The following is a 57,287-nucleotide window of genomic DNA, read 5'->3' as shown; positions in this document are numbered from 1 at the left end:
AACGCCATCTGCGCGATCCGCAACACGTGAAAATTCAGACCAAGACTCAGACCGTTACCGCGATCGAACAGGCTCACCTGTTGGTTCACGCTGACCAGAAGACCTCGGCTGTATTGAGCCTGCTGGAAGTGGAAGACTTCGATGCCCTGATCATGTTCGTGCGCACCAAGCAAGCGACCCTGGACCTGGCCAGTGCCCTGGAAGCTAAAGGCTACAAAGCCGCTGCGCTGAACGGTGACATTGCTCAGAACCAACGTGAGCGCGTGATCGAATCCCTCAAGGATGGCCGTCTGGACATCGTTGTGGCGACCGACGTTGCTGCTCGTGGTCTGGACGTTCCGCGTATCACTCACGTGTTCAACGTTGACATGCCGTACGATCCAGAGTCCTACGTTCACCGTATCGGCCGTACTGGCCGTGCCGGTCGCGAAGGTCGTGCGCTGTTGCTGGTGACTCCGCGTGAGCGCCGCATGCTGCAAGTGATCGAGCGTGTAACCGGTCAGAAAGTTGCCGAAGTTCGCCTGCCGGACGCTCAGGCTGTTCTCGATGCCCGCATCAAGAAACTGACCAACAGCCTGTCGCCGCTGGTGGCTGATGCTGAATCGACTCACGGTGATCTGCTGGATCGCCTGACTGCCGACATCGGTTGCACCCCGCGTGCACTGGCCGCTGCTCTGCTGCGCAAGGCGACCAACGCTCAGGCGCTGACCCTGGCCGCGATCGAGAAAGAACGTCCACTGGTGCCGAACAACGCACCGCGTGGCGATCGTCCAGAGCGTACCGGTGATCGTCCGGACCGTGGTGATCGCGAGCGTCGTGCTCCGGTTGCATTGGCCGAAGGTCGTGCTCGTTGCCGTACCGCGCTGGGCGCGCGTGATGGTATCGCTGCCAAGAACCTGCTGGGCGCTATCCTCAATGAGGGTGGTCTGGCTCGCGAAGCAATCGGGCGGATCCAGGTGCGTGACAGCTTCAGCCTCGTCGAGCTGCCGGAAGATGGTCTGGAGCGTCTGCTGACCAAACTGAAGGACACTCGCGTTGCCGGTAAGCAGTTGAAGCTGCGTCGCTATCGCGAAGATTGATCCGCTCTTGAGCTGATTGATCGAACATAAAAAATCCCCGACTGGTTCGGGGATTTTTTTGGCCTGCTGTTTGTGCATGGGCTGGAGACCGAGTGGGCCCCATCGTCGGAACGCCGCCCGGAGCCGGCTCGCTCCCACAGGGGATCTCTGTAATACACAGATATTGTGTTCACTGAAGATCTACTGTGGGAGCGAGCCTGCTCGCGATGGGAGCGACTCGGTCTACCGGTCAGCCGAAACGGTAGATGTCCATCCCCAGCGCCCCCATGGTGAACCTTTGATGGGCAACGCTGAACTCCCCCCCAGCCCCGCGAGCAAAGTACAACGGCAGCAAATGCTCATCGCTGGGATGGTTGCGCACAGCGTTCGGCGCCTGCTGACGATAATCGTGCAGCGCGGCTTCATCGTTGGCCGCGAGTTTTTCAATCATCCAGTCGCGAAACGTCCTGGCCCACGGTTCAACGCTTTCCGGACCGGCGTGCCAGTCCAGTTCTCGCAGGTTGTGGGTGATGCTGCCAGAACCGATCAACAACACGCTGTGTTCGCGCAGGCTGGCCAGAGCATGGCCGACCCGGGTTTGCAGGGCGGGGCCGCCACGGGTGGGCAGCGAGACTTGCACCACCGGGATGTCGGCCTGCGGATACATCAATGACAATGGCACCCAGACCCCATGATCGAACGGCCGCTTGGCATCAATGCGCGAAGGCAGGCCATCGGCCTTCAACAACTCCACGACCTCTGCCGCCAGCAGTGGATCGCCCGGCGCCGGGTATTGCACCTCGAACAGGGCCTTGGGAAAGCCGCCGAAGTCATGCCAGGTTTCAGGCCGGGGATTGCCGCTGACCAGCAGCTCGTTACTTTCCCAGTGCGCAGACACAATCACAATGGCTTTCGGTTTCGGCAATTCTGCGGCCAGGCGAGCCAGGGCGGGTCCGCTGGCGCCCGGTTCCAGTGCCAACATGGGCGAACCGTGGGATATGTACAGGCTGGGGAACATGAATGAGCTCCTGAGGGGTAAGATGGCAGCATCTTCAGTCAGATCATTGATCTAAATCTAATATAAGTTTTAGGGTCTTTTGATCGAATTTTCGGGATTAATTATGCAGCCGGAGTTTTGGCACAAGCGGTGGACGTCGAATCAGATCGGCTTTCACCTGCCGGAAGTGAATCCATATCTGCAACGGTACTGGCCGCAGCTGGGCCTGGAGGAGGGCGCGCGCGTACTGGTGCCGCTATGTGGGAAAAGCCTGGACCTGCTGTGGCTGGCGAAATGCGGTCATGAGGTATTGGGCGTCGAATTGTCGGAAAAGGCTGTGGAAGACTTTTTCCACGAGCATCAATTTGACCCGGATGTCAGCGACCAGGGCCCTTTCACGGTCTACCGGGCGGGTTCGATTGAGGTCTGGTGTGGTGATTTCTTCGCGTTGACTGCCGGCGATGTCGCCGATTGCAGCGCGCTGTACGACCGCGCGGCGTTGATCGCCTTGCCGCCGACGATGCGTGAGCAATACGCTGAGCATCTCAAGCGGATTCTGCCGAAGGATTCGCTGGGGCTTTTGATTACCCTGGATTACGAGCAGGCGCAGAAGGACGGCCCGCCGTTTGCCGTGCTGGATGACGAAGTGCAACGGCTGTTCGGGGCGACCTGGGAACTGAAGGTTCTGGAAGACCAGGACGTGCTGGGCGATAGCTGGAAGTTTGTCGAGAGTGGTGTCACGCGGCTTGAAGAGCGGGTTTATCGGGTTTCCAGCCATTAAGGTGTGTTGATTTTGCTGGCCCCATCGCGAGCAGGCTCGCTCCCACAGTATGCCCAGTCCATTCGGATCACTCGGTGACCTGTGGGAGCTTGCTCGCGATGAGGGCCGAAAGAACACCGCATCAATCAGGCCACAAAAAAAGGCCCGCATTCACTGCGGGCCTTTTCTTTTAGTGCGGAACCTCTCAGCCCCGACGACGCAATGCGTCAATACGCTCTTCCAGTGGCGGGTGGCTCATGAACATGCGAGCGAACCCTTGTTTGATGCCACCGTTGATGCCAAAGGCATTCAGCGTATCCGGCATGTGCACCGGCAGGCCCTGTTCGGCACGAAGGCGTTGCAAGGCGCCAATCATTGCACTGGTACCTGCCAGGCGTGCACCGGCTTCGTCTGCGCGGAACTCTCGTTTGCGCGAGAACCACATGACGATGGAGCTGGCCAGGATACCCAGGACCAGTTCAGCGAAGATGGTCGCCACGTAGTAGGCGATGCCCTGGCCTTCTTCGTTCTTGAAGATCACCTTGTCGACAAAGTTGCCGATGATCCGCGCGAAGAACATCACGAAGGTGTTCACCACGCCTTGGATCAATGCCAGGGTGACCATGTCGCCATTGGCCACGTGGCCGATTTCGTGGGCAAGAACGGCTTTCACTTCATCCGGCGAGAAACGCTCGAGCAAGCCCTGGCTGACCGCGACCAGTGCGTCGTTCTTGTTCCAGCCCGTGGCGAACGCGTTGGCCTCGTAGGCGGGGAAAATCCCGACTTCGGGCATCTTGATCCCGGCTTCGCGGGACAGTTGCTCAACGGTTTGCAGCAGCCACTGCTCGTGACGTGTGCGCGGCTGGCTGATGATTTGGGTGCTGGTGCTCATCTTCGCCATCCACTTGGAGATGAACAGCGAGAACAGCGAACCGGCGAAACCAAAGACCGCACAGAAAATCAGCAGCTGATTGAGGTTGAGATCAACCCCGTTGGCCGCCATGAACCCGTTGAAGCCGAAAAGGCTCAGGGTGATGCTGGCAATCAGCACGACCGCCAGGTTAGTGGCCAAAAACAGCAGGATGCGCATCATGGTTGTACAAATCTCCTCATGCTAAAGATGTAGCGTACTGCGGGGTATATAAGGTGCTGCACCGGGCTATTCAACCGAGTGACTATTTCAAACTGTGTCCTACGGCAACAGTCTAGCTGCTTGAAGGGCATTTCCGACGGGGATGCCGGAAGCGTTTGACAGTCAATTCGCGTCGCAGGCCCCGTGGTTGTTAGGCGCGGCCACGAAGTAGGGCATCAATCAGCGATAGGCGCAGTGATGTCTGGCGGGGCGCAAAGATATGTTGCTGAATTAATCACCGTGCGACAAATGCACGCGTCGCACGGTGAAGTTCAGTTACTGGCGGTAGGATTTGAGGAAGTTGCCGATCCGGCCGATGGCCATGTCCAGGTCATCCACCCGTGGCAATGTCACGACGCGGAAGTGATCCGGCCAAGGCCAGTTGAAGGCCGTGCCTTGTACCACCAGCAGCTTCTCGGAGAGCAGCAGGTCGAGCACGAACTTCTCGTCGTTGTGGATCGGGCAGACTTTCGGGTCGATCCGCGGGAACGCATACAGCGCGCCCATCGGCTTGACGCAGCTCACGCCCGGAATATCGTTGAGCAATTCCCAAGTGCGATTGCGCTGTTCGAGCAAGCGACCTTGCGGCAACACCAGGTCATTGATGCTTTGATAACCGCCGAGTGCGGTCTGGATCGCGTGTTGGCTCGGAACGTTGGCACACAGGCGCATGTTGGCCAGCATGTCGATGCCTTCAATATAGCTCTGGGCGTGGTGTTTCGGGCCGGAAATGGCGATCCAGCCGGAACGGAAACCGGCAACGCGATAGGACTTGGACAAACCGTTGAAGGTCAGGCACAGCAGGTCCGGCGCCAGGGACGCGGTGCAGATGTGCACCGCGTCGTCGTACAGGATCTTGTCGTAGATCTCGTCGGAGAACACCACCAGATTGTGCTGGCGAGCCAGTTCCAGCATGCCCAGCAGCACCTCTTTCGAGTACACCGCGCCGGTCGGGTTGTTCGGGTTGATGATCACCAGGGCCTTGGTGTTCGGGGTGATCTTGGCCTTGATGTCGGCCAGGTCCGGCCACCAGTTGGCCTGCTCGTCGCACAGATAATGCACCGGGTTGCCGCCGGACAGGCTCACGGCAGCGGTCCACAGCGGATAGTCAGGGGCTGGCACCAGCACTTCGTCACCATTGTTCAGCAATGCCTGCATCGACATCACGATCAGCTCGGAAACGCCGTTGCCCAGGTAGATGTCTTCAATACCGACGCCTTCCACCTGCTTTTGCTGGTAGTACTGCATGACGGCCTTGCGCGCACTGAACAGGCCTTTGGAGTCGCTATAGCCCTGAGCGGTCGGCAGGTTGCGGATCACATCCTGAAGGATTTCGTCCGGTGCTTCGAAACCAAAAGGCGCCGGGTTGCCGATGTTCAGCTTGAGGATGCGATGACCTTCCTCTTCCAGGCGCTTGGCGTGCTTGAGCACTGGGCCGCGAATGTCGTAGCAGACGTTGGCGAGCTTGTTCGATTTGCTGACCTGCATGGCGATGTGTTCCCGAAAATGAACGATCCAGGCGGCGTATGAACTACCGTACTGGGAATCCTGCGTATTCACACAGGCCTGACGCCTTGAGAGGCAGCACCCATAAATCCGTTTGAATGCGCGTGGTCTGGCTGCCAGACTGGCGTTTGACGAGGCGCAATCATACGTGCCGCCCGATCCGTGGAAAAGGTACAGATCGGGCTTTTTCAGCTGCTGAGGTGTGACGATGGAAAAGTTGGAAAAAACCCTGGAAGAATGGAAGGCGATGCTCGATCCAGAGCAGCACAACGTTTGCCGTCTCAAGGGCACCGAACGGCCGTTCTCCGGCAAATACAACGACACCAAGACTGACGGCGTTTACCACTGCATCTGCTGCAGCGAGCCGCTGTTCGACTCCAAGACCAAGTTCGACTCTGGCTGCGGCTGGCCGAGCTTCTACGCGCCGATTGGCGACAGTGCGATGGTCGAGATCCGTGACGTCAGCCATGGCATGATCCGCACCGAAGTGGTCTGCGCCAAGTGCGAGGCGCATCTCGGTCACGTGTTCCCGGATGGCCCGCCGCCGACCGGTCTGCGCTATTGCATCAACTCGGTGTGCCTGGACCTGGTGCCACGCGCCTGACGCGAGCCCTGTAGGAGCGAAGCTTGCTCGCGAAGGCGTCGGGTCAGTCAACAGGAGTGTTGAATGTTAAGACGCCTTCGCGAGCAAGCTTCGCTCCTACAGATGATCAGCGTTTAATAATTTAAATTGCACACAATTCAATTGCTCGCTATGTTTGGTGCTTGTTCCTATATATCGAGCCCAAGCCATGAGCGACAACCTGCTGACCATCCCGGTGACCACCATCAAAGGTGAACAAAAGACCCTCGCCGATTTCGCCGGTAAAGCCGTGCTGGTGGTCAACACCGCCAGCAAATGCGGTTTCACCCCGCAGTACAAAGGCCTCGAAGCGTTGTGGCAGACCTACAAGGATCAAGGCCTGGTGGTGCTAGGCTTTCCCTGCAATCAGTTCGGCAAGCAGGAGCCGGGTAACGAAGGGGCGATTTCCGAGTTCTGCGAGTTGAACTTCGGTGTCAGCTTCCCGCTGTTCAAGAAGATTGATGTCAACGGTGCCGGCGCGCATCCGCTGTTCGTGCAGTTGAAAAAACGTGCACCGGGCGTGCTGGGTTCCCAAGGCATCAAATGGAACTTCACCAAGTTCCTGATCGGCAAGGACGGCCAGTTGGTCAAGCGTTTCGCTCCGGCGACCAAGCCGCAGGACCTGAGCCGCGAGATCGAAGCCCTGCTCAAATGAACACCTTGTCAGTCGATTCCCTGAAGCTCGACAGCCAGCTGTGCTTTAAGCTGTACGCCGCTTCTCGGGCGGTGATCCGCGCCTACAAGCCGATGCTGGATCAACTTGGCCTGACCTATCCGCAATACCTGGCGATGCTGGTGTTGTGGGAATGGCAGGAGGCGGCGCCGGAACAGCCGACGGTCAAGGCACTGGGTGAACGCCTGGCGCTGGATTCCGGCACCCTGACGCCGTTGCTCAAGCGTCTTGAGCAGTTGCAACTGGTGCAGCGCCAGCGATCGGCGCGCGACGAGCGAGAAGTGCACCTGAGTCTTTCGCCCACCGGCAAGGTTTTGCGTGATCAGGTCGGGCCGCTCAAGGCCCGGTTGTTGTGCGACAGCGGCGTCGATCTGGATCGCCTGAATGATCTGCGCGACGGTCTGGATCACCTGTTGGGGCAAATCAAAGCGCTGTCGTAGTCGGTATCCACAGGTCGAGCAAGGCGGCCAGTTCTTCACGACGAAAGGGCTTGGCCAGGTAGTCGCTCATGCCCGCCACACGGCAGCGTTCGCGTTCCTCGGACATGGCGTTGGCGGTCAAGGCAACGATGGGCAATTGGGGCCAGCGCCCGCTGCGGCGGATTTGCCGACTGGCTTCATAGCCATCCATCACCGGCATATTGCAATCCATCAGCACCAGATCGAATTCGCTGTGCTCGAGCTGATCCAGGGCTTCGGCACCGTGAGCGGCGACGATCACCTCGCAACCGAGTTTACCGAGCATGCCCTTGGCCACCAACTGATTGACCGGGTTGTCCTCGACCAGCAGGACGCGTCCGCGCCGTTGGGGGGTAAGGGCTTCGACCCGGGCACCGTTGATCAAGTTGCTTTCTGGTTGCAGCACCCGACGCAATGTCTGGTAAAGCGCATTGCGCGCCAGAGGTCGTGCCTGTTGTTGCAGGGGCGCCAGAGCACTCGCTTCTGCGCTAGGCATGAAGCTGCCGTAGGCGGTCACCAGCAGAATAGGGGCGTCGAGGGTCGGGCGCAGGCCAAACAGGCATTCGGGACAGTCAGTGATCAGCACATCCGGGTCGAGGCCGATAAACGAGTCATCGATGGAGCGTTGTTGGTAGTCCAGGCCCCAGCCGGGCAACAGGTTTTTCAATAGCTCCGCCAAGCCACTGTTCGCCGCAGTGATCGCGATAACCTTGCCCGGTAAAGGCTGCGGGGGCATGGCCCGGGTGTGGGAGGGTAACGGCAGGTCGGCGCAGAACTGGCTGCCGAAACCTGCTTCCGAGCTGATGGTCAGGCGCCCCTGCATGGCTTCGCAGAGGTTATAGGTCAGCGCCAGACCCAACCCGGTGCCGCCAAATTGTCGGGTAATGCCGGCACCGGCCTGTGTGAAGGGCTGGAAGATTTTGACCTGAGCATCCTGGGCAATCCCGATACCGGTGTCGCAGACTTCGATTCTGACGCCATCTTCAAACGTTGAAAGACGCACGTCGACCCGACCGAAACGGGTGAACTTGAGGGCGTTGGACAACAGGTTGCTGACGATCTGCCGGACGCGGGTCGGGTCCCCCAGCACCAGCGCAGGAAAGTGCGGATCGATCAGGCAAGTCAACTCGACGCTGGGAGCGGCGTTCTGCGACAGCAGGTTGGCGGTGTCCTCGATCAGCGACCCAAGGTCGAACGGAATGTGTTCGAGTTCAAGCTGGCCGGCATCGAATTTCGACAGGTCGAGAATATCGTTGAGCAGCTCCACCAGCACTTTGCCCGAGTCGTGGGCGATAGACAGCTGTTGCTGTTGTTCGGCATTGAGCGGGCCGTCCAGCGAGAGCGCGATCATGCCCAGCAGGCCGTTGAGCGGCGTGCGGATTTCATGGCTCATATTGGCCAGGAACACCGAGCGTGCTTCGGCCATATCGAGGGCGGTGCTGCGCGCGACTTCCAGTTCCTGGTTGGATTGGCTGAGTCGGGCGTTGATCGCCTTGAGTTCCGCGGTGCGCGCCGAGACGATATTTTCCAGTTGCCCGAGGTAATCGGTCAGGCGGTTTTCGGCGTTGCGTCGCTGCTGGATTTCGGTGGCGATGTTCTCGAATTGCTGGTTGGCAACTTTGACCAGTACACCGATTTCATCGTTTTTATGCCCGTTCGGGTATTCCAGCCAGGTCGGTTCCGCGCTGCGCGGATCGCGTCCGCTGAGTTCGCGGATAACCCGCACCAGCGGTTTCGTCAGCATCACGTAGAAAAGCGCCAACAGGATGCCGGTCAGGAGCAGGCTGCGAGCGAAGCCGTTGAGCAGCGTCACCTCGGCCCGGCGCAGGAAGCGGCTGCCGTAGGCGTAGGTATCGACCTCCAGTCGCAAGGTCCCGAGGGATTCGTCCGGCAAGTGGTCGAGGTAGAGGCGGTCTTCAAACTGGCGGTTTGCGCCGAACAGGAAGTCGCTGATCATCCGGTAATTGTTTTGCTGGGTCGGACGTTTGACGCTGGCCAGAACGGTACCGTTGTTGTCAGTCAGTTGCCCGCCGACGATCGCCGGTGAGCGCAACAGGCCCATCGTCAGTTCCTGAGCGAGTTCGGCGTCGATGTTGTAGGCGATGCGGGATGCAGGGTTATGGCTGATTTCCAGCAAAGACAGTATTTCGCGGTTGATGGAGGCATCTTCGCTGGCATAATCGATGCCGATTTGCAGCAGACTGAGCAGCGTGCCCAGAATAAAACCGACCAGCACAGTCAACCTGGCTTGCTTGTATGACAGCCGGTGGGTGAATTTGATATCCATGGGGTGTTGAACCACTTCCGTTTCCCTTCGCTGCTCAAGCATAGTCGATCATGCATGGATACCGATGTTCTCGCGAGCCCTTGTGCAACAAGGGATGAACCGGATACCGAACGCTGTGTTTCGTCGCTGTAATGCCATCATCACTGTGAACGTGCCCGAGGAGAAGACGTGGATTCCCGATTGAATGCTTTTCTTGACCGCGCCGATGCCGTCCTGGCCCGTATCGAGCCGCTCTTGCCTGCACATCGGCAAGCCATCGACTGGACGCAATGCCTGGCTGCGCGCTGGCAACGCGAGGGCCGCAGCGGTTTTCTGCTGCCGCTGCATGTCAGCCTCGACACGCGGTTGACCGACCTGATCGGGGTCGACCGGCAAGTGGAGCAACTGGGGCGCAATACCCAGCAGTTCCTCGATGGCATGCCCGCCAACCACGCACTGCTCTGGGGCTCGCGCGGCACCGGCAAGTCGTCGCTGGTGCGCGCCTTGCTGTCCGAGCATGGCAAGGCCGGCCTGCGGCTGATCGAGATCGAGCGCGATCACTTGGCGGACCTGCCGCGCGTGGTCGAACAGATCGCCAGGCTGCCTCAGCGTTTCGTGCTGTTCTGCGATGACCTGTCGTTTGAATCGGGCGAAGGCGACTATCGCGTGCTCAAGAGCGTGCTCGACGGTTCTCTGGAACAGGCGCCGGATAACGTTTTGCTCTACGCCACCTCCAACCGTCGCCACTTGGTGCCGGAGAAGGAAAGCGATAACGAAAACTGGAAAAGGGTCGACGGCGAACTGCATCCCAGCGAGGCGGTGGAAGACAAGATCGCGCTGTCGGACCGTTTTGGATTGTGGCTGTCGTTCTATCCGTTTACTCAAGAGCACTTCCTTGACGTCGTCGAGCACTGGATCGGTCAATTGGCCGAAAAATCCGGCCTTGAGTGGCAGCGTAATGAAGAGCTGGACATCCTCGCCGTGCGCTGGGCTACCGGCCGAGGCAATCGCAATGGACGCTGCGCGTATCAATTTGCCCGCTATTGGGTGGGGCTGAAGCTGTTGGAGAACAAAGCATGATCGATTTACAGAAGAGCGGCCAAGGCCTGGACGGTTACGGCATGTTATGGGCTCAGTTGGAGTCGTTACTGGCGGACGAGCGTGACTTCATTGCCAACGCCGCACAGTTTTCGGCGTTCCTGTACAGCCAGCTCGACGACCTGAACTGGGCCGGTTTCTACCTCAATCGCAACGAAGAACTGGTGCTCGGCCCGTTTCAGGGGCAAATCGCCTGCGTACGCATTCCGTTCGGTCGCGGCGTGTGTGGGACGGCGGCGGCAACCTTGCAGACCCAGCTTGTCGAAGACGTTCACGCGTTCCCCGGGCACATTGCTTGCGACAGCGCATCGAACAGTGAGCTGGTTGTGCCGCTGGTCAAGGACGGCCGCCTGATCGGCGTGCTGGACCTCGACAGTCCGAGCCTGGCGCGGTTTACCGCTGACGATCAGGCCGGTATCGAGCAACTGGCGGCGATTTTCCTGCGTCTGACCGATTGCTGATCACGTCCTCAAGCCGGCCTTGGCCAGCAGGCTTGACGGGTCTACTGCATCGATCTGTCGTGGATCAAGGAATCGGTCGGCGTACTGCAAATAGATTCCGGCGTTGATGAACAGGCTGAACAACTCCGGATCGATATGGGCGTCACGGCACATGGTGGCCATGATGCCCAGCGCTTCACTCAAGGTTTTAGCCTTCTTGTAGGGGCGATCGGCGGCGGTCAGCGCCTCGAAAATATCGGCAATCGCCATCATCCTTGCCGGCAGGCTCATTTCTTCGCGTTTCAACTGTTTGGGATAACCGGTGCCGTCCATTTTCTCGTGATGGCCGCCGGCGATTTCCGCGACGTTGTTGAGGTGGCCAGGGAAGGGCAGGTGGCTGAGCATCAGGATCGTCTGCACCATGTGGTGATTGATGATGTAACGCTCCTCGCGGGTCAGCGTGCCACGGGCGATGCTCAGGTTGTAGAGTTCGCCCCGGTTGTACTTGTAGTGTGGTACATCGAGCTTGAAACCCCAGGGGTTGTCTTCCGGGATCAGCTCGCTTTCGGCGCGTTCGAACAAGTGCTCGGGCTTATCCGCCAACAGCGGCTCGCTGACTGGCAAGGTCGGCGCCGGGGTTTGTGCCTGGCGGCGGTTTTCTTCCCAGGACACGCCGAGTCGATCGTCCAGGGTTCGGGTCCAGTTGCGCATGGCAATGCTGCGCAGACGTTGCAGATCGGCCTCGGCCATGGCCTCTGCGCCCAGATTGCAGCGGGCGACGAAGGCGAAATCATCATCCAGCCCGGCCAGGTTGGCATTGCGCAATTCGGCCAGGTGCTGCTCGTCACCGCCCAGGGCGATGGCCTGCCAATAGTTGATCCAGGCATCGCGCTTGAGGACTTCGAAACGGGTGCGGATTTCATGTATGCGGTCGTTCAGGGTCTCAAGCTTGGTGGCTTTATCGACCACGTATTCAGGCGTCGTGACCTTTCCGCAGTCGTGCAGCCAGGCCGCAATGTGCAGTGCTTCCCACTCGTCTTCGGTGGGTTGGTAGTCGCTGAAGGCCGGAGCCTGACTGGCGGCAGCGGCCTGGGCAAGCATCAGGGTCAGCTCCGGCACTCGCTGGCAGTGACCGCCGGTGTAGGGGCTCTTGGCATCGATCGCACCGGCCAGCAGTTGAATGAAGGCGTCCAGCAGTTGTTTCTGCCTGGCTTGCAGGCGCTGGCTCTCAATGCTCACGGCGGCCGCGCCGGAAACAGCCTGGAGAAACGCGATGCGGTCCGGGCGAAGTTTTTCCAGGTCGCTTTGTGTGCCACTATCGGCCAATAGCAGGATCAGCAGGCCCACGGTTTCGTTGTGCCGATTGTGTAACCGGATACCGATCAGATGAACCCTGGGGCATTCCAGCGCGAGCATTACTTTCTGCAAATCCCCCGCCTGTTCGAAACCCAGATTGGTGACGACATTGTCGGCGTTCGACAACTGCTGCAACCACTGAGGACTCTGCGGGTCCTGGAGTTCGTGTCCTTGAACACCGAACGACGGCAATGCCTGTGACGTGCCATTGATGACCAGGCCTTGGGGCTCCATGCGATCGCTGTCACGTTCGCGCAGGTAAATCAGACCGGCCTGGGCCTGGCCGATCTTCACGGTTTCAAACAACACCCGCTGCAGCAACGGCGCGAAGCGCGTCTCGGCGCTCAGGCTATCGGTGATCTGGAAAAAACTGCCCAGGGTGTCCTTCATCCGCGCCATCGACATGCTCAGTTGATCAACTTCGAGCACCGGCGAGCGCCGACTGAGCGGAAAGTTGAAGTTGAAACTGCGAATCGCGTCAGCTTCCTGCACCAGCGTGCGCAGCGGCTTGACCAGGACTCTTGAGGTCAACCATCCCACGGGCAGGCACAGCAGCAATGTCGCCAGGGTAATCAGCGCGCCTTGCCAACGCATGCGGTAGGCATCGGCGAGCAATTCGTCCTCTGGCACCAGCAACGCCAAATGCAGGCCCTGGGGTCCGCCCTCCGTCATGCTGCTGCGCGCCACGATCCATTGACGACCGGCAGCGTCCAGACGATTGCCGGCGGGAGGATGGGTGAGCAGGGCACCGAGGCCGGGGCTCAGGTCGGCCGCCTTGTTCAGGCGAGCGGTCTGGTCGTCGATGATCAGCTTGCTGCTGTCGGGGTAGGCGATCGCGTTGCCTTGGGCATCGAACAGCACGATTTCGGTATGGGGCGTCACCACATGTTTGGCCAAGGTGGCCGACAATTCCGCCAGTGTCAGGTCGGCGCCGATTACCGCATTCTCACCGCTGCGCCGGGCCAGGGTGGTACCGACGTTGTGAGTGGAGAAAAAAACATAGGGCTCGGTGGTGATCTGGTCCACGTCAACCCGCGCACTGGTGAACCAGGCGCGGGTACGGGGATCGTAGGTTTCGTCGGGATTGTCCTGACGGCGGATGAGTGTCAGGGACTGATCAAAAAACAGGGATTGGGAGCGGATCTGACCACTGCTGCCGTTGTGCTCGATGCTCCAGACTTGAAACGCCGCCGTGTCCGGGGCTTTCATTGCGGTTCTCAGGGCTGTGGTCCGCAGGGGGCGAACCATGAAAAAGTCGCCGTTGCCGTAGCCCAGGTACAACGATGCCAGGTTGGGGTTGTCCTTGAGCGATTGACTGAAGGGTTGAAGCAACGCCAGTCGCTGCTCCAGATTCGGTGCCCGGGTCGCCGGGTAGTCTGCTAGGAGGCTGAGCAGATGGCGAATCGGTTCGTAGGTGCCTTGCAGGTCCAGGCGGACATCCTGCTCGATGCGGTTGAAGAGCTTTTCACTGCTGGACAGAATGATCTGCGTGGTTTGGCCGTAATTGAAAATGCCCAGCACCACGCCGGTCAGCAATAACAGGAAGGTGAACATCACACTGATATGGATGTGCAGGGGGAACCGGCGTTGATCCGGGCGCAGTGGGCTGGGCATTGCGGGTCTCTCCATGATGGTTAACACACTGCTCAGCGTCCAAGCATAGTTAAGGCTCCATTATTCTGCTTTTGTCGTTGTGGCCTATTTGTTGTTGCAATGCCTGCTCCAGTTCGAGCATGGCGCGCTCCATGGCCTTGGTGCAATTGGCGACTTCGTCAGGGTGGAACACTTCGTGACAAGCATTTTCGAGCGCCTCACAGCTGTCGATCAATCGGCAGGCCTGGACGATTCGCGCAGCACCCTTGATTTTGTGGGCAACATCGATGAATGACTGCCGGTCCTCCGAGGGGGACAACGCCAGTAATTCTTGCCGGTCCAGACGATTGCTGTTCAGCAGTTCGGACAACAATCGCTGGTCCAGTGTCGGGCTGCCACCCGTTAACAGATGCAGCCCTGCAAGGCTGAAAGCCGGGGCGCGGACCATTGGCGCAACGCCTCCAACCCATTGACTCAAGGAAGTCAGGCTGAGGGGTTTGAACAGGCAGTCGTCCATTCCCGCGTCTTTGCAGCGTTGGATTTCTTCCGGCTGTGCATTGGCGGTGAACCCCAGCACGGTACAAGGCCGGCACTGGGTTTGTTGTTCGTGTTGGCGAATGGTGCGAGCCAGCTCGTATCCATCCATGATCGGCATGTTGCAATCGACAATCACCAGATCGAACACCTCGTCCTTCCAGGCTTTCAACCCTGCTTCGCCATCCGTTGCGACGCTGGAGCGATGCCCCAGGAACTCCAGTTGCTGGCACATGAGCAAGCGATTGGCGGGATGGTCGTCGACCACCAGGACGTTCAGCACAGCCACGGTTGTATGGATAGGCGGTTCGGCAGTTTTCGTCACCCGCTCGGGTGGCAGCGTTGCAAGGTTCAGCGAGACCTGAACCTGAGTGCCGCTACCGGCCTGGCTGCTCAATTGCAGGTTGCCGCCCATCATCTCGCACAGACTGCGGCTGATCACCAGTCCCAGTCCCGCGCCGCCTCTGACGGAGTGCCCGGCATTGTCGGCCTGGGCAAAAGGCTCGAACAAACGCTGTTGATCCTGTTCACTGATCCCGATCCCGCTGTCCTGAACCTGCAGCTGCAGCAACATCCGCTCGGGTTCGTCGGTCGGATGCAGCTCGACCACAATCCGGACCTGACCCTGTTCGGTGAACTTGATGGCGTTGCTCACCAGGTTGGACAGCACCTGCTTGAAGCGCATCGGGTCCAGCATTACATCGGTGGGTGGTTCGGCAGGGTTGAAGTCCAGCCGCAGGCCAAGATTTTTCTGGCGGGCCAGTCCGTCGAAGATCCGCACCACTGATGCCACGGTTTCTCTCAAGTTGACACGTTCCGGGCTTAGACTCAGGCGCCCGGATTCAATTCGCGCAATATCAAGAATGTCCCCGATCAGGTTCAGCAGGTCTTTCGCCGAGTGGTAGGCCACGTCAATGGCCGGGCGATCCGGATGGCTGTGATCGATACGCTTGAGGGTCAGTTCGAGCATGCCGATGATTGCGTTCATCGGGGTGCGGATTTCATGACTCATGGTCGCCAGGAAGGTGCTTTTGGCGCGGTTGGCTTCATCAGCACGCTCTTTCGCGGCACGCAGGTCATCGAGCAGTTGTCGGCGCTCGCTGATGTCGATCCAGCCGCCAATAATGCCTTGTACTTCACCGCTGGAGTCCCGGTAGGGAAGTATCCAGTGATAAATCGTCAGCGTGCGGTCTCCGATATGCAATGGCCGGTCGAGAATCAACGGCGTCCCTTCGGCCACGACGCGTTGGTAATCGGCCTGATATTTGTGCGCTTCAAATGAGTTGCTCATGCTGCCCTGCATGACGTTTTTGCCCATCACGTCTTCGCGTCTGGCGCAGAAGGTCTCCAGGTAACTGTCGTTGCAGCTTTGCAGCAAACCCTGGCGATCACGCACGTAGATGGGATGAGGTGTTCCGTTGACCAGCGATCGCATGAATTCGAGTTGGTCGTTCAGGGCGAGTTCGGCGGCCAGCCGCTGATTGATTTGGCGACGCATGTAAGCATTCCAGGTCACGGAAATCAGCAGCAGCACGCCGATACCGAGCACGATCTGATAGAACACCCGGTGATAGTTGCGCCAGGTACTTTGCGAGGCGGACGAGTAGCCGCGCCAGCGGCTGTTGATAATGCCCAGCTCTTCCGGCGCGATGCTCAGCAGTGCCTTGTCGAGGATCGAGCCCAGCTCTTTGGCGTCGCGTCCGGTTGCCAGGGAGAACGCGGCTTGCCGGGTGCCAATGGTGGTGCTGATTTGGAGTGTGTGCTCGAAAATTCGCGATGAGATGAAATAGTTGGCGATCACCAATGAGCTCACTGCACCTTCAGCCTGACCTTCGGCGAGCAGTTCCACGGCACTGAAGGTGTCCGGTGTTTCGATCAGATGGATTCGCGGGAACTCGCGGCGCAGGTAATCCACTATCGGATTGCCTTGGGCGATGGCCAGGCGCTGGTCCTTCAGCTGCGTTAGGTTTGACGGGCTGCCAGCCGCTTTGCGCGTCAGCAGGACAACGGAGTTTTCCAGATAAGGGCGGCTGAAATTCAGCATCGTTTCACGTTGCGCGCTTGGGAGCAGAGCGGCGATCAGGTCGGCCTGATGGCTGTTGACCTGCTCGATCATCTCGTCATCGTTGCGGCTGCGATGGATTTCGAAGCGCAAACCGGTGCGCAATCTGATCAGCTCGAGCAAGTCGGCGGAGACGCCCCGAAAGTTGCCGTTGCTGTCGAAAAAAGTCAGCGGTGCCAATGCCTCGTTGACCACGACCCGGACGACTGGATGTTGCGCCAGCCAGCGTTCTTCGCGGTCGGTGAGTTGCAGTTTTTGATCGGTGAGAAGCATGTCACTGCCCGCACTCCAGCGTTTGGCAATGTTTTCTCGCTCACTGCCAGGGGTCGCTTTGAGGATTGCGTTTATGATCCCGAGCAGATCCGGGTTGTCCCTATGCACGGCAAAGCTGAAACCGTGGGCTTCGTGTTTACCGAAGTTGGCCATGCGGATGTTGTTCAGATACCCCTTGTTGATCATGTAATGGGTGGAAATGGTGTCGCCAAGAAAAACATCGGCCTGGTCGAAAGCCACCGCATTGATTGCATTCTGGTAGGAGGGGTAGGAAGTGATGATCGCTTTCGGGTACAGGGCCTTGACTTCGTCCAGCGGTAAATAGTGATACACCATGCTCAGCCGCAGCCCGGCGAGGCCATCGCTCAGGGATCTGGTTTCTCCTTCTCGCGTCACCAGAACCGGTTGATCCACGGCATAGGGTGTGGACAGTACAATGTCGGCATTGCGGGCTTCAAAACCATTGGCGCTACCGAGCATGTCGACCTCGCCTTTTTCCAATGCCTCGATCGCGTCTCCCCGGGAAGGGTAGCGCTGGACCTTGACTGGCAAACCGGTGGCCTTGCCCAGGATGCCCGCGTAATCAGCGGTGAAGCCTTCATAGTCGTGGCCACTGATGGTCAGGTCGAAAGGAGGATAGTCGGGGGCAGAGGTGCCCAGAATCAGTTCACGCTTGTTGTTAAGCCATTGTTGTTGCGATTTATCCAGCTGGACTTCCATGTGTCCGGTCATTGAACGACTGAGCAGGGTGTAATGCTCACTCGCAGTCTGTGCCGCGTGCACTGAGGTGCTCAGGCATAAACCCGCGGTCAGCAGTATCAGATAATCCTTTATACGACTGGGCATCCTGTCTCTCACACTAACGCGTTGCGTTTTGCCATATCAATGAGTTCAACGAGTGACTTGGCTTTGAGTTTTTGCATGAGGCGTTTTTTATAGGTGCTGACAGTCTTGTTGCTCAGAAACATGCCCTTGGCAATTTCCTTGTTAGTCCGGCCCTGGGCGAAAAGTTGCAATACCATCAACTCCCGGTCGTTGACTGACTTGAATAACTCCAGATCGGCGTATCGCTCATCATCGGCACGAACAGGATTCAAGGCCTGGCTGGGGAAATAGTTGTAACCTGAAAGTACTGCCTTGATTGCGCTCACCAGTTCACTCAGGTCTTCCTGTTTGCATACATAACCTGATGCGCCAGATTGCATGCAGCGAATACCGAAAAGTGTCGGGCACTGGGCAGTCAACACCAGTGTTTTGAGGGGGGTACTCATTGCGTTGAAACGGGAGAGAACTTCCAGGCCATCCAGTTTGGGGATGCTGATGTCGAGAATGACCAGGTCGGGCATGCATTCACGAACCATCTGCATGGCGTCGACCCCATTATCAGTTTCGCCGACGACTTTGTAACCCTCATGTTCGAGCAACATTCGGACGGCAAGACGGATGACAGGGTGATCGTCGACAATAAAAACGGAGTTCATAATCAAATCCCATACGCGCTCAAATAAAGCGGGCACCTTAGCTCAGATAGTTGAGAGGGGCATGAACTGACGGGCCTGTAGTGGCAAACTAGGACAATTCCTACAGGGGAAGAAGAATCGGACTACGGATCAACTAGGTTTTGCATGAGGAACGGTGAAAGTGTTGTATGTGTGTCCGGCTCGTCGGAGAGGTTGGTTTATAGTGTTTTACTTGTGTTTTAAATGTGTGTTTTTAGTGTGTGATTGTTGCTGTGTTTTTATAATGAGGCCAAGGTCAATAAGTTTCTAAAGTCTGATTGTTTCAGGGGTTTGATCAAGTAGCCCAACAAAGGCAATCCGTGTTCGCCGGCCATTCTTTCAAGACCGTCCAGTTCAATGGACGTCAGGCTGCTCAGCAGTATTGCCTGCCTGATCATTCCCCGCTGGCTGGCGAATTCGATCAAATCAAGTCCGGGAAGGTCTGGCAGGCATTGATCGCACAGAAGGATGTCGAAGGGCTGCGACGCCTTGAGCATTTGTTGCAAGGCGGCTTCGGCGCTGTCTGTTGCGGTGAGTTGGGTGAAGCCGTAACTCTCCAGCAGGTATTGAGTCGCCCTGAGCTGAAAGGGATGGTCTTCCACCAGCAAGATGCGCCAATCGTTTTTCAACATAGAGTTTTTCATGCTTCATCTGTGGTGCAGAGGGAGCGTGATTATTTCGCGATCAGACCGTTCAATCGATCAGTCGGCTCTGCACAAGGTGTAGGGCGATTCTGTTGACGCTGCGATTGAATGAAAAATGCGCAAAAAATCGATCAGCCGTTCGAGAGTCCCCGATGCGGCTGATCGATAGATGCTCATCCGTGGCTTGAACGACCGGTCATTTCCAGTGCCATTTGACTGGCGTAGCTGTCGGTCATGCCGGCGATGAAGTCGATCATTCTCAGGAACGAGGTGTGCAAAGGACCGTGAGGGTCGGGTGCATTGTTGCCCAGCAGGTCGAGAATGCGGCGGCTCTTGAAGGACGGTGTTCGACCATTGTGTTGTTCCAGTGCCGCGCCGCAGAACGCATTGAGCAGGATCTCGAGAGTGGTGTAAGCACCGATTTCGTGCAGCGTCTTGCGCTTGTCCTGGAAGATCTTTTTGCGCGCCATGTCTTTGGCATTCAGGACACAGCGTTTGGCCGGACCATGCATGTGCTCCACCAGATCGCCTGGCAGTGTGCCAGCCAGCAGCGAGTCCTGTTGCTCGACGAAAGCCCGGGCGGCGGCATTAGTCAGGTGTTCGATGGCCTTGCCCCGCAGGATCGCCAGTTTGCGCCGGCGCGAATCCAGTGGGCCCAGTTGGCGATAGGTTTCCGGAAGATCATCGCCCACAAGATCAAGCAGCAAAGACTCGACTTCGGCGTACTCCAGCAACTCCATTTCCAGGCCGTCTTCCAGATCGATCAGCGCGTAACAGATATCGTCCGCGGCCTCCATCAGGTACACCAGCGGATGGCGCGCCCAGCGCTGGTCCTCCAGTTGCGGCAGGCCGAGTTTAAGAGCGATCTGCTCCAGTAGCGGGAGTTCGCTCTGATAGCAGCCGAACTTGTGTTTCTTGTAGCCCAATGAATCGGCGTGCTTTGCCGTCCACGGGTATTTCAAATAGGTGCCCAGCGTGGCGTAGGTCAGTCGGGTGCCGCCGTCGAACTGATGGTACTCAAGCTGTGTGAGCACCCGGAAGCCTTGGGCGTTGCCTTCGAAATTCAGGAAGTCATTGCGTTCGACTTCGCTCATGGCGTCCAGCCAGCCACGGCCGGCGGCTTGCTGGAACCAGTGACGGATCGCGTCTTCGCCGGAATGCCCGAAGGGTGGGTTGCCGATGTCATGGGCCAGGCAAGCCGATTGCACCACCATCCCCAGGTCGCTCGGTTCGCACCAATCGGGCAGGGCGCTACGAATGGTCTCACCGACGCGCATGCCCAACGACCGACCCACGCAGCTGACTTCCAGCGAGTGGGTCAGGCGCGTATGGATGTGATCATTGCTGGACACCGGATGAACCTGAGTCTTGCGCCCGAGGCGGCGGAAAGCCCCCGAGAAAATGATGCGGTCGTGGTCTTTGTGAAAAGGGCTGCGGCCGAGTTCTTCCGGGCTGTGCAGAGGCTTTCCGAGGCGTTCGCGGGTAAGCAGGGTTTGCCAATCCAAGGCTGGACTCTCCGTCAGGTGACTGAGCCACTAGCTTCCGGGTTCGTGTCGGTGCCTGCAAGCGGAACTAGAGCCCGGCGGCGTCGATATCGATGAGCAGCAGTCGCTCGCCGTTGTCGAAAAATTGCCCTGCGGTGAGGCAATACTGATTGCTGGTGGCATCGCGGTAGGTCGTGGACAGTGTCAGGCGCCGCTCTTCCCAGCCCTCGGCCAGCAAGTGATAAAAGTACGGTCGCCACGACCAGTTATGGCCCAGGTAGCGGTTATCGGCCTCCCAGCCGTTGTTGCGCCATTCCAGATTGGGCGTCAACTGGGTGCCGTGACGGTCGCACTGATAGAAACGCAACAGCCAGGGAAACGCCTGCAGGTGTGGCAAGGCGCTTAGCGGCGCACGGGCCAGGGCCCAGGCTTGCAGGATGATCATCAGTTCGCAGAGTTGCTGGCGCATGGTCATCAGTCGGCCGCGTTCGCCGAGTTTCTGCTGAACATAACGCTGGCGCAGTTGCGCGAAACGCTCGACAAAGGCGTCGGTGGCAAAGAAGTCCACCTGCGCCCGAGCGAACAGAAATCCCTGTACGTAACGTGAGCCGCACTCCAGGGCGAAATTGAGTTGAGCGTCGGTTTCCACCCCTTCGGCGATGATCCAGCAACCGGTTTTCTCGGCCATTTGCGCCAGAGCCTTCACCACGTCGCTACTGGGGCCGCCCAATGCCGCGGCCTGGAACAGTCGCATATCGAGCTTGAGGATGTCAGGTTGCAGGGCCAGCACACGATCAAGTTGCGAGTAACCGGCACCGAAATCATCGATGGCGATCCGTGCCCCAGCCTGTCGATAGCGTGCGGCGACGTCGGCCAGACGCTGGATGTTGCCTCTCAGTTCGGTGATCTCGAAAACGATGCGTTGCGGGTCGACGTTGTGCCGGCTCAATTGCTTGAGGCTCGGCAGCGCTTGGTCCGGCCGTAAGCGGTTGATCCAGCGTGGCGATATGTTCAGGCTCAGAAACCAGTCCGAAGGCGCTTCATGCAGACGGCTCAGGGCGTTGTCGCGAATCTGGCGATCAAGACGACGAAGGGCGACGGCGGGCGTTCGCGGGTCGGCGAACAGCGGCCCCACCGAGGCCAGTTGACCGTCGGCCTGACGCAGTCGACCCAGCGCTTCTACCCCCGCGATACGACCCGTGGCAGTATCGATAAATGGCTGAAAGCAGGCGAGCGGTTGCCCGTCGATCACGAGGCCTCCTTAGTAAGGTCTTGTTTTTGGATTAACCTGCTCACCGGGTAGGCACACAGGATTGAACCTCTCGATAAAGAGGTTAATCCCGGTGGTATTGCAAGAATGCAGCCAGATAGAGGCTCTTCAGTCTTTGCGCGAAGAACCCTGCATGACCAGTTTGATCAAAGGCCCCAGCGTTGTACCCAGGCGAACCAGCCGAGTCAGGCTGCTGGGACCGCCGCTCTTGGCGCCTTTTCCGGTCAGAAAACCGAGCAGCGTCACGGCCGCCATGCCCCAGAGCGGGGCGTGCTTGATGCCGAAGCCATCGTGCAGGTTTTGCGTCATCCCGCGTACCCGCTGCAAGGGTTGCAACAGTTGCGCGGATTCGTGACGAATTTCCTGGCGATGCATTTCCATGCGCAGGCGTATCAGTGCCTTGCGCATTTCGGTGCGCGAGCTGTTATGGGGCAGTACAGGCAGGCTCATGGCAGCAGGCGCTCCCTATCGTTGGCCAATTCTTCCAGGGTGCCGTGGAAGGGCGAAGACTCATCGAAAATCGCCGCCTTCAGGCGCATGGCACAGAACATTGCAGCCAGGGTGTAGAACACGCAGAGCCCGATAATCGCTGGCAGACGATAGGTGTCCCAAAACAGGATCAGCACCAGCGTCGACAATCCCACCAGCAACAGCAAGGCAAAGACCAGCGCCAGGCCTGCAAACAGCAACAGGCTTACAGTGCGCGCTTTTTGTTCCTGCAACTCGATGCCGAACAGTTCGACATGGCTGTGCAACAGTCCAAGAAAAGCGGCACCCAGGCGCCGCGATGAAGAGCTTGTGCCCGTCGCGGACGAGCTGGATTCACCGATAGACATATCAGCGCCGAGTAGCCAGCAGGCCAATCAGAAAGCCGACGCCCGCCGCGATCCCGACCGATTGCCACGGATTGGTCTGAACATAATCTTCCGCAGCGGTCACGGCGGCCTGGCCGCGTTCGCGCAGTGAATCTTCGGTCAGCTTCAAGGTTTCGCGGGCGCGCAGCAGACTTTCGTGAATCTGGCTGCGCAGCTCATCGGCCTGATCGCCAGCCAAGGTCGCGGTGTGTTCCAGCAACCGTTCAGTGTCGCTGACCAATGTCTGAAAATCGTTCATCAGGATTTCTTGAGCAGTCTTTGCTTTGATGCTGGCCATTGGTGATCTCCGTAAGTGGCTTCTGAAGCGTTCGAGTATGAGCCGTGTGTGAAGGTTCAGTACAAATGACTGGTACAACTTTTGCTATGTCATGGTGCATCAGCCCGCGCCGTTGCGCTGTTGCCGGGCATGATTTCAGGAAAATCCTGATTCAAACAATCATAACTCGCGTGAAGGTTCCGGCTTTGTGCGCCAAAGCGGTTCATCGGTATCAACGCGTTGATCCTGATGGGCCGCAACTTGGTGCGTAAACGGGATACGCGAACCTCTTTGGTGCTTTTTTTAGCCTTCAGGTCTGCCAACTCCATGGAAAATCTGCAAAGCGCTGTGGACAGTCTGGTCCATAGCTCCAATACGTTGTTCATCCTTATCGGTGCAGTCATGGTTCTGGCCATGCACGCCGGTTTCGCCTTTCTTGAAGTCGGTACGGTTCGACAAAAGAACCAGGTCAACGCCTTGTCGAAGATCCTCAGCGACTTCGCGATTTCGACCCTGGCCTACTTCTTTATAGGCTATTGGATTTCCTACGGGGTCACCTTCATGCAACCGGCGGCGGTAATCAACGCCGATCACGGCTACGGGCTGGTGAAGTTTTTCTTTCTGCTGACCTTTGCTGCGGCGATTCCCGCGATCATATCCGGAGGCATTGCCGAGCGCGCCAGATTCGTCCCGCAGTTGTGTGCGACGGCGCTGATCGTCGCGTTCATTTACCCTTTCTTTGAAGGCATGATCTGGAACGGCAACTTCGGACTCCAAGCCTGGTTGCTGGAGCGTTTTGGCGCCAGCTTCCATGACTTCGCGGGCTCCGTCGTGGTGCACGCCATGGGCGGATGGCTGGCGCTCGCGGCGGTGTTGTTGCTCGGGCCAAGGCAAGGGCGCTATCGCGAAGGGCGACTGGTGGCGTTCGCACCATCAAGCATTCCCTTCCTGGCATTGGGTTCGTGGATCCTGATCGTTGGCTGGTTCGGCTTCAACGTCATGAGCGCACAAACGCTGCAAGGCGTCAGCGGATTGGTGGCGGTGAACTCGCTGATGGCCATGGTCGGCGGCACCGTGGCGGCGCTGATTGTCGGGCGCAATGACCCGGGGTTTCTGCATAACGGCCCACTGGCCGGGTTGGTGGCAATCTGTGCCGGTTCCGACCTGATGCACCCGGTGGGCGCGCTGATCACGGGTGTGATCGCCGGGACATTGTTTGTCTGGTGCTTCACCGCGGCTCAGGTCAAATGGCGCATCGACGATGTGCTGGGTGTCTGGCCGTTGCATGGTTTGTGCGGTGTCTGGGGGGGGGTCGCCTGCGGCATCTTCGGCCAGAGCGCATTGGGTGGTTTGGGCGGGGTGAGCCTGATCAGCCAATTGATCGGCACCTCGTTGGGGGTGATCGTGGCGCTGCTCGGCGGTTTTGTGGTGTATGGCGTGATCAAGGCGTTGCATGGTCTGCGCCTGAGCCAGGAAGAGGAGTATTACGGCGCTGACTTGTCGGTGCACAAGATCGGCGCAGTGAGCCAGGACTGACTCACTTTTCTTCATCGTCGCTCCCAGGATAAAAGCCGTGCAGCAGACGATAGCGGTCATGTCGTATCTGGTCGGCCCGCTCCTGTACCTGATGCGCGGGCAGGCCCAGCATGATCAGTGCGTGGGAGGCGAGCATCAGGCTCGACTCCAGCAGTTCGGGAACGACTTCGCTGGCGCCGGCCGCTTTCAACTCGGCCAACTGGCTGTCGTCCCTGGTGCGTACCAGAATCGGAACGGTTGAGTTCAATCGGCGCGCCTGCTGGAGAATCTGTAGTGCGATGTCGGTCTGGTCGACCGCAATCACCAGCAGCCTGGCGCGCGCCATCCCTACCGCCAGCAGCAGTTCACCGCGCCGCGAGTCGCCGTAATGCACACAGGTTTCACCGACGGCGGCTTCCTGGACACGCACCGGATCGGTGTCCAGTGCAAGGTAAGGTTGCAGCGCATTACGCAGCGCTCGGCCGATGGACTGCCCCACGCGACCGTAGCCACAGATCACGACGTGGTTGTGCAAATCGGCGTTGAGCGCGCTGATTTCTGCCAGTTTGACTTCTTCGTTGGGGTTGCGATGCAGGCGTGTCGCAAGGTGGGGCGCCGCGCGTAGCAGCAAGGGGGTAACCAGCATTGAGCAGAATGTCGTGGCCAGTAGAAGGCCTCCGAAGTCGGCGGGCATCATTTTGTTTTGCTGCATCAGTGCCATCAGCGCAAAGCAGAACTCGCCACCCTGAGCCAATGCCAGGCCGCTGCGCCAGGCGGTTTCGCCGTCGCTGCCGCGCCATTTGACCAACAACGCGACCACTGCGCCCTTGATTAGCAGTAACCCAAGCGTCAGGCCGAGGATCAGCAGGCCGTGGCTGGCAAACAGCTGCAAGTCGATCAGCATGCCGATGCTGACGAAAAACAACCCGAGCAAGATGTCGCGGAACGGGCGGATGTCCGCCTCGATCTGATGCCGATAGTGACTTTCCCCCAGCAGCATGCCGGCGAGAAATGCGCCCAAGGCAGGGGAGAGGCCGAGTAGGTGAGTCAGCCACGCTGTCAATAATACGATGACCAGCGCCAGCAGCACGAACAGCTCCGCAGAGCGGGCGGCAGCGACCTCGTGGAACAGCCGCGGCAGCACCCAGCGACTGGCCATTAGCAGACCGACGAACAGCACCAAGGTCTTGCCCAACGTTATTGGCAATGCCCAATACCAGGCCTGATCGCTGTTGCCGGCGAACACTGGCACCAGGGTCAACAGCAACACCGCCACCACATCCTGGAACAGCAGCACGGCAATGGCGTTCTGACCGTGACTGCTGAAAATCTCGCCGAGGCTGCCCAGCTCCTTGCTGACAATGGCGGTGGACGACAGCGACAGGCCGGCTCCAAGTAACAGAGCAGGCGTCGTCGACATGCCGAACAGGATCAGCAATGCCCCCATCAATAGCCCGGACATCAACACTTGCAGGCTGCCAAGGCCAAACACCACTCGACGCAGCGCGACCATTTTCGACAGGGAAAACTCCAGCCCAAGGGAGAACAGCAAGAACACCACACCCAGTTCTGCAAGGTCTGGCAACTCTTCGCTTTCATTCACCCAGTTGAACGCTGTCGGCCCGATCATCAGCCCTACGCACAGATAGCCCAGCACCGGTGGCAGACGCAGGCGCTGGAACAGTGCAATCACCACCAGGGAGGAGGCGAGGATGATCAAGAGGTTGGCAAACACTAAAAACTCCGGTGATGGGGCTGGCTACTCAAGCGTAGAGGCAAAATAGCCGCGAGCATCGCGTAAATGAGATTGCGCATGAATGATTTGAGTCAGGGGTTTGCCGAAATCTTTTGAAATCGGCCGCTGCCCAAACGTCTGGTGCACTGGCTCGACTGCGGTTGCTGGCGGGCCTAGAATGAACGCCTAACTTGTCTGGTCTTGTTGTCATGCCTCCCGAATGTCAGCTTTTGGGCACCCTTGGTTGCCATCTCTGTGAAGTCGCTGAAGCCATGCTGATGGAGTTTGTCGAGCACGGTTTGCTGGTAGAACTGGTCGATATTGCAGAAAACGAAGACTGGGTCGAAAAATACGGTTTACGTATTCCGGTACTGAAGCGTTTTGATAACGGCGCAGAGCTTGATTGGCCATTCGATGCCGATCAGGTTGTAGGGTTCTTACGCTGATCCCTTGCGCTGTCGGCATCGCTCCCGTCCGTCGCGCGCCACGTTTCATGCATTGGCGAAAGGCTGATTATTGAGTTACTGTATGCCTGTACAGTTATTCTGATCGCCTGCCGTGCTTTTACCTGTTTCGGGTTTGGGCAAGCGATCCCGGAAGTCAGAGGGATGAGCCTTGGTCAATGTCGAACAATTGAAGAACAGCGTGAACCGGATGTCGGCGGATGTGGTGCGCGAAGCTGTCCTCGAATTGCGTCTGGATGGTTTGGTCCTGGAAGGAAAAACACCCTTCAACAAATTGCACTTCAATACCTGTTTTGCCGAAATCGAAGCGTTGTTCCAGCGCGCGGGTTATCACCGGCAGCTGGATGTCGTGGGTTATCAGGGGTTGTTGTATGCGCTTTATGATCCCGGTCGCTGGGAAGCGGTCGATGTGTTGCGCTGGCTCAAGGAGTTCACCGAGGCGGCGGCGCGCACGCAGATACCGGCGTGAGGATTCTTCTCTAGGTCCGTTCCGGCCACTGCTGGATAATGCTGCCCTGTATTGAGGGTCAGAGCGTTCGTATGTCCACTTCATCTTTTTCTGCTGCGCACAACCAGGCCAGCACGCTCTACTTGCCGTCGGGGCCGTGGCAGACCGTGCTCGATTGCCTGTGCGAACACTTCAGCGCTATCGGTCGTGAACAATGGCTGGACAGAATTGCTCGCGGTCGCGTGCTTGACGGGCACGGTCAACCGATTGCTCTTGATCTGCGTTACAAGGAAGGCCTGCGGATTCATTACTTCCGTGAGGTACCGGACGAAAAACCGATCCCGGTGGTCGAGTCGATCCTGTACGCCGACGAACACCTGGTGGTGGCGGACAAGCCGCATTTTCTGCCAGTGACGCCTGCTGGCGAATACGTAGAGCAGACGTTGTTGCGACGGCTTATCCGTCGACTGGATAACCCGCATCTGGTGCCTTTACATCGCATTGACAGGCATACGGCGGGACTGGTGTTGTTTTCAGCGAACCCCGAGAGTCGCTCGGCTTACCAATCATTATTTCCTACACGGAATATCGAAAAACGCTACGAAGCAATCGCCCGTGCATTGCCTGAGCTGACCTTTCCATTGGTTCATAAAAGTCGGCTGGTCGATGGCGAGCCGTTCTTTCGCATGCAGGAAGGTCCGGGCGTCAGTAACACCGAGACGGCAGTCGAGGTTCGTGAGAAGAATGGCGATCTCTGGCGGTATGGACTTTACCCGGTGACCGGCAAAAAACATCAACTGCGGGTACACATGACTGCTTTGGGCGCCAGTATCTGCAACGACCCGTTCTACCCGCAGGTGCTTAAGGATGTCGAGGATGACTATGCCAATCCCTTGAAGCTGCTGGCTCAGGGCTTGCGGTTTGTCGACCCGGTCACTGGCCAGCAACGTGAATTCGAGAGCACCATCACCCTGCAATGGTGATCACAATGCTTCAGGCATGAAAAAGCCCGCGATAAGCGGGCTTTTCTGTATCCGGTGGTGCCGTAAAGATTACAACTCTTTAACGGTACGAACCTGATCCTTGTTAATGCGGGTTTGTTTGCCGTCCAGCTGTTCGAACTCGTAGAAACCCGATTCTTCATCGTATTTTGGCGCGTCGACGGCCTGGATTTCGCGACCGTCATTCAAGGTGATCACTGTAGGCGAGGCGCAACCGGCGAGGGTCGCGAGGCCCAGTGCGAGCATGAAAGTGGCGAGGGTCCGTTGAGTCATGAGTGTGTCTCCGAAAATGAATTCTTTTGGTAACTGAGCTTGAGACGTATACAACGCGCGCAAGTTCCTTCTCGTGTCAGTCTGACACAGTGTTGGGTGCACTTAACAGCTCTGGCGTGTTGAGGTTGGCCAAGCGAGGGTCGTTGTCGGGGCATTGCAGGGCGGTAGCACCCATTTTGCGCATGAGGCGACCCGGACTGCGTTCGCCGTCTTTCCAGGCACTTTCGAACGCTGCCGAGAGTGCCGTGGGGATAACGCACAGCAGCGGTTCCCAGTGTTCGTTGTGGCGCAGCATCAGCGGTTTGGCCGGATGCTGGCGGGCGGTGTCGCGCATGCTGTGGAGCAGGGCTGCGTCGATGCGCGGCACATCGCACGGCAACACCAGCAGATAGGGATGGCGGGCGGCCTTGAGGCCAGCGCGAATGCCGGCCATGGGGCCCGGGAAGTCACCTTCGTCGTCATGGACCAACTGGTCGGCGTAAGGCGCGTATTTTTCCAGGTTCCTGTTGCAGGAGATAATCAGGTCGTCGCTCAGCGCACGGGTCTTGCGATGCAGATGCGCAATCAGCGGCTCGCCATGCCATTCCAGCAAACCCTTGTCCTGACCGCCCATGCGTTGGCCTCGGCCTCCAGCCAGGAGCAGAATGGAGCAGGGCGGCAAATGTGTAGTCGAGGTCATGGCAAGTCTCCATGGGGGCGGCGAAAAAACGGGGCGCTGTGATATAACACCGGGCTGTTTATCCTACAACTGGACGAGCCTATGAAAGCCAAGGCTGATGTACCTTTCGCGCCGCTCAACATCGCGGTGTTGACTGTCAGCGATACTCGCACCCTGGAAACCGATACGTCAGGACAGGTCTTCGTCGACCGCTTGAGCGATGCCGGTCATTACCTGGCCGCTCGGGTTTTGCTTAAAGATGACCTCTACAAAATTCGCGCGCAAGTCGCCACCTGGATTGCCGATGATGTCGTGCAGGTGGTGTTGATCACCGGCGGTACAGGATTCACGGGGCGCGATAGCACGCCGGAAGCGGTGAGTTGCCTGCTGGACAAGCAGGTCGACGGTTTTGGAGAGCTGTTCCGGCAGATTTCGGTCGCGGACATCGGCACTTCGACTGTCCAGTCTCGCGCCTTGGCGGGGTTGGCCAATGGCACGCTGGTCTGCTGTTTGCCGGGATCGACCAACGCTGTGCGCACTGGCTGGGATGGCATCCTCGCCGAACAGCTGGATTCGCGGCACCGTCCCTGCAATTTCGTCGCTCACCTGAAACAGGCCGAGCCTTGTGAATCCCGTGGGTAAGCCCGGCAAAACCGGCAGCCTGATGGCTGTCGAGGTGGCATTGGCGCGTTTACTGGAAATGGCTGAGTCATCAAGGATACGTGAGCGTGAGCGCTTGCCGTTGGCGCAGGTTCAAGGTCGCATACTGGCCGACGACCTCGTCTCGACGCTTGATCTGCCGCCCTGGCCGAACAGTGCCATGGACGGCTATGCCTTGCGCATCGCTGACTGGACGGGAGAACCGTTGGTGGTCAGTCAGAAGATTTTTGCCGGTCAGGCACCCGAAGCGTTGAGGCCTGGTACCTGTGCCCGGATCTTTACCGGCGCGCCTGTGCCGGCAGGTGCCGATTGCGTCGAGATGCAGGAGAACACCGAGGTCCAGGAGGATGAGCTCGTCCGTTTTAACGAGACGATGACTGCGGGTCAAAACATTCGGCCACAAGGCCAGGAAACCACCGTTGGTGAGCTTGTTTTGCCGGCGGGCACGCGCCTTGGGCCTATCGAGCAAGGCCTGTCCGCCTCGCTGGGATGTGCTGAGCTGGATGTGGTGCGCAAGGTTCGTGTTGCCGTCCTGTCCACCGGGGATGAATTGATAGAGCCGGGGCAGACCCTCGGGCCGGGACAGATTTACAACAGCAATCGCGTATTGCTGTGCAGTTGGTTGCAGCGCTTGGGCTGTCAGGTGATCGATGCCGGTATTCTTCCTGATGATTTAGCGACCACGCGTGCCCGCCTTGGCGAGTTGAAGGATGTCGACCTGATCCTTTCTACCGGCGGTGTGTCTGTGGGGGAGGCCGATTTTCTGGGCATCGCCTTGCGCGAAGAGGGCGAGTTGACCCTGTGGAAACTCGCCATCAAACCAGGCAAGCCGCTGACGTTCGGTCATTTTCGCGGCGTGCCTGTGATTGGTTTGCCCGGCAACCCTGCGTCGACACTGGTTACGTTTGCCCTGTTGGCAAGGCCCTATCTCTTGCGCCGCCAAGGTGTAAAAGAGGTTGAACCATTGAAGTTTCAGGTGCCGGCAGGGTTCGACTGGCCCAAGGCTGGAAATCGCCGAGAGTATTTGCGTGGGCGCCTGGAGAATGGTCGGGCAATCATCTACAAAAACCAGAGCTCTGGGGTACTTCGCAGTGCCGCCTGGGCTGATGGCCTGGTTGAAGTGCTGGAAGACCGCACGTTGATCGAAGGCGATCACGTTAACTTCATTCCGCTTAGCGAAGTCCTGGGCTGATCACGACCACAGTCTTGCCACGCAAGCCCGGTTGATCGCTCCGGGACTTGCGTGCAGGGCTAGCGTTTAACGCGCCAGAAGTGACACGACCTGATCGAAGCGGCTGTTGGCGACCCAGCCCAGCAGCCCCAGGACAACGGCTGTTCCTCCCGCTGAATAGGCCAACCTGTGTTTGATGGATTTAACATCGCCACGGACCTCTTCCATGTCTCTTCGGATGTATTTGAGGTGTGTCTCGAGTTCAATGACGCGAGGTTCCATATCAATTCCTCCGGCAGGCTTTGCGCTGTTATTGAATTCAGCCTGATGATTGGCGCGACTTTCTGGCAATGGCGCGACCTGACTGAGGGGTAACCTGATGTCATGACTTTGCATGGACTAAAACGCTCCTCGCTTTAAAGCCCTTTGGCTGGCCGACACTATCGATGATTGCGCTTCGTGCGGCCCTTGAAGAGGGTCTACTCATTGCTTGCACATCCCTGTGTATTTACTGTTGATGACTGATACCTCGGACACCAAGGTGTACCAATCGCCAAGGTAGGTCAATTGAGCCGATTCCTCACATCTTGTAAGAAAATATCCCCCCCTGTAGGACCGAGAGACTGCGCGCGTCAAAAAAATTCAATTCCTTGCAACTTTTATAGGGGTTGGCGAGGTCAACATCTCCCATACGGATTCCAATTATGGGAGCGACAACAATGAGTGAGCGCAAGGCGCTGTTGATTTTGCACGGCAAGCAGGCACTCAACGAAGAGGTCCGCGCCGCCGTCGACGTTAAACGCGAGCAGGGCTGGGAGTTGGCGGTCCGACTGACCTGGGAGGCGGGTGATGCGCAGCGGCTGGTGGAAGAAGCCCTGAACGCAGGCTATACGCAACTGATTGCCGGAGGCGGTGATGGCACGTTGCGTGATATCGCCGATGCCATGGCAGCGCATACGACGCAGGCCAGTCTGGTGCTGATGCCGCTGGGCACCGCGAACGATTTTGCTCGCGCCGCCGGTGTGCCCCTGGAACCCGCTCTGGCGCTGGACCTTTTGGACGCTGCCCCGCACGCGATCGATCTGGGGGAGGTTGGCGGTCAGGTCTTCCTGAACATGGCCACCGGCGGTTTTGGTAGCCAGGTCACGGCGAATACGTCGGAGGACTTGAAAAAAGTCCTCGGGGGCGCCGCCTATCTGTTCACCGGCTTATCGCGCTTCAGCGAGTTGCATGCCGCCTACGGCGAGTTGCAGGGGCCGGACTTTCATTGGAGCGGTGAGCTATTGGCGTTGGGGATCGGCAATGGTCGGCAGGCTGGCGGCGGTCACGTGCTGTGCCCGGAGGCACTGGCTGACGATGGTTTGCTGGATATCAGCATTTTGCCTGCGCCGCAGGAGTTGGTCGGTACGTTGAAAACGCTGCTGGCCGATGGCTTCGGCATCGACAACATGTTTGTGCGAGCTCGCCTGCCGTGGGTCGAGATCAAGGTCTCGGAAGGCCTTTACATTAATCTGGATGGCGAACCCATTGAGGGCGAGAGCCTGAGGTTTTCGGCGCGTCCAGCGGCATTGCGCGTGCATCTGCCGGAGAACTCGCCGCTGCTGAGTGCTTCGAATACGGCTAGTCGTCCAGGCTGATGATTTGCTCGCGCACGGCAAACAGTACCAGGCCGGCCACGTCGTAGATCTGCAAGCGCTTCATGATCTGCGAGCGGTGGGTCTCGACGGTTTTGATACTGAGGCCCAGGCCATTGGCGATTTCCCGGGTGGATTTGCCGCGAACAATCAGTCGCAGGATTTCCAGCTGACGGGCCGTCAGATTGTGCGAGTCCGCAGGCTCGGGCTGCTGTTTCTGGTTGCGTATAAGCGCCTGGTTGATGACCGTGTGGGCAATGGCCGGGCTCAGGTAGCGTTCGTTATTGCGCAAGGCATCCAGGGCATGTTCCAGCTCGGTGGCTGTAGTGTCTTTGAGCAAATAGCCATGAGCACCGGACTCAAGCGCCTGCATGATGAGGGCGGGGTCGGTGTGCATCGACAGGATCAGCACCTTGCTGTGCGGGCGTACCCGCTTGAGTCGTTGCAAGGCTTCAAGGCCTCCGGTCTCCTTCATGGAGATATCCAGCAGAACAATGTCCGGCGACAGCTTCTCGACCATCTCGAGTAACTGCGAGCCGTCATTGGCCTCACCAATAACCGCGTAGCCAGGAATATCCAGCACCAGAGCGCGCACGCCTGCCCTGATAAGCGAGTGGTCATCCACCAGAAGTAAGTTACAAGTCAATGCATAACCTTATTCGTACTGGCCCGTTCGAGCGCACGGGGCGCCCAGGGAAAGAGTGCTTCGATTTGAGTGCCTTTGCCCGGCTCGCTGATCACGGCCAGGGTACCGCCCAGTTGATCGATCCGTTCCACCATCCCGGCCATCCCGCGCTGTCCCTCTCGACCGGGGTCTGCTGCTGGCGCGAACCCCAGGCCATCATCGCTGATTAACAGCGCCAGACCCTGGGGCATGCGTTGCAGGCGGATCAACAGGTTGTTCGCTTCGGCGTGACGCAGGATATTGGTCACCGCTTCCTGGGTGATCCGAAAGGCGGCCACCGCCATTTCTTCGGGTATGCCGGTCAAACGTTGATGGCATTCAAGGCTCCAGTGCACTGAGGTATTGGCCAGGGTCTTGAGCAGATGCGCACGCAAACTGGCTTCCAGCCCGAGACTGGCCAACTGCCTGGGATGGAGAATGGCAGAGACATCACGAACTTTGGCCAGGGTTTCGTCCAGTGTGTCGCAGAGCACCGAGCACTGGCCCTGCATGTCTTCAGGCATCCGGCGTTTGAGCCATTCACTTTGAAGTTTTGCAGCGGTCAGCAACTGGCCGATGTCGTCATGCAGTTCTCGGCTGAGCCGATGGCGTTCATTTTCCTGTACTTCCAGCAGGCGGTCGGCCAGCTCTTGCGGCTGAAATTTTATCGACTTGCGCGACAGGAAATGTTGCACCCAGACGCAGGCGAGCGCCGCAATACTGAGTACCAGCAGGCTCAACGGCAGTGGAACGGACAGGCTGAAGACCAGCAGGCTGCCAAGTGCCGAACTGGTGCACAGCAATAGCGTGAACCGCCGCGCGTTTTTTTGGGAGGGTGGCCATAGGGTGATTGACTTGAGACTGGCGTACATAGCGGATGGAGCCAATGGATGTTCGCTGCGGGCAGACCGGCCATCGTGGTTGACGGGTCTCTGTCTGAAAATCTGTAGTGACTCGTCTCAAGCAGTGCAGTCCAGGGTTGAAACTACAGCCTTTAACTTTTCGGGCCGCTCTCATCTGGAATCACTTTGCCATTAATTGGCGTCAACTAATGGTCGGCATAATACCACTTAAGATACCGTCGGTCGCGTCTGCTATATATGTCTATTCGGTCAGGAATTAAAAGCTCTGGACGATAGTTCCACAATGGAAAAAGTTTACGAAGGAGGGGTAGTTTATTTGTATCGAGCTGTCGTTGACAGATATGAAATATTCAATTGCGACATGAGCGCACTCAAGTTAATGAGCGGCATCATGGCAATAAGAATACGCAACACGGCATTGTTATCTGGCTAATTAAGCCTGTCGCTCCGAATAGGTAACGAGCGTGAACGGTTTGGAATTAACCGGTAACTGAAAATGGCTTTGTCCTACCTGAAAAGCAAAAGCTTCGATCAGGGAAGTCTGTTCACTGTCATCCAGACTGAGTTGGCCGGTGGTTTGATCGATGAGTTCGAGTTGCCAGGCCATCAGCGTGAAGCAGTCCTTCAGCGCACCCAGAGCCTGGTCGTGCAGTTCCATGTGACTTTGGGCGTGGTTCAGCAAGCCGTGTATGTGCAGCGAAAATTCGGATACCGCTTCCAGTGCCAGAGCATCGGCCTTGCTGGCCAATTTGAGGAGGCTGCTGAGCATGCAATCGATTGCGTCCTTGTCATTGCTGATCAACTGCAGATGGCTAAGGCACTCCTCCGATTTGGCCAGGAGTGTTTCTGCCTCGACGAGGAACTCCGGAAAGCGCTGAGCCCACTGTTTAGGGTCGTTCGGCATGCTTATCTCCACAACGTCATGTCAAATGAGGGGATGTCGTGTGTGTCGACGAAGACGTCCTGCGACCCGACGCTGCCGTGCCGGCATGAGATCGCGCTCCGGCAGGCCTGGGTGCAGGCTGGGGAACTCGAGAGGGTGGATGGCCACTTACCTGCGATCGCACACAAAAGCCTGACTCCGTTCATGCAATGAGAATGGCGTCACATTAATGGCTATTGGATATTGCGAATATCAGGTTGGGCCTGATTGTTACTAGGGGAATCCCTTACACAGGGGAACCTAACGTGCAAACCGAGGTCGCGCCGCAGGGGATGGAGCAGATGAAATCACTGTGCCAGTAAAGCATGATGTTAATGTGACATCAATGCCCGATCGTGGCATTTTGTCTTAGGGTCAAGATCTGGCAAAAACAGCCGATAACCCACTTTAGTGAATTCATCAGTACAAGCTCAGGAGTCATTAATGGCCGGCATTCTCGACACGGTAGACCAACGCACACAACTGGTGGGTGAGAATCGCCTGGAAATTCTCATGTTCCGGCTGGCCGGTCGGCAATTGTTCGCAATCAACGTCTTTAAAGTGCAGGAAGTGTTGCAACTGCCGAAGCTGACCCTGATGCCTCAGCGCCATCCGTTTGTCTGCGGCGTGGTCAACCTGCGTGGGCAGACGTTGCCGGTGATCGACCTGTCCCAAGCCATCGGCATGCGTCCGCTGGTGCCGAGCCCTACCAGTACGATCATCGTCACCGAGTACAACCGTTCGGTGCAGGCGTTCCTGGTGGGCGGCGTGGACCGCATCGTCAACATGAACTGGGAAGCCATTCTGCCGCCGCCCACCAGCGCCGGCCGCCAGCATTACCTGACCGCCATCAGCAAGGTCGACGATCAGTTGGTGGAAATCATCGACGTCGAAAAAGTCCTGGCCGAAATCGTGCCGTACAACGCCAAGGTCTCGCGCGAGAAACTCGATGACCCGGTGCTGGAACGCGCTCGCGGTCGTGAAGTGCTGCTGGTGGACGACTCCAACGTAGCCCTGTCGCAATTGCGCGACACCCTGGGCCAGTTGGGCGTGAAGATGCACATCGCCAGCGACGGCTTGAAGGCGCTGAACATGCTCAAGGCCTGGGCTGATACGGGCGTGTCGATGACCGACAAACTGCTGATGGTCTTTACCGACGCGGAAATGCCGGAAATGGACGGCTATCGCCTGACCACCGAAATCCGTAATGACCCGCGTCTGCGCGGCTTGTACGTGGTGCTGCACACGTCGCTGTCGGGCAGCTTCAACGACTCGATGGTCAAGAAGGTCGGCTGCGACAACTTCCTCTCCAAGTTCCAGCCGGACAAACTCGTCGACGTGGTGCGCCAGCGCCTGATGCTCGATGAAGTGCCTGCCTGATAACGACGCAGTCCTTGTGGGAGCGGGTTTGTGTGGCGAGGGGATTTATCCCCGTTGGGCAGCACAGCTGCCCCCAAGTGTGTTTACGCGGCGCATCAGTTGGAAATCATGTGCAGGTTTTGCGTCTGCTTCGCAGCCGAACGGGGCGGTGCGACGTTTCGATAAATCCCCTCGCCACACAGGCCCGCTCCCACCGGGCATGCAGAGATCGGTTTTCAGCCTTTGATTCGGCGATCAAGCTCGTATAGGGTGGCTTTTTTTGCCCACCAGGGAGCTGGCCATGTTGCGTCTGAGCGCGCTTTACCGTTATCCGTTGAAATCCGGCATGGGCGAGACCCTGCAACAGGTCAGCCTCGACAAGCTGGGGCTGGACGGTGATCGACGCTGGATGCTCGTGGACAAGGCCAGCGGGCGCTTCCTGACCCAGCGCGCAGTGGGGCAGATGAGTCAGTTGTCGGCGCTGTGGAATGCCGGTGGTGGCCTGACCCTCAGTGCTCCCGGGCGCTCAGTGATCGACATTGCCTTGCCGGCCAGCGACGCTGAACTGCGCGGCGTGACGATCTTCAAAGACAGTCTGCGGGTGCCCGATGCCGGTGATGAGGCCGGCGCCTGGGTCAGTGAGTTCATCGGAAAGCCGACGCGACTGGTGCAAATTCCTCTGGATCGCGCGCGCACCACGCAAGCGGGCTACGGCAAGGACGACGATCAGGTGGCCTTCGCCGATGGCTTCCCGCTGCTGCTGATCGGGCAGGCATCCTTGGAGGACCTCTCGCAAAAGGTCGGGCGCCCGCTGGAAATGCTGCGCTTTCGACCAAACCTGGTGATCGAGGGCAGCGAGGCGTATGCCGAAGACAGCTGGAAGCGCATTCGCATCGGCGATGTCGAGTTCCGCGTGGTCAAGTCCTGTTCGCGCTGCATCCTGACCACCATCGACCCGCAAACCGGTCAGCGCAGCGATGATCGCGAACCTCTGGCCACGTTGCAGAAGTACCGTTCCGAGGCCGACGGCGCGATGTTCGGGCAGAACCTGGTCAATGACAGCAACGGCCAACTTGAAGTCGGTATGCCGGTGACGATCCTGGAATAAACAGACTGAATGAAAAATGCCCGCGTCCCAAAAGGACGCGGGCATTTTTTTGTCGCTGTGAAACCCCGGGGTTTTAGCCGCGGTATTCGCACAGGTAAGCAGTGTCGACGGCCACTTTCAGCTGGAACTTGCTGTTGGCCGGCACGTTGAACTGGCTGCCGGCGGCGAAGGTTTCCCAGTCGCTGCTGTCAGGCAGTTTGACGGTCAGGGCGCCGGTCACCACGTGCATGATTTCGCGCTGGCTGGTGCCGAATTCGTATTCGCCCGGAGCCATGACGCCAATGGTCGCAGGACCTTCAGCGGTGCCAAAGGCGATCGACTTGACGGTGCCGTCGAAGTACTCGTTGACTTTAAACATGGGCGATTCCTCGAAAAGGGCTAAAAAGGGCCGGCCAGTATGCACAAGGCCTCGAATGCCGTCACCTCTCCTGGGGGAAAACCTGTGGCAACAAACGCGCCGTATTGCGCGCGTCCTCCAGTGCCCTATGCTGTTGGCCATTGAACTGCATGCCCACCAGTTGCAGGGCCCCATTGAGTCCCAGCGGGCGCTCCAGGCGTAGGGCCTTGGCAAAGCGCTGTTTGAGATTCATGTGCGGCACGCGACCCAGAACGCTGTCCAGTTGCAGTCGCTGCCATTCCTGAAGCAGTTGCTTGCGATCGTAATCGCCCCAACTGGCCCAGCCCTCCAGAACCGATTGATGGCGCCCGAGCCATTGCTCGAATGACGGCCAGACCTCGCTCAGCGTTTGCGCTGCGTCGACGTTAGCTTGTGTGATGTGCGTCAGTTCCCGGCAAAACGGCGTCAGCAGCGGCCGCTGCAATGGCCGTACGAAGCACTGGAAATAATCCACTTCGCGTCCTTTTCGGTCCACCAGAGTGGCACCGATTTCGATGATTTCCATTTCCGTTACTGGCCAGCCACCGTCATCGGTGGTGGCTTCCAGATCGATCACCAGCCAGTGAGGCATCGCAGGGTTCCTGGTATCCGCGTCCTGATAGGGCTTGAGCGTAGCCAAAGCCGACGGATCCGCCTAGCGGCTTATTCGACCTCCAACAAAATCTGACGATTTTTCACCTGATCGCCGACCCGGACCTGCAAGCGTTTAAGCACCCCGTCGATGCCTGATTTGAGCGGGTGTTCCATTTTCATCGCTTCGAGCACCAGCAGCAGCTGACCTTTACTGACCGGGCTGCCCTCGCTGACCAGCACGTCGACGATCGCCCCGTCCATGGGTGCCTTGAGGGTGCCGGAGCTGACGCTGGCCTGGCTGCTGACCAACGCTTGGGTGCGATCGACCAGTCGCAGGCTGCCGGGACGGGTGAACAGCCAGAGTTGCCCGGCCGCGAGGCGGTAGGCATGGCGTTGGCGGATGCCGTCAATCATCAACGTTGCCCAGCGCCCGTCGCACTGGATGACCGTCAATTCGAGGGTTCGGCTGCCGACGTACAACCGGTACGGTGCGTCAGGCGCTGCGTTCAATTCCACCCCCCAGTCCTGATCCTCCAGGCCTATTTGAAAGTGCAGGGGCACGCTGGCGTTGTTTCGCCAACCGGCCAACGGGGCAGGATGAGCTTGCGCCGAAGCGTGATAGAACAGCGCAGCAGCAATCGCCAATTCTTCGGCGCTCGGTACCGCGGGATGCAGGCAAGGATGGTCGGCAAAACAGCTCGGGATGAACCCGGTGCTGAATTCGCCGCTGATGAACTGCGGGTGTTGCAGCAGGCTGGCGAGCAAGCGCTGATTGCTTTGCACGCCCAGCAGCACGCTGTCCTGCACTGCCCGCAACAGTTTGCGCCGGGCTTCTTCACGGGTCGCGCCATGGGCGATGATTTTGCCCAGCAGCGGATCGTAGAACGGACTGATGTTTTGGCCTTCGATCAAGCCATGATCGATCCGCACACCGTCTTGCAACGCAAGTTCCCACGCCTCGATTCGACCGGTTTGCGGCAAAAAGCCCTGAGCCGGATCTTCGGCGTACAAACGCACTTCCATGGCATGCCCGTTGAGCTGCACCTCTTCCTGTTTTAAAGGCAGCGGCAGGCCCTCGGCGACGTGCAGTTGCCAGGCCACCAGATCGAGGCCGGTGATCAGTTCTGTTACCGGGTGTTCCACTTGCAGGCGGGTGTTCATCTCGAGGAAGTAGAACTGCCCGCGTGTATCCAGCAGGAATTCCACGGTGCCAGCGCCCACGTAATTCACCGCACGACCGGCCTTGAGCGCCGCTTCACCCATGGCCTGACGCAACTCGGTGGTCATCACCGGGCAGGGCGCTTCTTCGATGACTTTCTGGTGGCGGCGCTGGATCGAACAGTCGCGTTCGCCGAGGTAGATCAGGTTGCCATGCTGGTCACCAAACACCTGGACCTCGACATGGCGCGGATCGATCAGCGCTTGTTCGAGGATCAGTTCGTCGCTGCCAAATCCGTGCAGCGCTTCGGAGCGCGCGGTTCGCAGCTGTTCCAGCAAATCGCCAGCGCTGTGCACCAGACGCATGCCCCGTCCGCCACCGCCGGCACTGGCCTTGATCATCAGCGGGTAGCCGATGCGCTCGGCTTCGCGGCTCAGGGTCGCGTCGTCCTGTTCGGCGCCTTGATAGCCTTTGATGCACGGCACGCCGGCCGCGAGCATGGCGAGTTTCGACAGTCGCTTGCTGCCCATCAACTCGATCGCTTCGGGGCTCGGGCCGATGAAGGTAATGCCGGCGTGTTGGCAGGCGAGGGCGAATTCGGCGTTTTCCGAGAGGAATCCGTAGCCGGGGTGAATCGCGTCGGCACCGCTGCGCCGGGCGGCGTCGATGATCGCCGGGATGTTCAGGTAGGACTGCTGCACCGGGGCCGGGCCGATGCTCACGGCTTCATCGGCCATTTGGACGTGCAGGGCGTCGGCGTCGGCATCGCTGAATACGGCAACGGTGCGGTAGCCCAGGGCGTGGGCAGTGCGCTGGATGCGGCAGGCGATTTCGCCGCGGTTGGCGATCAGGATTTTGCTGAGTCCGGGCATTGGGTCTTCTCTCAAGTGATGCGGTGAAAGTGATGGCCTCTTCGCGGGCAAGCCTCGCTCCTACAGTCGGTGATATCTGTAGGAGCGAGGCTTGCCCGCGAAGCTTTTAAAGGGCCCACCCCGGTTTACGTTTTTGCACGAAAGCCATCGTCCCCTCGACTCCTTCAGCCCCGGTCACCGCTTCGCTGAACCACTCGGCCGCCTCATCCAGCAACGCGTCCGACGGTTGTCCCGCACTCGCCAGCAATAGTTTTTTGGTCGTGGCATTCGCCCCCGGCGCGCAGCACAACACATGGGCGAGAATTTCATCGAGGCGCTCGGCCAAGGCTTGCGCGTCATGCTCGACAAAGTGCACCAACCCCATGCGCCGCGCCTGGGTGCCATCAAAACGCGCCGCCGTCAGTGCCAGCCGGCGCGCCTGGGTCAGGCCGATGCGCTGGACCACGAACGGCGCGATCTGCGCGGGCAGCAGACCGAGGCTGGTTTCCGGTAAACCTAACTGCGCCAGGTGATCAGCCAGCGCAACATCGCTGACGCAGGCCAGCCCCAATCCACCGCCGAGCACCGCGCCTTGCAGCACCGTGATCACCACTTGTGGCGCGTGTTGCACCTCTTGCAGCAGTGCGCCGAACGCTCGGTTTAAGTCGCGATAGGCCTGCGAGCCTTGAGCCCGGGCATTGGCCATGTCCTTGATGTCGCCGCCGGCACAAAAATGCCCGCCGGCACCGCCGATCACCAGCGCCCGAACGGCTCGATCATCACGCACCGCTGCCAGCACCGCGCGTAGCTCGGCGACCATCTGCAAGCTCATGGCGTTGCGGCTTTCCGGGCGATTGAGGGTGATGTGCAGCACGCCGTTATGCGACTCCAACAACAAGGTTTGGCAAACCGGCAGGGCGCTCATTTCTTTTTCCCCGGCAGGATGCCCATGAGTTTGCAGATGATCCCCAGCATGATTTCGTCGGCCCCGCCGCCGATCGACACCAGGCGCACGTCACGGTAAGCACGGGCCACCGGGTTGTCCCACATGAAGCCCATGCCGCCCCAATATTGCAGGCAGCTGTCGCTGACTTCGCGGCCCAGGCGTCCGGCCTTGAGTTTGGCCATCGACGCCAGGCGCGTGACGTCCTGACCTTTGATGTATTGCTCGGTGGCCTGATAGACCAGCGCCCGCAGGCATTCGATTTCGGTTTGCAGTTCGGCCAGGCGAAAGTGAATGACCTGGTTGTCGATCAGCGCGTTGCCAAAGGTTTTGCGCTCCTTGCAGTACTCGATGGTGCTGTCGACGCAGTATTCCAGGCCCTTGATCATGTTCGCCGCGCCGAACAAACGTTCTTCCTGGAATTGCAGCATCTGCATCATGAAGCCCGCGCCTTCATGGCCGATGCGGTTGCGTTGCGGTACGCGCACGTTGTCGAAAAACACCTGGGCGGTTTCCGAACTGCGCATGCCGAGCTTGTCCAGGTGCGAACTGAGGCTGATGCCCAGGGTGTTCATCGGCACCATGATCAACGACTTGTTGATGTGCGGTTTGTCGTCCGAGGTGTTGGCCAGCAGGCAGATGAAGTCGGCGCTCGGCGAGTTGGTGATCCACATTTTGCTGCCGTTGATCACGTAGTCGTCGCCGTCCTTGCGGGCGGTGGTTTTCAATCCGGCCACGTCGGAACCGGCACCGACTTCGGAGACGCCGATGCAGCCGACCTGTTCGCCGGTAATCGCCGGACGGAGGAATTCTTCGCGCAATTCATCGGAGCCGAAGCGGGCGAGGGCAGGCGTGCACATGTCGGTCTGCACGCCGATGGACATCGGGATCCCGCCGCAGTGAATCGTGCCGAACTCTTCGGCGGCGACGATCGAATAGCTGTAATCGAGCCCCATGCCGCCAAACTGTTCCGGTTTGGAAATCCCCAGCAGGCCGAGGTCGCCGGCCTTGCGGAAGATCTCGTGAATCGGGAAGCGTCCGGCCTTTTCCCATTCCTCGACGTGAGGATTGATCTCGTGCTCGACGAATTGGCGGACCGTGCGACGCAGTGCTTCGTGTTCCTGGGTGAAGATCATTTTTATTGTTCTCCTGACGGACCCGATCGTTCCCACGCTCTGCGTGGTAACGCCTCTTTGGACGCTCTGCGTCCGCTTTTGGGACGCGGAGCGTCCCGGGCTGCATTCCCACGCAGAGCGTGGGAACGATCAATCAAAATCTCGCGACGCCAAAACTATTGGTTTGCAATGGCCGCACGTCGGCCTCGTGACAGATGTCCAGCAAGTAGCCGAGCAAGGTCCGGGTATCCCGGGGGTCGATCAGCCCGTCGTCCCACAAGTTGGCGCTGCCATAAAGCGCGGTGGACTGGCTGTCGAGTTTCTGCGCCGTGACCTGTTCCAGCATGTCGAGCATCTTCGGGTCAGGCACCAGACCGTCCTTGAGTTGTTTGGCCTCGGTGACGATTCGCAAAACCTTTCCGGCCTGGGCGCCACCCATGACGGCGGTGCGGCTGTTGGGCCAGGCGAAGATGAAACGCGGGTCGAGGCCGCGGCCGCACATCGCGTAGTTGCCGGCACCATAGGAGCCGCCGACGACGATGGTCAGTTTGGGCACCCGGGCGTTGGCCACCGCTTGAATCATCTTCGCGCCGTGTTTGATCACGCCTTGCTGTTCCGATTCGGTGCCGACCATGAACCCAGTGGTGTTGTGGAAAAACAGCAGCGGTGTCCGGCTCTGGTCACACAGCTGAATGAATTGCGCCGCTTTGCTCGCGCCCTTGGGTGTGATCGGGCCGTTGTTGCCGATGAATCCGCAGGTGCGACCCTGAATGTGCAAGTGGCCGCAAATGGTCTGCTGATCGAACTCACCCTTGAATTCGAGGAAGCTCGAACCGTCGGCAATCCGCGCGATGATTTCGCGCACGTCATAGGGCTTTTTCGGATCGTCGGGAATCAGCCCGAGCAACTCGTCGATCGGGTAGAGCGGCTCTTCCCAATACCTTGCGGGGGCTACGGGTAACCGCGCATTCCACGACAGCAGGCTGATGATCTCGCGCACCTGACGCACGCCATCGGCATCATTCTCGGCCAGGTATTCGGCGGTGCCGGCGGTTTGCGCGTGCATCTCGGCGCCGCCCAGTTCTTCATCGGTGGCGACTTCACCGGTGGCGGCTTTGAGCAGCGGCGGGCCGGCCAGAAACAGCTTAGCCTTGCCGCGAACCACCACCACGTAATCCGAGAGCCCCGGCTGATAAGCCCCACCCGCCGTGGCCGAGCCGTGAACCACGGTGATCTGCGGCAGCCCCATGGCCGACATCCGCGCCTGATTGGCAAAGCTGCGGGCGCCTTCGACGAATATCTCTGCCGCGTAATTGAGGTTCGCGCCGCCGCTCTCGGCGAGGGTGATCACCGGCAGTTTGTTCTCCATGGCGATCTGTTGCAGGCGCAGGGACTTTTTCAGGCCGCTGGGGGAAATGGTCCCGCCCTTGATCGCGCTGTTGTTCGCCACCACCAATACCCGCACGCCGGACACGTAGCCGATCCCGGCGATCAAGCCGCCACCGGCCGAGCTGCCGTCCTTGTCGTCGTGCAGTTTGTAGCCGGCCAAGCTCGCCAGTTCGAGGAACGGCGCGCCGGGGTCGAGCAGTAGATTGAGGCGTTCACGGGGCAGTAACTGGCCGCGCTTGTCGAACCTGGGCTTGGCCTCGGCTGCCTTGTTCAGCAGGTTTTGTTCGAGCTGACGGACTTGCTCGATGCCGACCAGCATTGCCGTGCGGTTCTGGGCGAACTGTTCGCTGAACGGGTCCACGTGTGACTGGATCACCGGCATGGCTTACTCCTTGTCCTTGAGTACGTCGGGCAAATACGCCCGATGGAAGCCGTTATACGATTCACTGTTCTGCGCCTTGTGAATCGGCCACGCCCGACCGCCAAGGCTCGCCGCACCGTCGATGCGCAACGTGCTGCCGCTGACGAACCCCGCCGCCGGACTGAGCAGGAAAACAATCGCCGCGCTGACTTCGGACTCAGTGCCGATGCGCTTGAGCGGCACGTGTTCGCGCAAGGTCGGAATCACTGCTTTGAACGCACCTTCGTAGGTGTCCATGCCGCTCGATGCCACCCAGCCCGGCGCTACCGCGTTGACCCGCACCCCGGCATAACCCCATTCGAAGGCAGCAGTTTTTGTGAGGTTGTCCATGCCCGAACGCGCCGCCCCCGAGTGGCCCATGCCGGGCATGCCGCCCCACATGTCGGCGAGCATGTTGACGATGGCGCCGCCGTGTTTGCTCATCGACTGATTGAACACTTCCCGGGCCATCAGGAAACCGCCCACCAGGTTGGTGCGCATCACGGTTTCGAAACCCTTCTGAGTGATCGAGGCCAGCGGCGACGGGTATTGCCCGCCGGCATTGTTGACCAGCCCGTGAATCGGGCCGTGCTTGCGGATCAACTCGCTGACCAGCTGCTTGACCGCTTCTTCTTCACGAATATCGCAGGTGGCCCAATCCGCCTTGCCTCCGTCCTCGGCAATCTCGGCGGCCACGCTTTTCAACTTGTCAGCCTTGCGCCCGACCAGCAGCACATGGGCACCGAGCGCCGCCAGCTCATGGGCGGTGCAGCGGCCGATGCCGCTGCCGCCACCGGTGACGATGATGTTTTGGCCTGCAAACAGATCGGCTTTGAAAATCGAATCGTACGCCATGGCGACAGTCCTCTAATTGACCTGGTCGGCGATGCGCTGGGGCACCGGAATCTGGATGTCCAGCAACTGCTGGGCGAAGGCCTTGCCTTGCGGATCGATTCGCAGGCTGGCCACGCCACCGCCGCCGAGGGCGTTCTCCAGGAGAAAATTGAAACTGTGAGTGCCGGGCAAATACCAACGCTCGACACGTCCGTGTACCGGGTCGAGGACGTGGCTCATCCAGTCGACCATCACCTCGGGCGTCAAGGCCTCGGCGATCCATGGCAGGTACTCGGGCTCACGGGCCATGACGCCGATGTTGCTGTGATTACCCTTGTCGCCGGAGCGGGCCACGGCGAGTTTGATCAGGGCCACGCTGGCATCGGCGCGGCCTGTGGGGTGCGGCGGGTCGAACGGTATGGGCAAGTCATCCGGGTCGAGCACATCGACGGCGGGCAGGGCGCACGGGTGGCGCTGACCCTGGAGTTCAATTTCCAGCGTGCAGGCGGTTTTGTCGATGAGGAACGAGAACAGCCGGATCAGCGGATACACCGTCGGCCGTCCCCCGACAATCCCGGTCAGCCCCGGCGCCATGCCGGTGGCGGCCTGGGCGATTTCCCGGGAGAACACAATCAATGCCTGTTTGCTCGGATGACGCACCGCGAGTTTGATCACCACTTCACGGCTGTCCTGGCGTTGGCCGTGGGGGCCGTACGTGGCCTCACTGCCGAGCAGTTCAATGTTCACTTCGCTGTAAGGCGCCCAGCCGCGCTGGCTGAAGATATCCGAGGTCTTGTTGATGATGGCCTCGCTGACTCGACGCGCCTTGTCGACCGCATCGATCCCCGCGATCAGGCAACTGGCGGTGCAGCGCAAACCGTCCGGATACGTGGCGCTGACCTTGTATTGATCGGTCGGCGGCAGGCCTTTTGCGCCATGCACCTGAACCGCGTTTTTACCCTGTTGCACGAGTTTGACCTGGGTGAAATCGCAGACCACGTCAGGCAGCAAATAGGCCTGTGGGTTGCCGATTTCATAGAGCATCTGTTCGCCGACGGTCAGTGGCGTGACCAGGCCGCCGGAGCCCTCGGGTTTGCTGACGATGAACTGGCTGTCGGCGCTGACTTCAACGATGGGGAAGCCAATGTGTTCGTAATCAGGCACGTCGCGCCAATCGGTGAAATTGCCGCCGGTGCACTGCGCTCCACATTCGATGATGTGCCCGGCCAATGCCGCCTGGGCCAGTTTGTCGTAGTCGTGCCACCGCCAGCCGAATTCATGCACCAGCGCGGCACTCACCACCGCGCTGTCGACGACGCGTCCGGTAATGACGATGTCGGCACCCAATCGAAGGGCTTCGACAATGCCCGGTGCGCCAAGGTAGGCATTGGTCGAGACGCACATCGGTGGCAATGGGGCGCCGCTGAACATTTCATGGAGGCCGCGGCTGCTCAGCTGTTTGAACTGCGGTTGCAGGTCGTCGCCCAGCAGCACGGCGATCTTCAGCGCCACCCCGGCCTTGTCGCAGGCCGCTTGCAGCGCGGCGGCGCAGGCCTGTGGATTGACCCCGCCGGCGTTGCTGATGACGCGGATTTTTTGTTCGGCGAGTTGCCCCAGCAGTGGGCTGAGGACTTCGATGAAGTCGCCCGCATAGCCCGCCTGCGGATCTTTCATCCGTGCGCCGGCCATGATCGACATCGTGATCTCGGCCAAATAGTCGAAGACCAGGTAGTCCAGGCGTCCACCTTCCACCAGTTGCGCGGCGGCGGTCGAGGTGTCGCCCCAGAACGCGCTGGCGCATCCGATGCGAATTGTTTTAGGCGCAGCCAATTCCATAACCACCTCCGACAGAAGTGCATCGAGACTACCAAGCAAGCGCTTGGTTTGTAAACGGCTGAAATATCTTCTGCCCAAGCGCTTGCTTGGTTGCCGTCGCCAGCTTAAATTGCCCGCGCAACCCCGCTGTTTTAGCGGCGGGCGGCGCATCTGATTGATCGACTGTAGGAGAGAACGGGTGGACGAGCAAAAAGCCCTGGGGGTCATGCGCGAATTGGTCGACAACGGCCAATTGACCGACCCTGACAGCGCCCGCGGCAAACTGCTGCAAGTGGCGGCTCACCTGTTCCGCAACAAAGGTTATGAACGCACCACCGTGCGCGATCTGGCCGGTGCCGTGGGCATTCAGTCGGGCAGCATCTTTCATCACTTCAAAAGCAAGGACGAGATCCTGCGGGCGGTGATGGAGGAGACCATTCGCTACAACACGGCGTTGATGCACGCCGCCCTGTCCGAGGCCGGCAACGTACGCGAGCGGGTGCTGGCGCTGATTCGCTGCGAATTGCAGTCGATCATGGGCGGCAGCGGCGAGGCCATGGCGGTGTTGGTGTATGAATGGCGTTCGCTGTCCGAAGACGGGCAGGCGCAGGTGCTGGCGCTGCGCGATATTTATGAAGCGCTTTGGCTGCAGGTGCTGGGTGAAGCCAAGGAGGCCGGTTTTATCCGCGGCGATGTGTTCATCACGCGCCGTTTTCTCACGGGCGCGTTGTCCTGGACCACCACCTGGTTTCGTGCCGGCGGCAGCATGAGCCTCGATCAACTGGCCGATGAGGCATTGATACTTGTGCTCGAAGCGAAGCAATAAGTTGTCATGTGTCTGCAGGAAACTGGCTAAGTGGCCGAAACCGCCTAGCTTGAATGCATTGATGGGTATTTTTTGGGGAGTGGGTTGTTTTGATGTCTTCGCCAATTAGGACGGCCTCGCAGCTTTTGCTGGCGTCGCTCGTGGCAGTCTGGGTGTTGCCATCCCAGGCTGCGCAACTGGTGCGGGTCGGTGCCGCACATTTCCCGCCTTATACCGTGCGCCCCGAATCCGGTGCCGACACGGGCCTGTTGCCGCAATTGGTCGAAGCCTTGAATCAATTGCAGAGTGACTATCAGTTCGTTCTGGTGCCGACTTCGATTCCCCGCAGGTTCGGTGATTTCAAGCAAGGTCGGGTCGATATGGCCATTTTCGAGAACCCGGACTGGGGCTGGAAGGACATTCCCCACACCAGCGTCGACATGGGCCTTGAAGACGCCGAGATTTTCGTCGCGCAACGTGAGCCCGATCGCCAGCAAAGCTATTTTGCCGACCTCACCGGCAAGCGTCTGGCCCTGTTCAGCGGCTATCACTATGAGTTCGCCAACTTCAATGCCGACCCGAAATTCCTAGCGCAGAACTACAACGCCACGCTGACCTATTCCCATGACAGCAACTTGCTGATGGTGCTGCGCGGGCGGGCCGACGTTGCCCTGGTGACGCGCTCCTACCTGAGCGAATACCTGCTGCGCAACGAGCAAGTGGCTGATCAGTTGCTGGTGTCCCAGAGCATCGATCAGGTCTATCACCACTACGCGATCCTGCGTCCGGCCGCGCCCATCGGTGGCGAAGCGTTCGGCAAGTTGCTGCAAGGGTTGCGGGACAATGGCCAGATGCTGAAGATTTTCGATCCGTACAAGATCGCGGTGGTGCCGGTGCCCAAACCCTGATGGGCACCGCAGGTCGCGTCATTCGCGACTTCGCTTAAATTTTTTGCCCCAGCTCACGTCACATCGTTGAACTGTCGACGATTATCGTGAGCCCGACCCATGCCCAATCTGAATGACCTGACTGCCCTGGCCCTGCCCAACGGAAGCCGTCTTGTAGCTGATGAAACCCAGACTCGCCTGCACCTCAGCCTGGAAGGGCAGCCACTGATCGAGCTACGCCTGACCCGTAAACCCGAGTTGCAGGTGCAGATAGAAAAGCGCTTCGACACCTTTGAAGGGCAGGCACTCTGGGCGACCTGTTATTGGCTGTTCGCCCGTGATCCGGCGTGTCAGCAGGTGATTTTCCAACTTCAGCAATCGCCCACCGACGCCTTGTCGAGCGGTTTGCTGATACCCACTGAAACCGTTGGCCAATACCGCTGCGAACGCACGATGTTCTGGCAATTGCCTCAGCCTTGGCAGGGCGAGTCGCTGGCCGCCAGTTATCCCCCGCGTATGGTCATCAGTGGCGGCAAGCGTCATCCACTGCGCCCGATAAAACCACGGGGTGAAGTCTATCGGCGCTTCGATGCGCGGCTTGGCGCCTGGATTTCCCTGCGTACGGTGGACATCGACCTGGACCTGGCGCGTTTCAATCGCTGGCAGAACAGCCCGCGGGTGGCGAGTTTCTGGCAGGAGGAGGGCAGCCTCGAACAGCACCGTGAATACCTGAGCAAGCTTGAGGCGGACCCGCACACGGTGACGCTGATCGGTTGTTTCGATGATCAGCCGTTTGCCTATTTCGAAGCCTATTGGGCCAAGGAAGATCGCATCGCGCCGTTCTATGACGCCGGCGATTACGACCGCGGTATCCACATGCTGGTGGGCGAAGAAAATCACCGCGGCCCGCACAAGGTGGCGAGCTGGTTATCGGCGCTGACGCATTACCTGTTTCTCGACGACCCGCGCACTCAGCGCGTGGTCGCCGAGCCTCGCGCCGACAACGCGAAGATGATCGGGTACATGCAAAACCAGGGTTACCACTGCGAGAAAGAGTTTGACTTCCCACACAAGCGCGCGGCGTTGATGATGCTGGGGCGTGAGCGGTTTTTTGATCGGTGTGCGTTGGCTTGATGGGGACAGCTCAAGGTTTGCACCGACCTTGAGTCAGTCTTCGCGGGCAAGCCTCGCTCCTACAGGATTTGCGGTTGAATGTGATTCAGCGACAAACCAGTAGGAGCGAGGCTTGCCCGCGAAGCTTTTAGCGGCGGGCAAAGGTATCCGCACGATTGCCAGACACCTTGCGGCAGTGCACCAGCGCATCGCGAATCATGAAGTTGACCAGGGTCGGTGAGACGCCGAGTTCCTTGGCGATGTCCTTTTGCGGCACACCGTGCAGGCGGTACATCTCGAAGGCGTAACGGGTGCGGCTCGGCAGCTCCGTCAGCGCATCGGCAATGTTTTCCAGGGTCGAGAAATTGATGTGCGAGGTTTCCGGCGAAGCGCCCTGAATCACCACGTTCAGACCTTCCTCTTCCGGCCCTGAATACTTCTGCTCCAGCGCCTGTTTGCGATAGTGGTCGATCGCCAGGTTGCGCACGATCTGGAACAGATAACTGAGCTGAGCCTTGAAGGACGACGTGATTTGCGGCGCCGATTGCAGTCGGAAAAACGCATCCTGGACCACGTCTTCAGCACGCGACCGGCAGCCGGTAATGCGGGCTGCAATTTTGACCAGAATCAGTCGGTTGTCGACAAAGGCCTGAAGTAGCGGTGAATCGCACCTGCTTGTGGATACTTGTTCCGTCATGGAAATCACCTTGCTGCCAATAGGTTGGTGGGACGGCGAGGGGGGCCGGCCTACACATCGAGCGACAAATTATTCTTAATGATAATGATTGTCAATTGAGAAAGAGAATTAATGCGGCGCGATGGTGCGGAGTGAGAACTGCGACACGCTGCCGCACCTGCTTGCGGCATCCAAACCCCTTGGCGGTCAAGCCTGCCGACTAATTATTTCAAGACGTCATCCGTTCTCATTGGTGAAAGGTGCCGGGTAAATCCCGGCCAAAACAGCATTCCCAATGCCTTGCGCAGTCGGCGAAGACCGCGTCCTGCATGCCCTTCTATGGGCGTGACGTAAGAAAACCGATTCCATTTGCAAGCCGAATTCAGGCAGGAAACCTCATGACCGACGCGTTCGAACTCCCAAGCAATCTGGTCCAAGCCCTCCAGCGCCGCGCGGCCCTGACGCCGGATCGGGTGGCCTTGCGTTTTCTCGCCGAAACCCCGGATCAGGCTGTGGTCCTCAGTTATCGCGACCTGGATCTGCGGGCGCGAACCATTGCTGGTGCGTTGCAGGCCGAGGCTGAATTCGGCGATCGCGCCGTGCTGCTGTTTCCCAGTGGCCCGGATTACGTCGCGGCGTTTTTTGGCTGCCTGTATGCCGGTGTGATCGCGGTGCCGGCCTATCCACCCGAGTCGGCTAAACGTCATCACCAGGAACGTCTGCTGTCGATCATCAGCGACGCCGAGCCGCGCTTGTTGCTGACCAGCGCCGGCCTGCGCGACGCCTTGCAGCAGATTGAAGGTGCGCCGCCGCTGCTTTGCGTCGACACCCTCGACGGTGCCTTGGCCGACAGCTGGATCGAGCCGAACCTGGCAGACGACCACATCGCGTTCCTGCAATACACCTCAGGTTCCACCGCGCTACCCAAAGGTGTGCAAGTCAGCCACGGAAATCTGGTGGCCAACGAACTGCTGATTCGTCATGGTTTCGGCATCGATCTGAACCCGGATGATGTGATCGTCAGCTGGCTGCCGCTGTACCACGACATGGGCCTGATCGGTGGTCTGTTGCAGCCGATTTTCAGCGGCGTGCCGTGCGTGTTGATGTCGCCGGCCTATTTCCTTGGTCGGCCGTTGCGCTGGCTGGAAGCGATCAGCGAATACGGCGGCACCATCAGCGGCGGACCGGATTTCGCCTACCGCCTGTGCAGCGAACGCGTCAGCGAATCAGCGCTGGAGCGCCTCGACCTGAGTGGCTGGCGCGTGGCGTATTCCGGCTCCGAACCGATTCGTCTCGACACCCTCGATCGCTTTGGCGAGAAATTCGCGGCGTGCGGTTTCACCACCGACAGCTTCATGGCGTCTTACGGGTTGGCCGAAGCCACTTTGTTCGTCGCCGGAACCCCGCGCGGTCAGGGCATCGGCAACCTGTGCGTGGACGATCAAGCCTTGGCCCAGAACCGTGCGGAGGCAGGCGTTGGCAGCGCGATCATGAGTTGCGGCATCAGTCAGCCGGATCACGCGGTGCTGATTGTCGATCCGGTCGCGCTCAATGAACTCGCCGACAACGTGGTCGGCGAAGTCTGGGCCGCCGGGCCGAGCATCGCCCATGGCTACTGGCGCAACCCCGAGGCCAGCGCCAAGACCTTCGTCCAGCACAACGACCGGACCTGGTTGCGCACTGGAGACCTGGGTTTCATGCGTGACGGTGAATTGTTCATCACCGGACGCCTGAAAGACATGCTGATCGTGCGCGGTCACAACCTTTACCCGCAGGACATCGAGCAGACCGTCGAACGCGAAGTGGAAGTGGTGCGCAAAGGTCGCGTGGCCGCTTTCGCCGTCAACGTCGACGGTCAGGAAGGTATCGGCATCGCCGCAGAAATCAGCCGCAGTGTGCAGAAAATCCTCCCACCCGACGCCCTGATCAAAGCCATTCGCCAAGCCGTGGCCGAGGCGTATCAGGAAGCGCCGAGCATGGTGGTGTTGCTCAACCCGGGCGCGTTGCCCAAGACCTCCAGCGGCAAACTGCAACGTTCGGCCTGCCGAAATCGACTGGCGGACGGTAGCCTCGACAGCTTTGCGCTGTTTCCGTCGGCGGACGTTCAGGGCGAATCCCAACCCGAATCAGGTTCCGAGCTGCAAACCCTGATCGGCCAGATCTGGTGCGAGCAACTGCAGGTCAAACAGGTCAACGCCGACGATCACTTCTTCCTGCTCGGTGGCAACTCCATCGCCGCCACGCAAGTGGTCGCGCGCCTGCGTGAAGCACTCGGTCTGGAGCTGAATCTGCGCCTGCTGTTCGAAGCGCCAACCCTTGGCGCGTTCACCGCCGCTGTCGCTCAGTTGCAACAGGACGGCGGCCTGGCCCAAGGCGCGATCACCACACTGCCTCGCAACGAACCGATGCCGCAATCCCTGGCGCAAAACCGTCTCTGGATCACTTGGCAGCTCGACCCGCAGAGCAGCGCCTACAACATTCCCGGCGCCTTGCGCCTGCGCGGCGAGCTGGACGAAGACGCCTTGCGCGCCAGCTTCCAGCAATTGATCGAACGTCATGAATCCCTGCGTACGCGGTTCTTCGAACGTGACGGCGTGGCACTGCAACAGGTCGATGCGGCGAGCGAATTCAACCTGCAATTGATCGACATCAGCGACCTGCCCACCGCCGAGCGTGAAACTTGCGCACTGCAAATCCGTGAGGACGAAGCCCGTACCCAGTTCGATCTGGAGAAAGGCCCGCTGCTGTGGGTGACGCTGGTGCGCCTCGACGATGAGGACCATCAGCTGTTGGTGACGATGCACCACATCATCGCCGATGGCTGGTCGCTGAACGTACTGATCGACGAGTTCTCGCGCCTGTACGCCGCGGCGTCCCAAGGGCAAACAGCGACACTGCCGGCATTGCTCACGCACTACGCCGACTACGGCAGCTGGCAGCGTCAATGGCTGGCGCAAGGGGAGGGCGAGCGCCAACTGGCCTACTGGAAAGCGCAGCTGGGTGAGGAACATCCCACTCTGAACCTGGCCACCGATCACCCACGCTCGGCCCAGCACATTTACAGCGCTGCTCGTCATTCCATAAAGCTGGACGCGACCTTGAGCGACGCCATTCGCCAGACCGCCCAGGCGCAGGAATCGACGCCGTTTATGCTGTTGCTCGCCGCGTTCCAAAGCCTGCTGCACCGCTACAGCGGCCAGCGCGACATCCGCATCGGCGTGCCGAATGCCAACCGCCCGCGCCTGGAAACCCAGGGGCTGATCGGCTTCTTCATCAACACCCAAGTGCTGCGCGCCGAGGTGGATCCGCGTCTGCCATTCGTTGAGCTGCTGGTGCAAACCCGTCACGCCGCGCTCGGCGCACAAGCGCATCAGGATCTGCCCTTCGAACAATTGCTGGAAGCGTTCCCGCAGGCTCGCGAGCAAGGCCTGTTCCAGGTGATGTTCAACCACCAGCAACGGGATTTGAGCGCACTGCGCCGTCTGCCTGGATTGCTCGCCGAAGAACTGCCGTGGCACAGCCGCGAAGCCAAGTTCGACCTGCAACTGCACAGCGAAGAAGACCAGAAAGGTCGCCTGAGCCTGTCCTTCGACTATGCCAGCGAAAGGTTCGACGCGACGACCATCGAGCGTCTTGCCGAGCACTTCAGCAACCTGCTGCGGGCCATTTGCGTACAGCCGTCAACCGCCATCGGCGACCTGCAACTGCTGACCCCAGACGAAAACGGCCAACACACTTCCTGGAGCGCCGCACCCTGCACACCGGCCAGCCAATGGCTGCCGGAGCTGCTCAACGAACAAGCGCGCCTGACCCCGGAACGCACCGCGCTGATGTGGGACGGCGGCAGCCTCGATTTCGCTGAACTGCACACCCAGGCCAACCGCCTGGCCCATTACCTGCGCGACAAAGGCGTCGGTCCGGACGTTTGCGTGGCCATCGCCGCGGAGCGTTCGCCGCAGTTGCTGATCGGCCTGCTGGCGATCATCAAGGCCGGTGGCGCCTACGTGCCGCTGGACCCGGATTACCCGGCCGAGCGCCTGGCCTACATGCTCAGTGACAGCGGCGTCGAATTGCTGCTGACCCAAACCGGATTACTCGAACGCTTGCCGGCCACCGACGGCGTCAGCGTGATCGCCATGGACGCCTTGCATCTGGAGAACTGGCCAAGCCAGGCACCGGGCCTGCATTTGCACGGCGACAACCTGGCCTACGTGATTTACACCTCGGGTTCGACCGGTCAACCGAAAGGCGTCGGCATCACCCATGCGGCGCTGGCCGAGCGGCTGGAATGGATGCAGAACACCTACGGTTTGAACGACACCGACGTGCTGATGCAAAAAGCCCCGATCAGTTTCGACGTGTCGGTGTGGGAGTGCTTCTGGCCGCTGATCACTGGCGCACGCTTGCTGATCGCCGGCCCCGGCGAGCATCGCGATCCGCATCGCATCGCGCAGTTGGTCCAGCAATACGGCGTGACCACGCTGCACTTCGTACCGCCGCTGCTTTCGTTGTTCATTGATGAGCCGCTGACCGCCGAATGCACCAGCTTGCGCCGGGTGTTCTCCGGTGGCGAAGCCTTGCCCGCCGAACTGCGCAACCGCGTTCTGGAACAGCTGCCCGCCGTACAACTGCACAACCGCTACGGCCCGACCGAAACCGCGATCAACGTCACCCATTGGCACTGCACCCGCGGCGATGGCGAGCGCTCGCCGATTGGCCGTCCGTTGGGCAACGTGGTGTGCCGCGTGCTCGACGGCGACCTCAACCCGGTGCCGGCCGGTGTGCCGGGTGAACTGTGTATCAGCGGTATTGGTCTGGCTCGGGGCTATTTGGGCCGTCCGGGCCTGACCGCCGAACGCTTCGTGGTCGATCCACTGGGCGAGCAGGGCGCGCGTCTGTACCGCACCGGCGACCGTGCGCGCTGGACGGCGGATGGCGTGATCGAATACCTCGGTCGTCTCGATCAGCAGGTCAAACTGCGCGGCTTTCGCGTTGAACCGGAAGAAATCGAAGCCCGTTTGCTGACCCAGAATGGCGTCGCCCAAGCCGTGGTGCTGGTGCGTGAGACATCGGCCGGTGGGCAGTTGATCGGTTACTACACCGCCACCGACTCAACCGAATCCGAAGACACGCAAACCGCACGCCTTAAAACCGCACTGGCGGCTGAGTTGCCGGAATACATGGTCCCGGCGCAGTTGATGCGTCTGGACGAAATGCCCCTGAGTCCGAGTGGCAAACTCGACCGTCGCGCCTTGCCCGAACCACAGTGGCAAGTGCGCGAACACGTCGAACCAATCACTGCACTGGAGCAACAAATCGCCGGCATCTGGCGTGAAGTGCTAGGCCAAAAACAGATCGGCTTGCGCGACGATTTCTTCGCCCTCGGCGGTCATTCGTTGTTGGCCACGCAAATCATCTCCCGTACCCGTCAGGCCTGCGACGTCGAGTTGCCGCTGCGAGCGCTGTTCGAAAACAGCGAACTGGGGGCGTTCGCCGAACAGGTGCAATTGATCCAGGCCAGCGGCAACACCAACCAGCAACCGCCGATAGAAAAAGTCGACCGTAGCCAACCGGTGCCGCTGTCCTATTCCCAGCAGCGCATGTGGTTCCTCTGGCAGATGGAGCCGGACAGCCCGGCCTACAACGTCGGCGGCATGGCGCGGCTGCGCGGTGTGCTGGATGTCGGGCGTTTCGAAGCGGCGCTGCAAGCGCTGATCCTGCGTCACGAAACCCTGCGCACCACGTTCCCGAGCATCGACGGTGTGGCCCAGCAACGGGTGCATGCGCAAACCGGCATGCGCATGGACTGGAAAGATTTCTCGGCGCTGGACGCCGACAGTCGTGAACAGTGCGTGCAACAACTGGCTGACGACGAGGCGCATAAACCGTTCGATCTGGAAACCGGTCCGCTGCTGCGCGCCTGCCTGGTCAAGACCGCCACGCACGAACACTACCTGGTGCTGACCCTGCACCACATCGTCACCGAAGGCTGGGCGATGGACATTTTCGCCCGTGAATTGAGCGCGCTTTACGAAGCGTTCGTCGATGACCGCGAATCGCCGTTGGCACCGCTGCCGGTGCAGTACCTGGATTACAGCGTCTGGCAGCGCCAGTGGCTGGAGTCCGGCGAGCGTCAACGCCAACTCGACTACTGGACCGCACAACTGGGCCGCGAACATCCGCTGCTGGAATTGCCGGCCGACCGTCCGCGTCCGCCGGTGCAAAGCCATCAGGGCGAACTGTTCCGTTTCGACCTGAGCGATGACCTCGCCGCACGGGTTCGCGCCTTCAACGCGCAAAACGGTCTGACTCTGTTCATGACCATGACCGCCGCGCTGGCCGTGCTGCTTTACCGCTACAGCGGCCAGACCGACCTGCGCATCGGCGCACCGGTGGCCAACCGGATTCGCCCGGAAAGCGAAGGGCTGATCGGTGCGTTTCTCAACACCCAGGTGTTGCGTTGCCAGCTCCACGGGCAGATGTCCGTCGGCGAGTTGTTCGAGCAGGTGCGCCACACCGTGATAGAAGGCCAGTCCCATCAAGACCTGCCGTTCGATCATCTGGTGGAGGCGTTGCAGCCACCGCGCAGCGCCGCTTACAACCCGTTGTTCCAGGTGATGTGCAATGTACAGCGCTGGGAATTCCAGCAGAGCCGCACCCTGGCCGGCATGACCGTCGAGTACCTGGCCAACGATGCACGCGCGACCAAGTTCGACCTCAACCTGGAAGTCACCGACCTCGATCATCGACTGGGTTGCTGCCTGACTTACAGCACCGATTTGTTCGATGAGCCACGCATTGCGCGCATGGCCGGGCACTGGCGCAATCTGCTGGAAGCGCTGCTGAGCGATCCGCAACAGCGCCTCAGCGAACTGCCGTTGCTGGAAGCCACGGAACAGCAAACGCTGCTGGACAGCCTTGGCGTCGAGCCGGGCGAGCATCGCCTCGACCAGTGCATTCATCACCTGTTCAGCGAGCAGGCACTGGTCCGCAAGGAGG

At 59.4% G+C, this 57,287-nt stretch carries 50 protein-coding genes (2 of these 50 only partly in view); 20 read left to right on the top strand and 30 right to left on the bottom strand.

Annotated elements, in window-relative coordinates; translation table 11 throughout:
• A protein-coding gene (locus ACYZTM_RS05900) for a DEAD/DEAH box helicase (RefSeq protein WP_131060048.1) crosses the window boundary here: on the top strand, positions 1 to 1,079 show its 3' portion. It extends 595 nt beyond the left edge of the window; only the last 1,079 of its 1,674 coding nucleotides appear in the window; its start codon lies off the left edge, out of view; the stop codon is at positions 1,077 to 1,079.
• A 229-nt stretch (positions 1,080 to 1,308) separates the two neighbouring features.
• Here the strand turns inward: ACYZTM_RS05900 and ACYZTM_RS05895 are convergent, their stop codons facing one another.
• Entirely contained in the window at positions 1,309 to 2,076 is a 768-nt protein-coding gene (locus ACYZTM_RS05895) for a DODA-type extradiol aromatic ring-opening family dioxygenase (RefSeq protein ID WP_461987565.1), read from the bottom strand.
• Between the two features lie 103 nt (positions 2,077 to 2,179).
• Here ACYZTM_RS05895 and ACYZTM_RS05890 point away from each other — a divergent pair, with 103 nt between their 5' ends.
• Positions 2,180 to 2,836, top strand: a complete 657-nt coding sequence (locus ACYZTM_RS05890; protein ID WP_131060050.1) for a thiopurine S-methyltransferase — start codon at positions 2,180 to 2,182, stop codon at positions 2,834 to 2,836.
• A gap of 184 nt (positions 2,837 to 3,020) precedes the next feature.
• On the opposite strand, the gene htpX is transcribed toward ACYZTM_RS05890, so the two are convergent.
• Positions 3,021 to 3,908, bottom strand: a complete 888-nt coding sequence (gene htpX, locus ACYZTM_RS05885; protein ID WP_059403635.1) for a protease HtpX — start codon at positions 3,906 to 3,908, stop codon at positions 3,021 to 3,023.
• 315 nt (positions 3,909 to 4,223) lie between these two features.
• Positions 4,224 to 5,435 (bottom strand): pyridoxal phosphate-dependent aminotransferase, encoded by a 1,212-nt coding sequence (locus ACYZTM_RS05880; RefSeq protein WP_008030363.1) that lies wholly within the window; start codon positions 5,433 to 5,435, stop codon positions 4,224 to 4,226.
• A gap of 226 nt (positions 5,436 to 5,661) precedes the next feature.
• Here ACYZTM_RS05880 and msrB point away from each other — a divergent pair, with 226 nt between their 5' ends.
• From msrB to ACYZTM_RS05865, 3 genes are all read left to right on the top strand, one after another.
• A complete protein-coding gene (msrB, locus tag ACYZTM_RS05875; protein WP_461987563.1) occupies positions 5,662 to 6,057 on the top strand; it encodes a peptide-methionine (R)-S-oxide reductase MsrB in 396 nt (131 codons plus the stop codon).
• Between the two features lie 187 nt (positions 6,058 to 6,244).
• Positions 6,245 to 6,730, top strand: a complete 486-nt coding sequence (locus ACYZTM_RS05870; RefSeq protein WP_131060052.1) for a glutathione peroxidase — start codon at positions 6,245 to 6,247, stop codon at positions 6,728 to 6,730.
• A complete protein-coding gene (locus tag ACYZTM_RS05865) occupies positions 6,727 to 7,188 on the top strand; it encodes a MarR family winged helix-turn-helix transcriptional regulator (protein ID WP_131060053.1) in 462 nt (153 codons plus the stop codon). The genes ACYZTM_RS05870 and ACYZTM_RS05865 overlap by 4 nt, the downstream gene beginning before the upstream one ends.
• Here ACYZTM_RS05865 and ACYZTM_RS05860 read toward each other — a convergent pair.
• Positions 7,172 to 9,493, bottom strand: coding sequence for a hybrid sensor histidine kinase/response regulator (locus ACYZTM_RS05860; RefSeq protein WP_131060054.1), 2,322 nt, complete (start codon positions 9,491 to 9,493; stop codon positions 7,172 to 7,174). The genes ACYZTM_RS05865 and ACYZTM_RS05860 overlap by 17 nt on opposite strands.
• A gap of 168 nt (positions 9,494 to 9,661) precedes the next feature.
• Here ACYZTM_RS05860 and ACYZTM_RS05855 point away from each other — a divergent pair, with 168 nt between their 5' ends.
• Together ACYZTM_RS05855 and ACYZTM_RS05850 are read left to right on the top strand one after the other, a co-directional pair.
• Positions 9,662 to 10,552: an ATP-binding protein gene (locus ACYZTM_RS05855; protein WP_461987559.1), complete on the top strand. Its 891-nt coding sequence runs from the start codon at positions 9,662 to 9,664 to the stop codon at positions 10,550 to 10,552.
• The gene (locus ACYZTM_RS05850; RefSeq protein WP_094468350.1) at positions 10,549 to 11,031 is read left to right on the top strand and encodes a GAF domain-containing protein; all 483 of its coding nucleotides are present in this window, start codon (positions 10,549 to 10,551) and stop codon (positions 11,029 to 11,031) included. Before ACYZTM_RS05855 ends, ACYZTM_RS05850 begins: the two co-directional genes overlap by 4 nt.
• Here the strand turns inward: ACYZTM_RS05850 and ACYZTM_RS05845 are convergent, their stop codons facing one another.
• The 10 genes from ACYZTM_RS05845 to ACYZTM_RS05800 form a co-directional block, all read right to left on the bottom strand.
• Positions 11,032 to 13,980 (bottom strand): HD domain-containing phosphohydrolase, encoded by a 2,949-nt coding sequence (locus tag ACYZTM_RS05845; protein ID WP_461987557.1) that lies wholly within the window; start codon positions 13,978 to 13,980, stop codon positions 11,032 to 11,034.
• A 49-nt stretch (positions 13,981 to 14,029) separates the two neighbouring features.
• Positions 14,030 to 17,674, bottom strand: a complete 3,645-nt coding sequence (locus tag ACYZTM_RS05840; protein WP_461987555.1) for a transporter substrate-binding domain-containing protein — start codon at positions 17,672 to 17,674, stop codon at positions 14,030 to 14,032.
• A gap of 8 nt (positions 17,675 to 17,682) precedes the next feature.
• A complete protein-coding gene (locus ACYZTM_RS05835; RefSeq protein WP_094468347.1) occupies positions 17,683 to 18,309 on the bottom strand; it encodes a response regulator transcription factor in 627 nt (208 codons plus the stop codon).
• Positions 18,310 to 18,566: 257 nt separating this feature from the next.
• Complete coding sequence (locus ACYZTM_RS05830; protein WP_131060125.1) at positions 18,567 to 18,959, bottom strand: response regulator; 393 nt, start codon at positions 18,957 to 18,959, stop codon at positions 18,567 to 18,569.
• 185 nt (positions 18,960 to 19,144) lie between these two features.
• Positions 19,145 to 20,476 (bottom strand): deoxyguanosinetriphosphate triphosphohydrolase, encoded by a 1,332-nt coding sequence (locus ACYZTM_RS05825; RefSeq protein WP_461987553.1) that lies wholly within the window; start codon positions 20,474 to 20,476, stop codon positions 19,145 to 19,147.
• A 67-nt stretch (positions 20,477 to 20,543) separates the two neighbouring features.
• Positions 20,544 to 21,707: an EAL domain-containing protein gene (locus ACYZTM_RS05820; RefSeq protein WP_461987551.1), complete on the bottom strand. Its 1,164-nt coding sequence runs from the start codon at positions 21,705 to 21,707 to the stop codon at positions 20,544 to 20,546.
• Positions 21,708 to 21,833: 126 nt separating this feature from the next.
• Positions 21,834 to 22,175, bottom strand: a complete 342-nt coding sequence (locus tag ACYZTM_RS05815) for a hypothetical protein (RefSeq protein ID WP_131060060.1) — start codon at positions 22,173 to 22,175, stop codon at positions 21,834 to 21,836.
• Complete coding sequence (locus ACYZTM_RS05810; RefSeq protein WP_461987549.1) at positions 22,172 to 22,561, bottom strand: phage holin family protein; 390 nt, start codon at positions 22,559 to 22,561, stop codon at positions 22,172 to 22,174. The genes ACYZTM_RS05815 and ACYZTM_RS05810 overlap by 4 nt, the downstream gene beginning before the upstream one ends.
• A gap of 1 nt (position 22,562) precedes the next feature.
• Complete coding sequence (locus ACYZTM_RS05805) at positions 22,563 to 22,877, bottom strand: ElaB/YgaM/YqjD family protein (protein ID WP_090186370.1); 315 nt, start codon at positions 22,875 to 22,877, stop codon at positions 22,563 to 22,565.
• An 89-nt stretch (positions 22,878 to 22,966) separates the two neighbouring features.
• Entirely contained in the window at positions 22,967 to 23,185 is a 219-nt protein-coding gene (locus ACYZTM_RS05800) for a hypothetical protein (protein ID WP_131060061.1), read from the bottom strand.
• Between ACYZTM_RS05800 and ACYZTM_RS05795 the strand changes: the two genes are divergently transcribed.
• Entirely contained in the window at positions 23,184 to 24,392 is a 1,209-nt protein-coding gene (locus ACYZTM_RS05795) for an ammonium transporter (protein ID WP_461987546.1), read from the top strand. The genes ACYZTM_RS05800 and ACYZTM_RS05795 overlap by 2 nt on opposite strands.
• Before the next feature lies 1 nt (position 24,393).
• Here the strand turns inward: ACYZTM_RS05795 and ACYZTM_RS05790 are convergent, their stop codons facing one another.
• Positions 24,394 to 26,106, bottom strand: a complete 1,713-nt coding sequence (locus ACYZTM_RS05790; RefSeq protein WP_461987544.1) for a cation:proton antiporter — start codon at positions 26,104 to 26,106, stop codon at positions 24,394 to 24,396.
• 209 nt (positions 26,107 to 26,315) lie between these two features.
• Here ACYZTM_RS05790 and ACYZTM_RS05785 point away from each other — a divergent pair, with 209 nt between their 5' ends.
• From ACYZTM_RS05785 to ACYZTM_RS05775, 3 genes are all read left to right on the top strand, one after another.
• Complete coding sequence (locus ACYZTM_RS05785) at positions 26,316 to 26,552, top strand: glutaredoxin family protein (protein ID WP_131060126.1); 237 nt, start codon at positions 26,316 to 26,318, stop codon at positions 26,550 to 26,552.
• A 169-nt stretch (positions 26,553 to 26,721) separates the two neighbouring features.
• A complete protein-coding gene (locus tag ACYZTM_RS05780; RefSeq protein ID WP_131060064.1) occupies positions 26,722 to 27,039 on the top strand; it encodes a transcriptional regulator in 318 nt (105 codons plus the stop codon).
• A 71-nt stretch (positions 27,040 to 27,110) separates the two neighbouring features.
• Positions 27,111 to 28,001, top strand: a complete 891-nt coding sequence (locus tag ACYZTM_RS05775; protein ID WP_131060065.1) for a pseudouridine synthase — start codon at positions 27,111 to 27,113, stop codon at positions 27,999 to 28,001.
• A 69-nt stretch (positions 28,002 to 28,070) separates the two neighbouring features.
• Here the strand turns inward: ACYZTM_RS05775 and ACYZTM_RS05770 are convergent, their stop codons facing one another.
• Positions 28,071 to 28,292: a YgdI/YgdR family lipoprotein gene (locus ACYZTM_RS05770; protein WP_131060066.1), complete on the bottom strand. Its 222-nt coding sequence runs from the start codon at positions 28,290 to 28,292 to the stop codon at positions 28,071 to 28,073.
• Between the two features lie 76 nt (positions 28,293 to 28,368).
• Positions 28,369 to 28,971: a molybdenum cofactor guanylyltransferase MobA gene (gene mobA / locus ACYZTM_RS05765; protein WP_131060067.1), complete on the bottom strand. Its 603-nt coding sequence runs from the start codon at positions 28,969 to 28,971 to the stop codon at positions 28,369 to 28,371.
• Positions 28,972 to 29,052: 81 nt separating this feature from the next.
• On the opposite strand from mobA, the gene moaB reads away from it, so the two are divergent.
• Positions 29,053 to 29,592 carry a molybdenum cofactor biosynthesis protein B gene (gene moaB, locus ACYZTM_RS05760; protein WP_131060068.1) on the top strand — a complete coding sequence of 180 codons (540 nt, stop codon included), beginning with the start codon at positions 29,053 to 29,055 and terminating at the stop codon, positions 29,590 to 29,592.
• Entirely contained in the window at positions 29,576 to 30,802 is a 1,227-nt protein-coding gene (locus ACYZTM_RS05755) for a molybdopterin molybdotransferase MoeA (RefSeq protein ID WP_461987540.1), read from the top strand. Before moaB ends, ACYZTM_RS05755 begins: the two co-directional genes overlap by 17 nt.
• 66 nt (positions 30,803 to 30,868) lie before the next feature.
• Here the strand turns inward: ACYZTM_RS05755 and ACYZTM_RS05750 are convergent, their stop codons facing one another.
• Positions 30,869 to 31,177 (bottom strand): hypothetical protein, encoded by a 309-nt coding sequence (locus ACYZTM_RS05750; protein WP_131060070.1) that lies wholly within the window; start codon positions 31,175 to 31,177, stop codon positions 30,869 to 30,871.
• 323 nt (positions 31,178 to 31,500) lie between these two features.
• Between ACYZTM_RS05750 and yegS the strand changes: the two genes are divergently transcribed.
• Positions 31,501 to 32,418, top strand: coding sequence for a lipid kinase YegS (gene yegS, locus ACYZTM_RS05745; RefSeq protein ID WP_461987537.1), 918 nt, complete (start codon positions 31,501 to 31,503; stop codon positions 32,416 to 32,418).
• Here the strand turns inward: yegS and ACYZTM_RS05740 are convergent.
• The 3 genes from ACYZTM_RS05740 to ACYZTM_RS05730 form a co-directional block, all read right to left on the bottom strand.
• Positions 32,402 to 33,061 carry a response regulator gene (locus ACYZTM_RS05740; RefSeq protein ID WP_461987535.1) on the bottom strand — a complete coding sequence of 220 codons (660 nt, stop codon included), beginning with the start codon at positions 33,059 to 33,061 and terminating at the stop codon, positions 32,402 to 32,404. The genes yegS and ACYZTM_RS05740 overlap by 17 nt on opposite strands.
• On the bottom strand, positions 33,058 to 33,951 hold the full coding sequence (locus ACYZTM_RS05735) for a sensor histidine kinase (protein ID WP_461989102.1): 894 nt from the start codon (positions 33,949 to 33,951) through the stop codon (positions 33,058 to 33,060). Before ACYZTM_RS05735 ends, ACYZTM_RS05740 begins: the two co-directional genes overlap by 4 nt.
• Positions 33,952 to 34,375: 424 nt before the next feature.
• The gene (locus ACYZTM_RS05730) at positions 34,376 to 34,846 is read right to left on the bottom strand and encodes a hypothetical protein (protein ID WP_131060073.1); all 471 of its coding nucleotides are present in this window, start codon (positions 34,844 to 34,846) and stop codon (positions 34,376 to 34,378) included.
• Positions 34,847 to 35,308: 462 nt separating this feature from the next.
• Between ACYZTM_RS05730 and ACYZTM_RS05725 the strand changes: the two genes are divergently transcribed.
• On the top strand, positions 35,309 to 36,244 hold the full coding sequence (locus tag ACYZTM_RS05725; protein WP_131060074.1) for a chemotaxis protein CheV: 936 nt from the start codon (positions 35,309 to 35,311) through the stop codon (positions 36,242 to 36,244).
• A 280-nt stretch (positions 36,245 to 36,524) separates the two neighbouring features.
• Complete coding sequence (locus ACYZTM_RS05720; protein WP_131060075.1) at positions 36,525 to 37,331, top strand: MOSC domain-containing protein; 807 nt, start codon at positions 36,525 to 36,527, stop codon at positions 37,329 to 37,331.
• 73 nt (positions 37,332 to 37,404) lie between these two features.
• Here the strand turns inward: ACYZTM_RS05720 and ppnP are convergent, their stop codons facing one another.
• The 8 genes from ppnP to ACYZTM_RS05680 form a co-directional block, all read right to left on the bottom strand.
• A complete protein-coding gene (gene ppnP / locus ACYZTM_RS05715; RefSeq protein ID WP_054614024.1) occupies positions 37,405 to 37,689 on the bottom strand; it encodes a pyrimidine/purine nucleoside phosphorylase in 285 nt (94 codons plus the stop codon).
• A gap of 61 nt (positions 37,690 to 37,750) precedes the next feature.
• A complete protein-coding gene (locus ACYZTM_RS05710; RefSeq protein WP_461987533.1) occupies positions 37,751 to 38,299 on the bottom strand; it encodes a 3'-5' exonuclease in 549 nt (182 codons plus the stop codon).
• A 71-nt stretch (positions 38,300 to 38,370) separates the two neighbouring features.
• Positions 38,371 to 40,332 (bottom strand): acetyl/propionyl/methylcrotonyl-CoA carboxylase subunit alpha, encoded by a 1,962-nt coding sequence (locus ACYZTM_RS05705; RefSeq protein ID WP_461987531.1) that lies wholly within the window; start codon positions 40,330 to 40,332, stop codon positions 38,371 to 38,373.
• Positions 40,333 to 40,438: 106 nt separating this feature from the next.
• Positions 40,439 to 41,236, bottom strand: coding sequence for an enoyl-CoA hydratase/isomerase family protein (locus tag ACYZTM_RS05700; protein ID WP_461987529.1), 798 nt, complete (start codon positions 41,234 to 41,236; stop codon positions 40,439 to 40,441).
• Positions 41,233 to 42,390 (bottom strand): citronellyl-CoA dehydrogenase, encoded by a 1,158-nt coding sequence (atuD, locus tag ACYZTM_RS05695; protein ID WP_461987527.1) that lies wholly within the window; start codon positions 42,388 to 42,390, stop codon positions 41,233 to 41,235. Before atuD ends, ACYZTM_RS05700 begins: the two co-directional genes overlap by 4 nt.
• 133 nt (positions 42,391 to 42,523) lie before the next feature.
• Entirely contained in the window at positions 42,524 to 44,140 is a 1,617-nt protein-coding gene (gene atuC / locus ACYZTM_RS05690; RefSeq protein WP_461987525.1) for a geranyl-CoA carboxylase subunit beta, read from the bottom strand.
• A 3-nt stretch (positions 44,141 to 44,143) separates the two neighbouring features.
• Complete coding sequence (locus ACYZTM_RS05685; protein WP_461987523.1) at positions 44,144 to 45,013, bottom strand: SDR family oxidoreductase; 870 nt, start codon at positions 45,011 to 45,013, stop codon at positions 44,144 to 44,146.
• Positions 45,014 to 45,025: 12 nt separating this feature from the next.
• Positions 45,026 to 46,828 carry an acyclic terpene utilization AtuA family protein gene (locus ACYZTM_RS05680; protein ID WP_461987521.1) on the bottom strand — a complete coding sequence of 601 codons (1,803 nt, stop codon included), beginning with the start codon at positions 46,826 to 46,828 and terminating at the stop codon, positions 45,026 to 45,028.
• Between the two features lie 178 nt (positions 46,829 to 47,006).
• On the opposite strand from ACYZTM_RS05680, the gene ACYZTM_RS05675 reads away from it, so the two are divergent.
• From ACYZTM_RS05675 to ACYZTM_RS05665, 3 genes are all read left to right on the top strand, one after another.
• Positions 47,007 to 47,633: a TetR/AcrR family transcriptional regulator gene (locus tag ACYZTM_RS05675; RefSeq protein ID WP_461987519.1), complete on the top strand. Its 627-nt coding sequence runs from the start codon at positions 47,007 to 47,009 to the stop codon at positions 47,631 to 47,633.
• Positions 47,634 to 47,725: 92 nt separating this feature from the next.
• Positions 47,726 to 48,520 carry a substrate-binding periplasmic protein gene (locus tag ACYZTM_RS05670; protein WP_178083829.1) on the top strand — a complete coding sequence of 265 codons (795 nt, stop codon included), beginning with the start codon at positions 47,726 to 47,728 and terminating at the stop codon, positions 48,518 to 48,520.
• Positions 48,521 to 48,619: 99 nt separating this feature from the next.
• Positions 48,620 to 49,633, top strand: a complete 1,014-nt coding sequence (locus tag ACYZTM_RS05665; RefSeq protein WP_131060085.1) for a GNAT family N-acetyltransferase — start codon at positions 48,620 to 48,622, stop codon at positions 49,631 to 49,633.
• Positions 49,634 to 49,760: 127 nt separating this feature from the next.
• Here ACYZTM_RS05665 and ACYZTM_RS05660 read toward each other — a convergent pair whose 3' ends face one another.
• Complete coding sequence (locus ACYZTM_RS05660; protein ID WP_131060086.1) at positions 49,761 to 50,309, bottom strand: RNA polymerase factor sigma-70; 549 nt, start codon at positions 50,307 to 50,309, stop codon at positions 49,761 to 49,763.
• A gap of 377 nt (positions 50,310 to 50,686) precedes the next feature.
• On the opposite strand from ACYZTM_RS05660, the gene ACYZTM_RS05655 reads away from it, so the two are divergent.
• Positions 50,687 to 57,287, top strand: the 5' portion of a protein-coding gene (locus ACYZTM_RS05655) for a non-ribosomal peptide synthetase (protein WP_461987516.1). It continues 6,383 nt past the right edge of the window; the window shows 6,601 of its 12,984 coding nt (coding positions 1–6,601); it begins with the start codon at positions 50,687 to 50,689; its stop codon lies beyond the right edge, outside the window.

Source organism: Pseudomonas sp. MDT2-39-1, assembly GCF_054898085.1.
This window is presented reverse-complemented; position numbering and strand designations above follow the sequence as displayed.

What these genes read in the sequence shown, in the direction of transcription:
- ACYZTM_RS05750 (WP_131060070.1), bottom strand. Translation starts at nt 31,177, where the DNA reads ATGCAAAGTCATGACATCAGGTTACCCCTCAGTCAGGTCGCGCCATTG.
- ACYZTM_RS05845 (WP_461987557.1), bottom strand. Translation starts at nt 13,980, where the DNA reads ATGCCCAGCCCACTGCGCCCGGATCAACGCCGGTTCCCCCTGCACATC.
- ACYZTM_RS05830 (WP_131060125.1), bottom strand. Translation starts at nt 18,959, where the DNA reads ATGTTGAAAAACGATTGGCGCATCTTGCTGGTGGAAGACCATCCCTTT.
- ACYZTM_RS05865 (WP_131060053.1), top strand. Translation starts at nt 6,727, where the DNA reads ATGAACACCTTGTCAGTCGATTCCCTGAAGCTCGACAGCCAGCTGTGC.
- ACYZTM_RS05815 (WP_131060060.1), bottom strand. Translation starts at nt 22,175, where the DNA reads ATGAGCCTGCCTGTACTGCCCCATAACAGCTCGCGCACCGAAATGCGC.
- ACYZTM_RS05835 (WP_094468347.1), bottom strand. Translation starts at nt 18,309, where the DNA reads ATGAACTCCGTTTTTATTGTCGACGATCACCCTGTCATCCGTCTTGCC.
- mobA (WP_131060067.1), bottom strand. Translation starts at nt 28,971, where the DNA reads ATGACCTCGACTACACATTTGCCGCCCTGCTCCATTCTGCTCCTGGCT.
- ACYZTM_RS05680 (WP_461987521.1), bottom strand. Translation starts at nt 46,828, where the DNA reads ATGGAATTGGCTGCGCCTAAAACAATTCGCATCGGATGCGCCAGCGCG.
- ACYZTM_RS05770 (WP_131060066.1), bottom strand. Translation starts at nt 28,292, where the DNA reads ATGACTCAACGGACCCTCGCCACTTTCATGCTCGCACTGGGCCTCGCG.
- atuD (WP_461987527.1), bottom strand. Translation starts at nt 42,390, where the DNA reads ATGATCTTCACCCAGGAACACGAAGCACTGCGTCGCACGGTCCGCCAA.
- atuC (WP_461987525.1), bottom strand. Translation starts at nt 44,140, where the DNA reads ATGCCGGTGATCCAGTCACACGTGGACCCGTTCAGCGAACAGTTCGCC.
- ACYZTM_RS05800 (WP_131060061.1), bottom strand. Translation starts at nt 23,185, where the DNA reads ATGGAGTTGGCAGACCTGAAGGCTAAAAAAAGCACCAAAGAGGTTCGC.
- ppnP (WP_054614024.1), bottom strand. Translation starts at nt 37,689, where the DNA reads ATGTTTAAAGTCAACGAGTACTTCGACGGCACCGTCAAGTCGATCGCC.
- ACYZTM_RS05890 (WP_131060050.1), top strand. Translation starts at nt 2,180, where the DNA reads ATGCAGCCGGAGTTTTGGCACAAGCGGTGGACGTCGAATCAGATCGGC.
- ACYZTM_RS05700 (WP_461987529.1), bottom strand. Translation starts at nt 41,236, where the DNA reads ATGAGCGCCCTGCCGGTTTGCCAAACCTTGTTGTTGGAGTCGCATAAC.
- ACYZTM_RS05870 (WP_131060052.1), top strand. Translation starts at nt 6,245, where the DNA reads ATGAGCGACAACCTGCTGACCATCCCGGTGACCACCATCAAAGGTGAA.
- moaB (WP_131060068.1), top strand. Translation starts at nt 29,053, where the DNA reads ATGAAAGCCAAGGCTGATGTACCTTTCGCGCCGCTCAACATCGCGGTG.
- ACYZTM_RS05665 (WP_131060085.1), top strand. Translation starts at nt 48,620, where the DNA reads ATGCCCAATCTGAATGACCTGACTGCCCTGGCCCTGCCCAACGGAAGC.
- ACYZTM_RS05730 (WP_131060073.1), bottom strand. Translation starts at nt 34,846, where the DNA reads ATGCCGAACGACCCTAAACAGTGGGCTCAGCGCTTTCCGGAGTTCCTC.
- ACYZTM_RS05840 (WP_461987555.1), bottom strand. Translation starts at nt 17,674, where the DNA reads ATGCCCAGTCGTATAAAGGATTATCTGATACTGCTGACCGCGGGTTTA.
- ACYZTM_RS05895 (WP_461987565.1), bottom strand. Translation starts at nt 2,076, where the DNA reads ATGTTCCCCAGCCTGTACATATCCCACGGTTCGCCCATGTTGGCACTG.
- ACYZTM_RS05725 (WP_131060074.1), top strand. Translation starts at nt 35,309, where the DNA reads ATGGCCGGCATTCTCGACACGGTAGACCAACGCACACAACTGGTGGGT.
- ACYZTM_RS05850 (WP_094468350.1), top strand. Translation starts at nt 10,549, where the DNA reads ATGATCGATTTACAGAAGAGCGGCCAAGGCCTGGACGGTTACGGCATG.
- ACYZTM_RS05685 (WP_461987523.1), bottom strand. Translation starts at nt 45,013, where the DNA reads ATGGCGTACGATTCGATTTTCAAAGCCGATCTGTTTGCAGGCCAAAAC.
- ACYZTM_RS05880 (WP_008030363.1), bottom strand. Translation starts at nt 5,435, where the DNA reads ATGCAGGTCAGCAAATCGAACAAGCTCGCCAACGTCTGCTACGACATT.
- ACYZTM_RS05660 (WP_131060086.1), bottom strand. Translation starts at nt 50,309, where the DNA reads ATGACGGAACAAGTATCCACAAGCAGGTGCGATTCACCGCTACTTCAG.
- ACYZTM_RS05860 (WP_131060054.1), bottom strand. Translation starts at nt 9,493, where the DNA reads ATGGATATCAAATTCACCCACCGGCTGTCATACAAGCAAGCCAGGTTG.
- ACYZTM_RS05785 (WP_131060126.1), top strand. Translation starts at nt 26,316, where the DNA reads ATGCCTCCCGAATGTCAGCTTTTGGGCACCCTTGGTTGCCATCTCTGT.
- ACYZTM_RS05705 (WP_461987531.1), bottom strand. Translation starts at nt 40,332, where the DNA reads ATGCCCGGACTCAGCAAAATCCTGATCGCCAACCGCGGCGAAATCGCC.
- ACYZTM_RS05710 (WP_461987533.1), bottom strand. Translation starts at nt 38,299, where the DNA reads ATGCCTCACTGGCTGGTGATCGATCTGGAAGCCACCACCGATGACGGT.
- yegS (WP_461987537.1), top strand. Translation starts at nt 31,501, where the DNA reads ATGAGTGAGCGCAAGGCGCTGTTGATTTTGCACGGCAAGCAGGCACTC.
- ACYZTM_RS05775 (WP_131060065.1), top strand. Translation starts at nt 27,111, where the DNA reads ATGTCCACTTCATCTTTTTCTGCTGCGCACAACCAGGCCAGCACGCTC.
- ACYZTM_RS05720 (WP_131060075.1), top strand. Translation starts at nt 36,525, where the DNA reads ATGTTGCGTCTGAGCGCGCTTTACCGTTATCCGTTGAAATCCGGCATG.
- msrB (WP_461987563.1), top strand. Translation starts at nt 5,662, where the DNA reads ATGGAAAAGTTGGAAAAAACCCTGGAAGAATGGAAGGCGATGCTCGAT.
- ACYZTM_RS05805 (WP_090186370.1), bottom strand. Translation starts at nt 22,877, where the DNA reads ATGGCCAGCATCAAAGCAAAGACTGCTCAAGAAATCCTGATGAACGAT.
- ACYZTM_RS05810 (WP_461987549.1), bottom strand. Translation starts at nt 22,561, where the DNA reads ATGTCTATCGGTGAATCCAGCTCGTCCGCGACGGGCACAAGCTCTTCA.
- ACYZTM_RS05670 (WP_178083829.1), top strand. Translation starts at nt 47,726, where the DNA reads ATGTCTTCGCCAATTAGGACGGCCTCGCAGCTTTTGCTGGCGTCGCTC.
- ACYZTM_RS05735 (WP_461989102.1), bottom strand. Translation starts at nt 33,951, where the DNA reads ATGTACGCCAGTCTCAAGTCAATCACCCTATGGCCACCCTCCCAAAAA.
- htpX (WP_059403635.1), bottom strand. Translation starts at nt 3,908, where the DNA reads ATGATGCGCATCCTGCTGTTTTTGGCCACTAACCTGGCGGTCGTGCTG.
- ACYZTM_RS05795 (WP_461987546.1), top strand. Translation starts at nt 23,184, where the DNA reads ATGGAAAATCTGCAAAGCGCTGTGGACAGTCTGGTCCATAGCTCCAAT.